The 43,888-nt window shown below is 62.2% G+C and carries 43 protein-coding genes, 1 tRNA gene and 1 pseudogene; 31 read left to right on the forward strand and 14 right to left on the reverse strand.

Annotated features, from left to right (window positions below; all coding sequences use genetic code 11):
- Positions 1-6: 6 nt before the first annotated feature.
- From fghA to rpoS, 7 genes are all read left to right on the forward strand, one after another.
- Entirely contained in the window at positions 7-849 is an 843-nt protein-coding gene (gene fghA / locus IFT98_RS19245; RefSeq protein ID WP_192051146.1) for an S-formylglutathione hydrolase, read from the forward strand.
- 121 nt (positions 850-970) lie between these two features.
- Positions 971-1,444 carry a 2-C-methyl-D-erythritol 2,4-cyclodiphosphate synthase gene (gene ispF, locus IFT98_RS19250; RefSeq protein WP_122795096.1) on the forward strand — a complete coding sequence of 158 codons (474 nt, stop codon included), beginning with the start codon at positions 971-973 and terminating at the stop codon, positions 1,442-1,444.
- On the forward strand, positions 1,441-2,499 hold the full coding sequence (gene truD, locus IFT98_RS19255; RefSeq protein WP_192051147.1) for a tRNA pseudouridine(13) synthase TruD: 1,059 nt from the start codon (positions 1,441-1,443) through the stop codon (positions 2,497-2,499). The genes ispF and truD overlap by 4 nt, the downstream gene beginning before the upstream one ends.
- A complete protein-coding gene (gene surE / locus IFT98_RS19260; RefSeq protein ID WP_122795094.1) occupies positions 2,487-3,236 on the forward strand; it encodes a 5'/3'-nucleotidase SurE in 750 nt (249 codons plus the stop codon). Before truD ends, surE begins: the two co-directional genes overlap by 13 nt.
- Before the next feature lie 35 nt (positions 3,237-3,271).
- The gene (locus IFT98_RS19265) at positions 3,272-3,907 is read left to right on the forward strand and encodes a protein-L-isoaspartate(D-aspartate) O-methyltransferase (protein ID WP_185794556.1); all 636 of its coding nucleotides are present in this window, start codon (positions 3,272-3,274) and stop codon (positions 3,905-3,907) included.
- A 150-nt stretch (positions 3,908-4,057) separates the two neighbouring features.
- Positions 4,058-4,912, forward strand: a complete 855-nt coding sequence (locus IFT98_RS19270) for a peptidoglycan DD-metalloendopeptidase family protein (protein ID WP_192051149.1) — start codon at positions 4,058-4,060, stop codon at positions 4,910-4,912.
- 107 nt (positions 4,913-5,019) lie between these two features.
- On the forward strand, positions 5,020-6,024 hold the full coding sequence (gene rpoS, locus IFT98_RS19275) for an RNA polymerase sigma factor RpoS (protein WP_192051151.1): 1,005 nt from the start codon (positions 5,020-5,022) through the stop codon (positions 6,022-6,024).
- Between the two features lie 504 nt (positions 6,025-6,528).
- Here rpoS and fdxA read toward each other — a convergent pair.
- Together fdxA and mutS are read right to left on the reverse strand one after the other, a co-directional pair.
- Complete coding sequence (gene fdxA / locus IFT98_RS19280) at positions 6,529-6,852, reverse strand: ferredoxin FdxA (protein ID WP_192051152.1); 324 nt, start codon at positions 6,850-6,852, stop codon at positions 6,529-6,531.
- A 138-nt stretch (positions 6,853-6,990) separates the two neighbouring features.
- On the reverse strand, positions 6,991-9,558 hold the full coding sequence (gene mutS, locus IFT98_RS19285; protein WP_192051154.1) for a DNA mismatch repair protein MutS: 2,568 nt from the start codon (positions 9,556-9,558) through the stop codon (positions 6,991-6,993).
- Positions 9,559-9,763: 205 nt separating this feature from the next.
- On the opposite strand from mutS, the gene IFT98_RS19290 reads away from it, so the two are divergent.
- From IFT98_RS19290 to recX, 3 genes are all read left to right on the forward strand, one after another.
- Positions 9,764-10,264: a CinA family protein gene (locus IFT98_RS19290; protein ID WP_192051156.1), complete on the forward strand. Its 501-nt coding sequence runs from the start codon at positions 9,764-9,766 to the stop codon at positions 10,262-10,264.
- An 85-nt stretch (positions 10,265-10,349) separates the two neighbouring features.
- Positions 10,350-11,420: a recombinase RecA gene (recA, locus tag IFT98_RS19295; protein WP_122714016.1), complete on the forward strand. Its 1,071-nt coding sequence runs from the start codon at positions 10,350-10,352 to the stop codon at positions 11,418-11,420.
- Positions 11,421-11,427: 7 nt separating this feature from the next.
- Positions 11,428-11,895, forward strand: coding sequence for a recombination regulator RecX (recX, locus tag IFT98_RS19300; protein WP_192051157.1), 468 nt, complete (start codon positions 11,428-11,430; stop codon positions 11,893-11,895).
- Positions 11,896-11,955: 60 nt separating this feature from the next.
- On the opposite strand, the gene IFT98_RS19305 is transcribed toward recX, so the two are convergent.
- Complete coding sequence (locus IFT98_RS19305; protein ID WP_122714014.1) at positions 11,956-12,360, reverse strand: PA3611 family quorum-sensing-regulated virulence factor; 405 nt, start codon at positions 12,358-12,360, stop codon at positions 11,956-11,958.
- A 182-nt stretch (positions 12,361-12,542) separates the two neighbouring features.
- Here IFT98_RS19305 and IFT98_RS19310 point away from each other — a divergent pair, with 182 nt between their 5' ends.
- The 3 genes from IFT98_RS19310 to IFT98_RS19320 all read left to right on the forward strand — a co-directional run bounded on the left by IFT98_RS19310 (position 12,543) and on the right by IFT98_RS19320 (position 14,462).
- Positions 12,543-13,253, forward strand: coding sequence for a tRNA-uridine aminocarboxypropyltransferase (locus IFT98_RS19310; RefSeq protein ID WP_192051159.1), 711 nt, complete (start codon positions 12,543-12,545; stop codon positions 13,251-13,253).
- 124 nt (positions 13,254-13,377) lie between these two features.
- Positions 13,378-14,028 carry a response regulator transcription factor ErdR gene (erdR, locus tag IFT98_RS19315; protein WP_192051161.1) on the forward strand — a complete coding sequence of 217 codons (651 nt, stop codon included), beginning with the start codon at positions 13,378-13,380 and terminating at the stop codon, positions 14,026-14,028.
- Between the two features lie 71 nt (positions 14,029-14,099).
- The gene (locus tag IFT98_RS19320) at positions 14,100-14,462 is read left to right on the forward strand and encodes a diacylglycerol kinase (RefSeq protein WP_122476519.1); all 363 of its coding nucleotides are present in this window, start codon (positions 14,100-14,102) and stop codon (positions 14,460-14,462) included.
- Positions 14,463-14,474: 12 nt separating this feature from the next.
- Here IFT98_RS19320 and IFT98_RS19325 read toward each other — a convergent pair whose 3' ends face one another.
- Positions 14,475-15,401 carry a LysR family transcriptional regulator gene (locus IFT98_RS19325; protein ID WP_122476517.1) on the reverse strand — a complete coding sequence of 309 codons (927 nt, stop codon included), beginning with the start codon at positions 15,399-15,401 and terminating at the stop codon, positions 14,475-14,477.
- A 118-nt stretch (positions 15,402-15,519) separates the two neighbouring features.
- On the opposite strand from IFT98_RS19325, the gene fpr reads away from it, so the two are divergent.
- The gene (gene fpr, locus IFT98_RS19330; protein WP_122476516.1) at positions 15,520-16,299 is read left to right on the forward strand and encodes a ferredoxin-NADP reductase; all 780 of its coding nucleotides are present in this window, start codon (positions 15,520-15,522) and stop codon (positions 16,297-16,299) included.
- A 64-nt stretch (positions 16,300-16,363) separates the two neighbouring features.
- Here the strand turns inward: fpr and tsaA are convergent, their stop codons facing one another.
- The 4 genes from tsaA to rimO form a co-directional block, all read right to left on the reverse strand.
- On the reverse strand, positions 16,364-17,056 hold the full coding sequence (tsaA, locus tag IFT98_RS19335) for a tRNA (N6-threonylcarbamoyladenosine(37)-N6)-methyltransferase TrmO (protein ID WP_192051162.1): 693 nt from the start codon (positions 17,054-17,056) through the stop codon (positions 16,364-16,366).
- 5 nt (positions 17,057-17,061) lie between these two features.
- Positions 17,062-17,523 carry a DUF1456 family protein gene (locus IFT98_RS19340; RefSeq protein ID WP_192051164.1) on the reverse strand — a complete coding sequence of 154 codons (462 nt, stop codon included), beginning with the start codon at positions 17,521-17,523 and terminating at the stop codon, positions 17,062-17,064.
- 55 nt (positions 17,524-17,578) lie between these two features.
- Positions 17,579-18,289, reverse strand: coding sequence for an rRNA pseudouridine synthase (locus tag IFT98_RS19345; RefSeq protein ID WP_192051166.1), 711 nt, complete (start codon positions 18,287-18,289; stop codon positions 17,579-17,581).
- 152 nt (positions 18,290-18,441) lie between these two features.
- Positions 18,442-19,779, reverse strand: coding sequence for a 30S ribosomal protein S12 methylthiotransferase RimO (gene rimO / locus IFT98_RS19350; RefSeq protein ID WP_192051168.1), 1,338 nt, complete (start codon positions 19,777-19,779; stop codon positions 18,442-18,444).
- Positions 19,780-19,975: 196 nt separating this feature from the next.
- Here rimO and IFT98_RS19355 point away from each other — a divergent pair, with 196 nt between their 5' ends.
- Positions 19,976-21,874 (forward strand): potassium transporter Kup, encoded by a 1,899-nt coding sequence (locus tag IFT98_RS19355; protein WP_192051170.1) that lies wholly within the window; start codon positions 19,976-19,978, stop codon positions 21,872-21,874.
- Positions 21,875-21,943: 69 nt separating this feature from the next.
- On the opposite strand, the gene IFT98_RS19360 is transcribed toward IFT98_RS19355, so the two are convergent.
- The 4 genes from IFT98_RS19360 to rne all read right to left on the reverse strand — a co-directional run bounded on the left by IFT98_RS19360 (position 21,944) and on the right by rne (position 29,734).
- Complete coding sequence (locus IFT98_RS19360; RefSeq protein WP_192051171.1) at positions 21,944-23,224, reverse strand: virulence factor family protein; 1,281 nt, start codon at positions 23,222-23,224, stop codon at positions 21,944-21,946.
- Complete coding sequence (gene mprF, locus IFT98_RS19365; protein ID WP_192051173.1) at positions 23,224-25,881, reverse strand: bifunctional lysylphosphatidylglycerol flippase/synthetase MprF; 2,658 nt, start codon at positions 25,879-25,881, stop codon at positions 23,224-23,226. The genes IFT98_RS19360 and mprF overlap by 1 nt, the downstream gene beginning before the upstream one ends.
- Positions 25,882-26,115: 234 nt before the next feature.
- Positions 26,116-26,192 (reverse strand) — tRNA-Met (locus tag IFT98_RS19370).
- A gap of 143 nt (positions 26,193-26,335) precedes the next feature.
- Complete coding sequence (gene rne, locus IFT98_RS19375; RefSeq protein WP_446730848.1) at positions 26,336-29,734, reverse strand: ribonuclease E; 3,399 nt, start codon at positions 29,732-29,734, stop codon at positions 26,336-26,338.
- A gap of 734 nt (positions 29,735-30,468) precedes the next feature.
- On the opposite strand from rne, the gene rluC reads away from it, so the two are divergent.
- From rluC to IFT98_RS19390, 3 genes are read left to right on the forward strand one after another with little or no spacing between them, the layout of a single operon-like run.
- Positions 30,469-31,425 (forward strand): 23S rRNA pseudouridine(955/2504/2580) synthase RluC, encoded by a 957-nt coding sequence (gene rluC, locus IFT98_RS19380; protein ID WP_122476782.1) that lies wholly within the window; start codon positions 30,469-30,471, stop codon positions 31,423-31,425.
- Complete coding sequence (locus IFT98_RS19385; protein WP_192051176.1) at positions 31,415-32,083, forward strand: HAD-IA family hydrolase; 669 nt, start codon at positions 31,415-31,417, stop codon at positions 32,081-32,083. Before rluC ends, IFT98_RS19385 begins: the two co-directional genes overlap by 11 nt.
- Before the next feature lie 14 nt (positions 32,084-32,097).
- Positions 32,098-33,096, forward strand: coding sequence for a S49 family peptidase (locus IFT98_RS19390; RefSeq protein ID WP_192051178.1), 999 nt, complete (start codon positions 32,098-32,100; stop codon positions 33,094-33,096).
- Positions 33,097-33,215: 119 nt separating this feature from the next.
- Here IFT98_RS19390 and IFT98_RS19395 read toward each other — a convergent pair whose 3' ends face one another.
- Complete coding sequence (locus IFT98_RS19395) at positions 33,216-33,794, reverse strand: Maf family protein (RefSeq protein ID WP_192051180.1); 579 nt, start codon at positions 33,792-33,794, stop codon at positions 33,216-33,218.
- 94 nt (positions 33,795-33,888) lie between these two features.
- Between IFT98_RS19395 and IFT98_RS19400 the strand changes: the two genes are divergently transcribed.
- From IFT98_RS19400 to tmk, 10 genes and pseudogenes are all read left to right on the forward strand, one after another.
- On the forward strand, positions 33,889-34,416 hold the full coding sequence (locus tag IFT98_RS19400) for a YceD family protein (protein ID WP_122714000.1): 528 nt from the start codon (positions 33,889-33,891) through the stop codon (positions 34,414-34,416).
- A gap of 13 nt (positions 34,417-34,429) precedes the next feature.
- The gene (rpmF, locus tag IFT98_RS19405) at positions 34,430-34,612 is read left to right on the forward strand and encodes a 50S ribosomal protein L32 (protein ID WP_003179396.1); all 183 of its coding nucleotides are present in this window, start codon (positions 34,430-34,432) and stop codon (positions 34,610-34,612) included.
- Positions 34,613-34,615: 3 nt separating this feature from the next.
- A complete protein-coding gene (gene plsX / locus IFT98_RS19410; protein WP_192051181.1) occupies positions 34,616-35,626 on the forward strand; it encodes a phosphate acyltransferase PlsX in 1,011 nt (336 codons plus the stop codon).
- Positions 35,627-35,755: 129 nt separating this feature from the next.
- Positions 35,756-36,694, forward strand: a complete 939-nt coding sequence (gene fabD, locus IFT98_RS19415) for an ACP S-malonyltransferase (protein WP_192051183.1) — start codon at positions 35,756-35,758, stop codon at positions 36,692-36,694.
- A 15-nt stretch (positions 36,695-36,709) separates the two neighbouring features.
- Positions 36,710-37,450: a 3-oxoacyl-ACP reductase FabG gene (fabG, locus tag IFT98_RS19420; protein ID WP_122476491.1), complete on the forward strand. Its 741-nt coding sequence runs from the start codon at positions 36,710-36,712 to the stop codon at positions 37,448-37,450.
- A 197-nt stretch (positions 37,451-37,647) separates the two neighbouring features.
- On the forward strand, positions 37,648-37,884 hold the full coding sequence (acpP, locus tag IFT98_RS19425) for an acyl carrier protein (RefSeq protein ID WP_043185221.1): 237 nt from the start codon (positions 37,648-37,650) through the stop codon (positions 37,882-37,884).
- A gap of 109 nt (positions 37,885-37,993) precedes the next feature.
- Complete coding sequence (fabF, locus tag IFT98_RS19430; RefSeq protein ID WP_192051185.1) at positions 37,994-39,238, forward strand: beta-ketoacyl-ACP synthase II; 1,245 nt, start codon at positions 37,994-37,996, stop codon at positions 39,236-39,238.
- Positions 39,238-40,053, forward strand: coding sequence for an aminodeoxychorismate lyase (gene pabC / locus IFT98_RS19435; protein ID WP_192051186.1), 816 nt, complete (start codon positions 39,238-39,240; stop codon positions 40,051-40,053). Before fabF ends, pabC begins: the two co-directional genes overlap by 1 nt.
- Before the next feature lie 3 nt (positions 40,054-40,056).
- Complete coding sequence (mltG, locus tag IFT98_RS19440) at positions 40,057-41,163, forward strand: endolytic transglycosylase MltG (protein WP_192051188.1); 1,107 nt, start codon at positions 40,057-40,059, stop codon at positions 41,161-41,163.
- A 17-nt stretch (positions 41,164-41,180) separates the two neighbouring features.
- Positions 41,181-41,477 (forward strand): annotated as a pseudogene (tmk, locus tag IFT98_RS19445) (dTMP kinase); the annotation flags it as partial.
- Positions 41,478-41,801: 324 nt separating this feature from the next.
- On the opposite strand, the gene IFT98_RS19450 reads toward tmk, so the two are convergent.
- Entirely contained in the window at positions 41,802-42,266 is a 465-nt protein-coding gene (locus IFT98_RS19450) for a helix-turn-helix domain-containing protein (RefSeq protein WP_192051191.1), read from the reverse strand.
- A 101-nt stretch (positions 42,267-42,367) separates the two neighbouring features.
- Between IFT98_RS19450 and IFT98_RS19455 the strand changes: the two genes are divergently transcribed.
- The 3 genes from IFT98_RS19455 to IFT98_RS19465 all read left to right on the forward strand — a co-directional run bounded on the left by IFT98_RS19455 (position 42,368) and on the right by IFT98_RS19465 (position 43,880).
- Positions 42,368-42,790: a DUF6957 family protein gene (locus IFT98_RS19455; protein WP_342214190.1), complete on the forward strand. Its 423-nt coding sequence runs from the start codon at positions 42,368-42,370 to the stop codon at positions 42,788-42,790.
- A 59-nt stretch (positions 42,791-42,849) separates the two neighbouring features.
- Positions 42,850-43,296: a hypothetical protein gene (locus IFT98_RS19460; RefSeq protein ID WP_192051193.1), complete on the forward strand. Its 447-nt coding sequence runs from the start codon at positions 42,850-42,852 to the stop codon at positions 43,294-43,296.
- An 86-nt stretch (positions 43,297-43,382) separates the two neighbouring features.
- On the forward strand, positions 43,383-43,880 hold the full coding sequence (locus IFT98_RS19465; RefSeq protein ID WP_192051195.1) for a hypothetical protein: 498 nt from the start codon (positions 43,383-43,385) through the stop codon (positions 43,878-43,880).
- Positions 43,881-43,888: the final 8 nt, after the last annotated feature.

Consider the following 43,888-nt stretch of genomic DNA (forward strand, 5'->3'; position numbering starts at 1 on the left):
TCTGCCATGAGCCTGGAAAACCTGTCCTGCCAGAAGAGCTTCGGTGGCTGGCACAAACGCTACAAGCACCGCTCCAAGGAGCTGGGTTGCGACATGACCTTCGCCGTGTACCTGCCGCCGCAAGCGGAGCAGGGCGGCAAGTTGCCGGTGCTGTACTGGCTGTCGGGGCTGACCTGTACCGACGAGAATTTCATGCAGAAGGCCGGCGGCCTGGAGCTGGCCGCCGAACTGGGCTTGATCATCGTCGCGCCCGACACCAGCCCACGCGGGGCGGGAGTGCCGGATGATCCAGACCAGGCATGGGATTTCGGTCTGGGTGCCGGTTTCTATCTGAATGCTACCGAGCAGCCGTGGGCGCAGCATTACCGCATGCATGACTATGTGGTGCATGAGTTGCCCGCCCTCGTGGAAGCGCATTTTCCTGCCTCGGACAAGCGCTCCATCAGTGGCCATTCCATGGGTGGCCACGGGGCGTTGGTCTGCGCGCTGCGCAATCCGGGGCGGTATCGGTCGATCTCGGCGTTCTCGCCCATCAGCAATCCGATGGATTGCCCCTGGGGCCAGAAAGCGTTTTCCCATTACCTGGGCGAGGAGCGCTCGCGTTGGCGCGAATGGGATGCCAGCGTGCTGATCGCCGATGCGGCGGAACATCTGCCGCTGCTGGTGGATCAAGGCGATCGCGACGACTTCCTGGAGAGCCAGCTCAAGCCCCAGGCTCTGACCCAGGCAGCCAAGTCGGCCGGCTATGCACTGACGCTGCGCATGCAGCCGGGCTATGACCACAGCTACTACTTCATCGCCAGCTTCATCGATGACCATTTGCGTCATCATGCAAAGGCCTTGAAGTGACTGCGCTGGCGCCCTCTGCCCGCGAAGGCGCCAGCACAGTCAACTGCAGATGTTTTGATCCGCCCAACCTGCGCCAAAGCAGGTAGAATCACGCCCTGACTCAATCGGGGCGTTTTTTTCTATGCGTATTGGCCACGGCTACGACGTGCACCGTTTTGCCGAGGGTGACTTCATTACCCTGGGCGGCGTGCGAATCCCACACAAGTTCGGCCTGCTGGCCCATTCCGACGGCGATGTCGTACTGCATGCCTTGAGCGATGCCTTGCTCGGTGCGGCTGCCTTGGGCGACATCGGCAAGCATTTTCCCGACACCGATCCGCAGTTCAAGGGCGCGGACAGCCGCGTACTGTTGCGTCACGTGCTCGCGGTAGTGGCAGGCAAAGGCTGGAAAGTCGGCAATGTCGACGCCACCATCGTCGCCCAGGCGCCGAAAATGGCGCCCCACATTGAAACCATGCGGGAACGGATCGCCGCCGATCTGGGCGTGGAACTCGATCAGGTCAACGTCAAGGCCACTACCACCGAAAAGCTCGGGTTCGCCGGGCGCGAGGAAGGTATCGCCGTGCATGCGGTCGCCTTGTTGCTGCGCGCATGACCGAATTCGAATTGCTGGGTCCGCGGGCCACGGGCGACAGCCTGGGCAGCGCCGTACTCAAAGCCAGCGCCGAAGACTTTCAGGTCGACGAAGTGCTGGACATCCCCTTGGCCGGCCAGGGCGAACACCTCTGGCTCTGGGTCGAGAAACGCAACCTCAATACCGAAGAAGCTGCCCGACGCCTGGCCAAGGCCGCTGGCGTGCCGCTGCGCACGGTCAGCTACGCGGGCCTCAAGGACCGTCAGGCGCTTACCCGGCAGTGGTTCAGTCTGCATCTGCCAGGCAAGGCTGACCCGGACCTGAGCGCAGCGCAAAGCGACACCCTGGCCATCCTCAAACAGGCTCGGCACTCGCGAAAACTGCAACGCGGTGCGCACTCGGCCAACGGCTTTACCGTGCGTTTGACCGCGCTCAAGGCCGATCGGGCCGCGCTCGATGCGCGCCTTGAAGCAATCAAGCAGACCGGCGTACCGAATTATTTCGGTACCCAGCGCTTCGGTTTCCAGGGCGGCAATGTGTTCGACGCCCAGCAGTATGCGGACCGCCAGGCGCTGCCCGAGCAGCGCAACGTGCGTTCGCGACTGCTCTCCACAGCGCGCAGTTTCCTGTTCAACCAGATACTCGCCGCGCGCGTCGCCGACGGTACCTGGAATCGCGCGCAGGTCGGTGATCTGCTGGCGTTCACCGATAGCCGCAGTTTCTTTCCGGCCGGTGAAGCCGAATGCAGCGACCCGCGACTGGACATCCTCGATCTGCATTCCACCGGTGCGCTGTGGGGTGAAGGCGCTTCGGCAGCCGGCGGCCACTGTGCCGAGCTGGAAAACACCATCGCCGGCCAGCACCCGGCGCTGTGTGCCTGGCTCGCCAGAGCGGGTCTGGTGCAGGAGCGGCGCATTCTGCGGCTGCCCATCGGCGAGCTGACGTGGCATTATCCCGAGCCTGACATCCTGCAGTTGCACTTCGTCCTGCCGGCCGGTTGCTTCGCCACTGTCGTGGTGCGCGAACTCGTCGATCTGGTGCCGACAGGGCAGACGGAAAGTCCATGCGTATTCTGATTTCGAACGATGATGGGGTCACGGCCCCCGGCCTGGCCGCGCTTTACGACGTGTTGCATGACTATGCCCAGTGCACGGTGATTGCGCCCGACCAGGACCGTAGCGGCGCCAGCAGTTCGCTCACGCTGGACCGGCCACTGCATCCGCAGACCTTGCCCAATGGCTTCATCAGCGTCAACGGCACACCCACCGACTGCGTGCACCTGGGCCTGAACGGACTGCTGCCCTTCGAGCCCGACCTGGTGGTTTCGGGTATCAACCTGGGGGCCAACCTGGGCGATGACGTGCTGTATTCGGGCACGGTGGCCGCTGCCCTCGAAGGGCGTTTTCTGGGGCATACCTCGTTCGCTTTCTCGTTGCTGTCCCGTCAGCCCGAACACCTGCCGACGGCGGCGTACTACGCACGCAAGCTGATCGAGGCCCGTGACCAGTTGAACCTGCCGCCTCGCACCGTGCTCAACGTGAACATTCCCAACCTGCCGATCGAGCGGATCCGCGGCATGGTCCTGACCCGCCTGGGCCATCGGGCCAGGGCCGCGGCGCCGATCCGCATGGTCGACCCACGGGGCAAGCCGGGCTACTGGATTGCGGTGGCCGGTGACGCCGAGGATGGCGGCCCGGGCACCGATTTCCACGCGGTCATGCAGGGCTACGTGTCGGTGACGCCCCTGCAACTGGATCGCACCTTCAACGAGGCCTTCGGCCACGTTCAAGGCTGGCTGGAGGGGCTCGGCTGATGCGCCACAGAGACAATCAGCACCACGGCATCGGCATGACTTCGCAGCGCACGCGTGAACGCCTGATTCAGCGCCTGTGCGACGAAGGCCTGGCCAACACCCAGGTGCTCGAGGTACTGCGTCGCACGCCACGCCACCTGTTCGTTGACGAAGCCCTGGCCCACCGCGCCTACGAAGACACCGCACTGCCCATCGGCCACAACCAGACCATTTCCCAACCCTACATGGTTGCACGCATGAGCGAGCTGTTGCTGGCGGCGGGCCCATTGGACAAGGTCATGGAGATCGGCACCGGCTCGGGCTACCAGACCGCCGTGCTGTCGCAACTGGTCGAGCGGGTGTTCTCGGTCGAACGGATCAAGGTACTGCAGGATCGCGCGAAGGAGCGCCTGCAGACGCTCGAGCGACGCAACGTGGTCTTCCGCTGGGGCGATGGCTGGGAAGGCTGGCCGGCCCTGGCACCGTACAACGGCATCATCGTTACCGCAGTGGCGACCGATGTGCCCCAGGCCCTGCTCGATCAGCTCGCGCCCGGTGGCCGACTGGTGATCCCGGTGGGCTCCGGCGACGTTCAGCAACTGATGTTGATCGTACGCGAAGAACACGGGTTCTCCCGGCATGTTCTGGAGGCCGTGCGGTTCGTGCCGTTGCTCAATGGTCCGCTGGCGTGACCGGCACGGCCTCCTGCAGTGAATTCTGCGCGGCGCCGTCTGTCTGACAGCGGGTCATGGCGCAGGTATGGCCACAGCTTGCACCCATGCGCCTTGTAGTCGAGTAGCGAAGTTGGATATTTTCTTGTCACCACAACAAAGGAGCGGCGGGTGAGCCTCACAATCATTGGGCAGCGTGCAGGTAGTTCGAGCGTCAAGCTCCTGATGCTCGGGGTTGCGGTCGCAGCCTTTCTGTCCGGCTGTTCCAGCACCTCCAGCCAGGTCAGCGTGGTCGATCGCAACAACGCGGCCAAAGCGGCGCAGCGACAGCCCGTGACCACAGGCCAATACGCAGTCAGGCGAGGCGACACGCTGTTTTCCATCGCCTTTCGCTACGGCTGGGACTACAAGGCCCTGGCTGCGCGCAACAACATTCCCGTGCCCTATACCATCCGCCCAGGCCAGGTGATTCGCTTCGACGGCAACTCGGGCGCGCCAGCCACCACCGTGGTGACCACCCAGAGCGGCGCTTCGGCGTCTTCCTCGAGCCGCACCACCGTCACCCGCCGTCCGCTCACGCCGACCCCGGCTGCCACCAGCAGCGTTGCCATTCCCGTGCCTTCGCCCACTCCGGTACCTGCCGGCGAGCGCACCCAGGGCGGCTGGGCGTGGCCGGCAAACGGTGTTTTGATCGGAAAATTCGCTTCAAACGGCAGTTTGAATAAAGGAATTGATATCGCCGGTGATTTGGGACAGCCTGTTTTTGCTGCGTCTGATGGTGCGGTGGTCTACGCCGGGAGTGGTTTGAGGGGCTACGGCGAATTGGTCATCATCAAACACAGCGATACCTACGTCAGTGCCTACGGTCATAACCGCAGGTTGTTGGTTCGGGAGGGTCAGCAGGTCAAGGTCGGTCAGACAATTGCCGAAATGGGTTCAACGGGGACGGACCGGGTGAAGCTGCATTTTGAAATTCGCCGTCAAGGCAAGCCCGTAGATCCGCTGCAATTCCTGCCACGTCGTTGATTTGCACTACCAGCCTGTTCCTCCACGTAGTGGGGACGGGCTCACGCGCTGCCATGGAGATTGGCGCCGCTGGAGCTTGAGGTCGAACTCAGCAAAGGACTATAACAATGGCTCTCAGCAAAGAAGCGCCGGAGTTTGACATCGACGATGAGGTGCTCCTTATGGAACCCCACGTCGTATTGGATGTGATGTCGAACGAAGAACCTGCTGCACCTGCGGTTCGCACCAAGGCACGCAATTCCACATCGCTCAAACAGCATAAATACATCGACTACACCCGGGCGCTCGATGCGACCCAGCTGTATTTGAATGAAATCGGTTTTTCACCTCTGCTTTCTCCCGAAGAAGAGGTGCATTTCGCACGACTTTCCCAGAGCGGCTGCCCGGCCGGTCGCAAACGCATGATCGAAAGCAACCTGCGCCTGGTGGTCAAGATCGCCCGCCGGTATGTCAATCGTGGCCTGTCATTGCTCGATCTCATCGAGGAGGGCAACCTCGGGCTGATTCGCGCGGTCGAAAAATTCGACCCCGAGCGCGGTTTCCGATTCTCGACCTATGCCACCTGGTGGATCCGGCAGACCATCGAGCGGGCGATCATGAATCAGACCCGGACCATCCGCCTGCCGATTCACGTGGTCAAGGAGCTCAACGTCTACCTTCGTGCCGCGCGCGAACTGACCCAGAAACTCGATCACGAACCGTCCCCGGAAGAAATCGCCAACCTGCTCGAGAAGCCCGTGGGCGAGGTCAAGCGCATGCTTGGGCTCAACGAGCGGGTATCCTCGGTGGACGTGTCGCTCGGGCCTGATTCGGACAAGACCTTGCTCGACACCCTGACCGATGACCGGCCCACCGACCCCTTGCAGCTGCTGCAGGACGACGACCTTTCGCAGAGCATCGACCAGTGGCTGTCCGAGCTGACCGACAAGCAACGTGAGGTGGTAGTCCGCCGCTTCGGCCTGCGTGGCCACGAAAGCAGCACCCTGGAAGATGTCGGTCTGGAAATAGGCCTGACCCGCGAGCGTGTGCGACAGATCCAGGTGGAAGGCCTCAAGCGGCTTCGCGAAATACTTGAGAAGAATGGGCTGTCCAGCGAGTCGTTGTTTCAATAGACGCCGTCACCGCATGACTTCAACGCCCCTTTTTCAAGGGGCGTTTTTATTGTTGGCTACGTTGCAGTTCGGTGTTGTCAGTGTTCACTGTGACCTTGTGTAAGCCTTTGGCTATTTATCCAGTCAAAGTTTTGTAAGTTGGAACTCTTGTCTATCTAACTGTACGTTCTTGAACACATTATTCAATAAGCTGACACCGAAGTCAGATTATGATGGGAATTATTCGCGGTTGCCCTGCGCACAGGATCCGTTAGTATCGAGTTGTGTTCAGGGACGACACAGGTGCTCAGGATCGAGCGCCCAAAAGGGATATCGCAGTGACGCGATTCATCAGGACGATGACAGGGATAAAAGGGACAGGGAAAGGTGGGCGGCTCATTACCGCCCCTTTTTTTTGACTTTTTTTTGAGGGGCAGAGCAAGCGACCAGCCCTTCGAGCGGACGTCACCTCAGTGGCAGACGTCGCGAGCGAACAGGGTTGTCTCGGGGCAGGTCAGGTGCGGCTCAGCGCTCCAGATCCTTGATCTTGCCTTTGACCCCGTCGAATGCTTCAGCTTCAGGCAGCGCATCCTTCTTCTCGGTAATGTTCGGCCAGACTTCGGCCAACTCCACGTTCAGCTGGATGAATTCCTGCATGTCCTCGGGCACTTCATCTTCGGAGAAAATGGCTTGGGCCGGGCATTCAGGCTCGCACAGTGCGCAGTCGATGCACTCATCCGGGTGAATCACCAGGAAGTTCGGGCCTTCGTAGAAGCAGTCCACCGGACAGACTTCCACGCAGTCGGTGTATTTGCACTTGATGCAGTTGTCGGTGACGACGAAGGTCATTTCTATTTCTCTCCTCAGGCGGCGGCAGCGAAGCCCTTCACAGGGCCGCTTGGTTTGGGCGGGTCAGCCGCAGACCAGGCTAGGAGCCTTTGGCATTCCCAAACCGCGCGGGATTCTATCAGCTTGTAGGAATAAGCGTTAGACCCGGTTCTTCAGTGCATAGAGCAATTCGATCGCTTGCCGCGGGGTCAGTCCATCGATGTCGGTCTTGGCAATCTGTTCCAGCACCGGGTGCGGCAGGCTGGCAAACAGGTCAGCCTGATGGGGCTTCGCTGTCTTGCCGGGCATGGGCGTGGAGGTCTCGTGGGGCAGGCTGGTGGTTTCCAGGCGGCTGAGGTGTTCCTTGGCTCGCAGAATGACCGCAGCCGGTACCCCGGCCAATTGCGCCACCGCCAATCCGTAGCTCTGGCTGGCAGGGCCGGCCAGCACATGGTGCAGGAAAACGATGCGCTCGTTGTGCTCGGTGGCGCTCAGGTGCACGTTGGCCACCAGGGGCTGGCTCTCCGGCAGCACGGTCAGCTCGAAGTAGTGGGTGGCGAACAGCGTATAGGCGCGCAGTCCGGCCAGGCATTCGGCGGCAGCCCAGGCCAGCGACAGGCCGTCGAACGTGCTGGTGCCGCGGCCCACTTCATCCATCAGCACCAGGCTGCGCTCGGTGGCATTGTGCAGGATGTTCGCGGTTTCGCTCATCTCCACCATGAACGTCGACCGGCCCCCAGCCAGGTCGTCACTGGAGCCGATTCGGGTGAAAATACGGTCTACCAGCGACAACTCGCAACTGGCCGCTGGCACGAAACTGCCTATATGCGCCAGCAATACGATCAGCGCAGTCTGGCGCATGTAAGTGGATTTACCGCCCATGTTCGGACCGGTGATCACCAGCATGCGGGTGCTGTCGTCCAGGCTCAGGTCGTTGGCCACAAAGGGTGTGGTGAGCACTTGTTCCACGACCGGGTGGCGACCCTGGTTGATACGCAGGCACGGCTCGTCGACGAAGCGCGGGCAATTGAGGTCCAGGTTCAGCGCTCGTTCGGCGAGGTTGCTCAGCACGTCCAGTTCGGCCAGCGCTGCGGCGGTGTCCTGCAGGGGCGGCAGATGGCCGATGAGGTTTTCCAGCAACGCTTCGTACAGCGATTTCTCACGGGCCAGGGCACGGCTCTTGGCCGACAGCGCCTTGTCTTCGAAAGCCTTGAGTTCAGGAGTGATGAAGCGCTCGGCGCCTTTGAGCGTTTGCCGGCGGATGTAATCTGCGGGGGCTTGCTCGGCCTGTTTGCTGGGCAGTTCGATGAAGTAGCCGTGGACGCGGTTGTAACCCACTTTCAGGTGGGACAGACCGGTACGGGCTTTTTCCCGGGCTTCCAGGTCGATCAGGAACTGGCCGGCGTTCTCGCTCAGCGACAGCAGTTCGTCCAGCTCGCTGTCGTAGCCGGTTTTCAATACGCCGCCGTCGCGGATGACCGCGGGCGGATTGTCAACGATGGCCTTGGCCAGCAGGTCGGCCAGTTCCGGGTAGGTCCCGGCAATGGCCGCCAGTTGCGCCAGGTGCGGCGCTTCGAGTTCGGCCATCGCCACCTGCAGTTCGGGCAGGGCGGCCAGCGCATCACGCAGGCGCGCCAGGTCCCGCGGTCGGGCGTTGCGCAGGCCGATTCGCGCGAGAATCCGCTCGATGTCGCCGATTTCCTTGAGCTGCGGTTGCAGGCTTTCGAAGCGGTAGCCCTCGAGCAGGCAGCCGATCGAGCCCTGACGCGCCTGCAACACTTTGAGGTCACGCAGTGGTCGATTGAGCCAGCGGGTCAGCAGGCGGCTGCCCATGGCGGTCTGGCAGCGGTCGATGACCGATTGCAGGGTGTTGTCGCGTCCGCCGGCAAGGTTGGTGTCCAGCTCCAGGTTGCGGCGACTGGCGCCGTCCAGCACCACCGTGTCGTCCAGGCGTTCGTGACGCAGGCTGCGCAGGTGGGGCAGGGCGGTGCGCTGGGTTTCCTTGGCGTAGCCGAGCAGGCAGCCGGCGGCGCCGATGGCCAGGGTCAGCTTCTCGCAGCCGAAACCCTTGAGGTCCTGGGTTGCGAACTGCTGGCACAGGCTCTTGTGCGCAGTGTCCCGCTCGAAGTCCCAAGGCGCACGGCGGCGCGAGCCCTTGCGCTTTTCCGCCGGCAACCCCTGCGGCCAGTCATCGGGGATCAGCAGTTCAACCGGGTTGATCCGCTCGAGCTCTGCCAGCAGATTTTCCCATCCCGCCAGCTCCATGACCATGAAGCTGCCGCTGGTGATGTCCAGCACCGCCAGGCCGAACAGGCGCTCGTCGCCCAGCACCGCCGCGATCAGGTTGTCGCGGCGCTCGTCGAGCAGCGCTTCATCGCTGACCGTGCCGGGTGTGATGATCCGTACCACCTGCCGATCGACCGGCCCCTTGCTGGTGGCCGGGTCGCCGATCTGCTCGCAGATCACCACCGACTCGCCCAGCTTGACCAGCTTGGCCAGGTAGCCCTCGGCGGCATGGTAGGGAATACCGCACATGGGGATTGATTGCCCCGCCGACTGTCCACGGGCGGTCAGGGTGATGTCGAGCAATTTGGCGGCCTTCTTCGCATCCTCGTAGAAGATTTCGTAGAAGTCGCCCATGCGGTAGAACATCAACTGGTCGGGATGCTGATTCTTCAGCTTCCAGTACTGCTGCATCATCGGGGTGTGGTTAGAAAAATCGGACATTCAAGGACTTAGCTCGCGGGTGTCTTGGGGACGTAAGGCAGGCGCCAATAGTACAGGGATTTTTTTCACGATGTAGGACGTTGGCACCGGTCACGCAGTCGCACGATTGCCCTTCGGGCCGGTCATACGCAGGCACGCCATGGCGACTTTTGACCTGCATGGCAGGAGGGCGTAGCCTCATCGGCCGCCTGATCAAGGAGCTGTTATGGACGCCTCGACCTCACTCTCTGCCGACCTTGGCGAGCGCCTGCTCGCCCTGGGCGCCCAAGTCGCCACGGCGGAGTCCTGCACGGGAGGCGGTATCGCCGAAGCCATCACTCGCATCGCCGGCAGTTCGGCCTGGTTCGAGGCCGGCTACGTCACTTATTCCAATGCGCAGAAAACCGCTCAGTTGCAAGTTCCGGCCGGGCTGTTCGAACAGGTCGGTGCGGTCAGCCGCGAGGTAGTCGAAGCCATGGTGCAAGGGGCCCAGCGCCACAGCAAAGCTCGCTTTGCTGTGGCGGTCAGCGGCGTTGCCGGTCCCGGCGGCGGCTCGGCTGAAAAGCCGGTCGGCACGGTATGGTTGGCCTGGGCCGACGGTGCACAGACGTTTTGTCGGCGCGAGCAGTTTGCCGGCGACCGCGAAGCCGTGCGCCGGCAAACCGTCGTGGCTGCCCTGCAGGGTTTGTTACACCTTGCCACTGGAGAAAAACCATTTCAGGGGTAGGCGAGGGGCAAGGTGTGTGGAATAATACTGGCTACTTATACAGGTGTTATGGCCGTCAGGCCTTATTGATTACGTGAGGACTTCAATGGACGACAACAAGAAGCGTGCCTTGGCTGCGGCCCTGGGTCAGATCGAACGTCAATTCGGTAAAGGCGCTGTCATGCGCATGGGTGACCACGAGCGCCAAGCGATCCCGGCCATCTCTACCGGTTCGCTCGGCCTGGATATCGCGCTGGGTATCGGTGGTCTGCCAAAAGGCCGGATCGTCGAGATCTACGGCCCGGAATCATCGGGTAAAACCACGTTGACGCTGTCTGTCATCGCCCAGGCTCAGAAGGCCGGTGCAACCTGCGCCTTCGTCGACGCCGAGCACGCGCTGGATCCTGAGTACGCCGGCAAGCTGGGTGTCAACGTCGATGACCTGCTGGTATCGCAGCCGGACACCGGTGAGCAGGCGCTGGAAATTACCGATATGCTGGTGCGCTCCAATGCGGTTGACGTCATCATCGTCGACTCCGTCGCTGCACTGGTACCCAAGGCCGAGATCGAAGGCGAGATGGGCGACATGCACGTGGGTCTGCAGGCGCGCCTGATGTCGCAGGCATTGCGCAAGATCACCGGTAACATCAAGAACGCCAACTGCCTGGTCATCTTCATCAACCAGATCCGCATGAAGATCGGCGTGATGTTCGGCAGCCCGGAAACCACCACTGGTGGTAACGCGCTGAAGTTCTACGCCTCGGTTCGCCTGGACATCCGCCGCACTGGCGCAGTCAAGGAAGGCGACGAAGTAGTGGGCAGCGAAACTCGCGTCAAGGTCGTCAAGAACAAGGTGGCACCGCCATTCCGTCAGGCTGAATTCCAGATCCTGTACGGCAAGGGCATTTACCTCAACGGCGAAATCGTCGACCTGGGTGTGGCCAACGGCCTGTTGGAGAAGTCGGGTGCTTGGTACAGCTACCAAGGCAGCAAGATCGGTCAGGGCAAGGCCAACTCGGCCAAGTTCCTGCAAGACAACCCGGAAATCAAGGCCACTCTCGAGAAGCAGATCCGCGACAAACTGCTGACCGGTGGTACCGACAAGGCGGCAGCAGACAAGGCATCGGCAGCGACTGCACCCGCTGCCGACACGGCTGAAGCAGAAGCTGACTTCTGATTAGCCCATGCCACCTGTCGTATTGGATACAGCCGTCGCCGTGCGACGGTCTGCCATGGACCTGCTCGCACGTCGCGAGCATGGTCGAGTCGAGCTGACGCGCAAATTGCGTCAGCGCGGCGCCTCTCCCGAAATGATCGATACCGAGCTTGATCGTTTGACCGACGAAGGCTTGTTGTCGGAAGCGCGCTACCTGGAAAGCTTCATTCGCTATCGAGCCAACTCCGGCTACGGGCCTGCGCGAATACGCGAAGACCTGACTCAGCGCGGTTTGCAGCGCGCCGATGTCGAGCAGGCACTTCGTCAAAGCGGATTCGACTGGGGGGTGCAGCTACGCGAGCTCTGGGAGCGCAAGTTCGCTGCCAGGCTTCCCGTGGAGCTCAAGGAGCGCGCCCAGCAGACGCGCTTTCTGGCCTATCGGGGCTACCCGATGGAGCTGATTTCTCGTCTTCTCAACGGCAAGGATCTGGACTGATCCCTTCGGTCGGCGAGGCAGCGGTGTTCGTCGAGTGACACCGCTACGTTTCCTTGAGTATTACTTGCCGCAATCCTTGGCGGTGTAGGACTGACTGCCAATGGCGCGATTGGTCTTGTATTCGGTGAAGTCATAGCGCATCACGGCGCCCTGTGCCATCAGATTACGAAAACCCTTGTTGCGACACACGCTTGCGCCCAGTTGCATGTACACGGTTTTGGGATCGCGGCGCATTTCTTCGGCTTGGCTTTCGCGAACGCTCAAGTGGTTGACCAATTGGTTGCCTTCGACGGTGAAACCCTGATCGAGGATGTCTTCGTTGATTGCACGCGGTGTACCGACGCTGCTTTGCTGAGCCACTTTCTGCAGGTTTTTCGACAGCTCCATTTCCTTCAGCGATGCAGCGTGAGCGACCAGCGGCAAGGCAAGCAGCAAGGCGAGGGACGGGGCGATAAAGCGCAGCATGAAACACTCCTGGGCAAAAAGCCTGGCAAGACAAGTGGGCGTATGACCCGCCGATGGCGCAGGCGTTCACCCACCTCTGAGGGTAGCCGATTATACGGCTCGGCACGTCGGCTCACCATCGACATCGCTGTCATGGCCAGCTCTGGTAGAATCCGCGCCCCCAGACCCTACCGTGATCCGCAATGAGCCATGCCGTCTCCCTTCTGCGCACCGAGCGCCTGGCGCGCAGTACCCAGCCATTTACCGCACGGGGTTCACGCGCGCCTCGATGCCCGCGTTGCCGAGTCATTCCGCAATACTGCCTGTGTGCGTGGCGTCCCAATGTCGACGCACGGTCAGCCATGTGCCTGCTGATGCATGATGTGGAACCCATGAAGCCGAGCAACACCGGCTGGCTGATTGCCGACGTGATCGCCGACACCCACGCCTTCATGTGGTCGCGGGTAGCCGTGGACCCGCGGTTGCTGGCACTCTTGGCGGATCCGCAGTGGCAGCCCTACCTGGTCTTTCCCGGAGAGTTCGTCGAGCCGCAGCGGGTGACCAGCAGCGTCGCGCCGCAGCCCGGTCGACGTCCCTTGTTCATACTGCTGGACGCCACCTGGACCGAAGCGCGAAAGATGTTCCGCAAGAGCCCGTACCTGGCCTCGCTGCCGGTGTTGAGCCTGGCCCCCGAACAACTGTCGCGCTATACCTTGCGCCGCTCCAAGCGCGACGATCACTTCTGCACCGCCGAGGTGGCGGCGCTGTGTCTGGAGCTGGCCGGTGACGAGCAGGCAGCGCACGTACTGGACGCCTACCTCGATGTGTTCAGTGCGCATTACCTGGCAGCGAAATTCCAGGAGCCAGTGGACGAGACCGATGCGGCGCATCGGTTTCTGGCCGACTATCTATAATCCGGGCGGCGACGCGGGCTCTGGCCATGGAGTCGCTTGACCACCATGGCCAGGGTCGGCATTCTTGGCGCCGAATCGGGCGGGTACTGTCCGAACGGCTTCATTTCCTGGAATCCTGTGATCGATGGCCACTTACGAAATCCTGATCGCCGATGACCATCCGCTGTTTCGCAGCGCGCTGCGTCAAGCCTTGACCGTGGGCCTGGGCACAGAAGTGCGTCTGGTCGAGGTGGCGAGCATTGCCGAACTCGAAGTGCACCTCGATGAAAAGGGCGACTGGGACCTGGTGCTGCTGGACCTGAATATGCCCGGCGCCTACGGATTTTCAGGATTGGTATTGCTGCGCGGCCAGTATCCCCAGATACCCGTGGTGATGGTCTCGGCGCAGGAAGACGCCTGGGTCATGGTGCGCTCGCGTGAATTCGGCGCCAGTGGCTTCATTCCCAAGTCCAGTTCGCTGGAGACCATTCAGGCGGCCGTACGCGATGTGCTGGATGGAGAAGTCTGGTGGCCACCGCAGGCATTCGAGGCGGTCAGCGTTTCGGCGGAAGCCAAGGCCGCCAGCGAGGGGCTGGCCAGCCTGACGCCCCAACAGTTCAGGGTACTGACCATGGTGTGCGAGGGTTTGTTGAACAAGCAGATCGCCTACGAGCTGAGCGTGTCGGAAGCCACCATCAAGGCCCATGTAACAGCGATCTTTCGCAAGCTCGGCGTGCGGACCCGCACCCAGGCTGCCCTGCTGTTGCAACAACTGGAGTCGACCTCCGCCAACTGAGCATCACCGTCACGCCTTTTTCACGCCGAACGTTTCATCGTCGGCCGTCTTCCTTTCCTGGATCGTCGCGCATGTCACCTTTCAAGGGCCAGACCGGCCTCAAACGTATTCTCAATGCTACGGGTTACTCCTTCGATGGGCTGCGTGCAGCCTTCACTGGCGAAGCGGCGTTTCGCCAGTTGGTGCTGCTCAACGTCGTGCTGGTGCCGCTGAGCTTTCTGTTGCAGGTCAGCCGCGTGGAGCGCGCGGTGCTCATCGCGGTGTGCCTGCTGGCGTTGATCGTTGAATTGCTCAACTCGGCGATCGAGGCGGCCATCGATCGCATCTCGCTGGAGCGTCACCCATTGTCGAAGAATGCCAAGGACATGGGCAGCGCGGCTCAGTTCGTTGCCTTGAGCATGATCGTGCTGGTGTGGGCGGTGATTCTGCTTTGACCGATGCCTGGCTCAGGCGATGTCGGGCAGGACGATCTCGTCACTGCGCTGCGCGCCGGCGGTGAAGGCGCGGCACAGGTCGAGAAACTCGCGCATGGCCGAGGTCTGGTACTTGCGTTTGTGCCAAATGAAATAGAACTGCCGCGCCAGATCCAGCTCGGGCGTGTGCACCGGCACCAGGCTGCCGCGCCGAAAGGCATCGCGCAGTGCCAGCCGGGAAATGCACCCAATGCCCAGCCCGGATTCCACGGCGCGCTTGATCGCTTCGGTGTGTTCCAGTTCAAGGCGGATATTGAGTGCCAGACGATGGTGACGCATGGCCTGGTCGAATGTCAGGCGCGTGCCCGAGCCCTGTTCGCGCAGAATCCATGCCTCCTGGGTCAGCAACGCCAGGCTGGCACTGGGCACCGAAGCCAGTGGATGCCGTGGCGCACAGAACACCACCAGTTCGTCTTCGACCCAGGGTTGCACCTCGATGTCTGGATGACTGCAGTCGCCCTCGATCAGCCCCAGGTCGATTTCATAGTGCGCCACCTGCTGGACGATGTTCGCGGTGTTCTGGACATGCAGCTTGACCTGGCTTTCGGGGTGAACCTGCATGAAACGGCCGATCAGCAAGGTGGCCAGATAGTTGCCGATGGTCAATGTCGCGCCCACGGCGAGTGAACCGAATCCGGACTTGCCGTTGAGCAGGTCTTCGATTTCCTTGGCCTGATCGAGCAGGGCCACGGCCTGGGGCAGCAGCTGATGACCCAAGGCGTTGAGGCTCAGGCGCTTGCCGGCACGATCGAACAACTGACAGCTCGATTGCCGCTCAAGCTCGGTAATGGAGGTACTGGTCGCCGACTGCGACAGCGACAGCAGGTTGGCGGCGCGTGACACGCTTTCCTGCTGGGCCACGGCGACGAAGACTTGCAATTGGCGCAGTGTGAATCGCATATCTATATAACCGATTACCCATATCTTAATAATCCATTTAACAGATATTGTTGAGCCCCGTAAACTATTGCGCAATCGCGCCCCTGTCAGGCGTACGCTTTTTCTAGGAGCCCCGTACATGAGCAACATGAACCACGAACGTGTACTCAGTGTTCATCACTGGAACGACACCCTGTTCAGCTTCAAGTGCACCCGCGATCCGGGCCTGCGCTTCGAGAACGGGCAGTTCGTGATGATCGGCCTGCAACAGCCCACTGGCCGCCCGCTTATGCGCGCCTATTCGATCGCCAGCCCGAACTGGGAAGAGCATCTGGAGTTCTTCAGCATCAAGGTGCCTGATGGTCCGCTGACCTCGCAGCTGCAGCACCTCAAGGAAGGCGACGAGATCATCATCAGCAAGAAGCCCACCGGCACGCTGGTTCTCGATGACCTCAAGCCAGGCAAGCACCTGTACCTGCTGAGCACCGGCACCGGCCTGGCGCCGTTCATGAGCGTTATCCAGGACCCGGAAACCTACGAGCGTTTCGAAAAGGTCATTCTTTGCCATGGCGTGCGTTACGTGAACGAGGTCGCCTACCGCGAGTTCATCACCGAGCACCTGCCGCAGAACGAGTTCTTCGGCGAGGCCCTGCGCGACAAGCTGATCTACTACCCCACCGTGACTCGCGAGCCGTTCGAGAACGAAGGTCGCCTGACTGATCTGATGCGCAGCGGCAAGCTGTTCAGCGATATCGGTCTGCCGCCGATCAACCCGCAGGACGACCGTGCCATGCTGTGCGGCAGCCCGAGCATGCTCGACGAAACCAGCGAAGTGCTCAACAGCTTCGGCCTGACCGTATCGCCGCGCATGCGCGAGCCGGGTGACTACCTGATCGAGCGCGCCTTCGTCGAGAAGTGAGCGGCTGGCCGGCACCCTGAAAAAAACCGCCCTTCGGCGGTTTTTTTGTGGGCGACGCGCAGGCTCAGGAAGGCACCACTTCCAGCACGCAAATGCGGTCGGGGCTCGGGTAATGCCAGCGCACGTCCACATCCCAGAACCGGGCGCCGTATTCGCGCTCGGGTGCTGGCTTCTGATAGGCCGGACGCGGGTCCTGGGCCAGGCATTGCTCGATCAACTCCACCAAGGGCTCGCCCAGGCGCATGGCGTGCGTCCTGGCTTGCGCCAGCCCCGCGTCCAGCCACTGCACGGCAATGGGCTCGGGCGCAGCGCTGGCGATCGCGTTGACGGCAGCAGGGACGTTGTCCGCATAGGGCACGTAGGGTTTGATGTCCAGTACTGGCGTGCCGTCGAGCAAATCGATGCCGGACAGATGCAGGCGCGCGCCCTCGACCTTGTCCAGGCGGACCACCGATTGACCGATGCCATTGGGCCGATGGGTGGCCCGCGTGGCGAAAACGCCGATCGACTTGTTGCCACCCAGGCGCGGCGGGCGGACCCTCAGGCGAGGCGTGTCTTCCAGGGCCTCATGGAACAGGAACAGCAACCACACATGACTGACCTGTTCCAGGCCCTGCACGGCCTCACCCTGATCGAACGGTGGCAGCAGCTCCAAGACGCCGCGCGCGGCCGGCGCCAGTTGGGGCTGGCGCGGGATGGCGAACTTTTCCTTGAAGCAGGAGCGGACAAAACCGATGGGTTCGACGCTGTAGGCCATGGGGCTCAGCCGCGGACTCGCACGGTCAGGCCCTTGAGGAAGTTGCGCAGCAATTGGTCGCCACACGGACGGTAGTTGTTGTGGCCGAACTTGCGGAACAAGGCGCTCAGCTCGGGCTTGGAGACCGGAAAGTCGACCGACTTGAGCACCGCGTGCATATCGTCTTCCTTGAGTTCGAAGGCCACGCGCAGTTTTTTCAAGACGATGTTGTTGGTGATCGGCAGCTCGACCGCCTGGGCGGGACGGCTTTCGTCGCGACCGCGGCGATAGATCACCAGGCCATCGAGAAAATGCGCCAGGACGGCGTCCGGACAATGCACGAAGCCTTCTTCTTCGTCCTTCTTGGTGTAGCTGATGACGTCGGCCTTGCTGATTTCCAGCCCGCCCAAGGCAGTGATGTCGGCAACCTTGCCGTCACTGATGTCGAGCATGTAGCGCACGCTGCGCAGTACATCGTTGTGAATCATGGTGTGAGTCCTGGTTGAACGACACTGCCCAGGCAGCGCCGGAAAAAGAGAGGGTTCAGAATTTTTCCTTGGTCGTCAGGTAGCGCCACTGGCCCAGCGGCAGCTTGCCCATCGACACGCCACCCACGCGAATGCGGCGGATCGAGACGATCGTCAGGCCGACACTGGCGCACAGTTGCTGCAGCACACCGGGTGCCGGGTTCTTCATGGCGAAGCGCAGGCGTGTCTCGTTCTGCCAGCTGGCTTTCACCGCCGGCAGTGCCTTGCCCTTGTACATCGCGCCATGATTGAGGCGGTTGAGGCCGTGGGGGCTCATCTCACCGGTGATCTCCACCACGTATTCCTGTTCGATCTTGGCCGCATCGGCGGTCAGCTTGCGCAGGGTCTTCCAGTCCTGGGTGAAGATCTGCAGGCCGCTGGCATTGGCAGGCAGCTCGGCCGCGCAGCTCAGGCGCAGGAAATGGCCCTTGAGCGGGCGCTTGCCGAAGCCGTGCTCGCTGGACAAGGTCTGGGCGTTGAGCGTAGCCAGCGCGTCTTCGGCGCTCTGTCCCGGTGCCTGGTGCAGCAACAGGGTCACCGGCTCCGGTGCTTCGGCCTTGGCCTGGGAATCGAGCTCGACTTTCTGTGCGTCCACCTTGAACTGCGGTTCGTCGACCACCACGCCGTCAACGGACACCCAGCCGCCTTCGATGAAGAGTTCGGCCTCGCGGCGGGAGCACCCGACCAGTTCGATGAGGCGTTTGGAAAGACGAGTGGGTTCAGACATGACTGCGGCCGTGGCAAGGAAAGGGCGCTAGTGTAACTGCCTGGAGGCGGTTAAGCCCGCGCAGATTGCCCGGCGTCTGGCGCGGGTGGCAGGTGTGGCGGCGAACCGGGCCGGTCGCCGCCGTCATGCATGTCGAGCCAGGGCAGCTCGAATCAGGCCAGTTCGGCCCACAGATCGTATTCGTCGGCATCGACGATGGTGCACCAGACCTTGTCGCCCGGCTTGAGGTGGGTGGCATCGTCGATGAACACGTTGCCGTCGATTTCCGGGGCATCGAAGAAGCAACGGCCCACCGCACCCTGTTCCTCGACCTCGTCGATCAGCACTTCCACGCGCTTGCCGATGCGCATCTGCAGGCGCGCGGCACTGATGGCCTGCTGGTGCGCCATGAAGCGATCCCAACGATCCTGCTTCACGTCGTCGGGGACGATGGCAGCGTCCAGCAGGTTGGCAGGCGCGCCCTCGACCGGCGAATACTGGAAGCAGCCAACGCGATCCAGTTGCGCCTCGCTCAGCCAGTCCAGCAAGTACTGGAAGTCCTCTTCGGTCTCGCCGGGGAAGCCGACGATGAAGGTCGAACGGATGATCAGGTCCGGGCACTGCTCGCGCCATTTCTTGATGCGCGCCAGGGTCTTGTCTTCGAAGCCCGGGCGTTTCATGGCCTTGAGTACTTTCGGGCTGGCGTGCTGGAAGGGGATGTCCAGGTACGGCAGGATCTTGCCGGCCGCCATCAGCGGGATGATGTCATCGACGTTGGGGTAGGGGTACACATAGTGCAGGCGGACCCAGACGCCCAGGGTGCTCAGGGCTTCGCACAGTTCGAGCATGCGCGTCTTGACCGGGCGACCGTTCCAGAAGTCGGTCTTGTACTTGACGTCCACCCCGTAGGCACTGGTGTCCTGGGAGATGACCAGCACTTCCTTGACCCCGGCCTTGACCAGGCGCTCGGCCTCGCTCAGCACATCGCCCACCGGACGGCTGACCAGCTTGCCGCGCATCGAGGGGATGATGCAGAAGCTGCAGCTGTGGTTGCAGCCTTCGGAAATCTTCAGGTAGGCGTAGTGACGCGGTGTCAGCTTGATGCCTTGGGGCGGCACCAGGTCGATCAGCGGGTTGTGATCGTGCCGAGGCGGCACCACCTGATGCACCGCGTTGACCACCTGCTCGTACTGCTGCGGGCCGGTGACCGACAGCACGCTGGGGTGCACCTTGCGAATGGCATTCTCTTCCACGCCCATGCAGCCGGTAACGATGACCTTGCCGTTCTCCTTGAGCGCTTCGCCGATCACTTCCAGGGACTCGGCCTTGGCGGTGTCGATGAAACCACAGGTGTTGACCACCACCACGTCGGCGTCTTCGTAGGTGGACACCACCTGGTAACCTTCCATGCGCAACTGAGTCAGGATTCGCTCGGAATCGACCAGGGCCTTGGGGCAACCCAGCGAGACGAAGCCGACCTTTGGAGCGGCCGACGAAGGAGTGGTGGACATGGCTAACCTCGGTATCGATAGGGCCTCGTGGGCCACTTGGCTGGGCGCTGGGCACGCCTCTGATCAAAAAGTGCGCAATTCTAGCGATGGCGGGGTCGCTTGACCAGCATTATGCGAGGAATTGCGACGAGTGCTGCGCTATGCTTCGCCGCATCTCGCCACATGGCGTTACAAATCACGGGTGCGGGAGTGGTCGATGGTTCAGGCAAGCAGTAACGGCAATGGCGGACATTCGGCGGCCCGGCCGATCGGCATGCTGGTGGCAGCGGTCGGTGTCGTTTATGGCGACATCGGCACCAGCCCGTTGTACACGCTCAAGGAAGTCTTTTCCGGGGGCTATGGCGTGCCCATTTCCCACGACGGGGTGCTGGGCATCCTGTCCTTGATCTTCTGGTCGCTGATCTGGGTCGTCTCGATCAAGTACATGCTGTTCGTGCTGCGCGCCGACAACCAGGGCGAGGGCGGCATCATGGCCCTGACGGCGTTGGCGACCCGTGCCACCGCTTCGCTGCCCAGGCTGCGTGCCTTGATGGTGGTGTGCGGGCTGGCCGGTGCCGCGCTGTTCTACGGCGACAGCATGATCACACCGGCGGTGTCGGTGCTTTCGGCCATCGAGGGCATGGAATTGGCGTTCGATGGCCTGGAGCGCTGGGTAGTGCCGATGGCGCTGGTGGTACTGGTGGCGCTGTTCCTGATCCAGAAGCATGGCACGCAGCGCATCGGCAAGCTGTTCGGGCCGGTGATGGTGGTGTGGTTTCTGGTGCTGGGGCTGCTGGGTGCCTACGGGGTGTACCAGCATCCCGAGGTGCTCAAGGCGTTCAACCCGGTATGGGCGGTGCGCTTCTTTATCGTTCACCCCAGCATGGGCGTGGCGATCCTCGGTGCCGTGGTGCTGGCGTTGACCGGCGCCGAGGCGCTGTATGCCGACATGGGGCATTTTGGCCGCAAGCCGATTGCCCGCGCCTGGTTCATCCTGGTACTGCCGGCCCTGGTACTCAACTACTTCGGGCAGGGCGGCCTGTTGCTGGAAAATCCCGAGGCGGCGCGCAATCCGTTCTTCCTGCTGGCGCCAGGCTGGGCCCTGGTGCCGCTGGTGGCATTGTCCACCCTGGCCACCGTGATCGCTTCGCAGGCGGTGATTTCCGGCGCCTTTTCCCTGACCCAGCAGGCCATCCAGCTGGGCTACATTCCGCGCATGCATATCCAGCACACCTCGAGCAGCGAGCAGGGGCAGATCTATATCGGTGCGGTGAACTGGGCATTGATGGTTGGCGTGGTGCTGCTGGTGATCGGTTTCGAATCCTCCGGTGCGCTGGCGTCGGCCTATGGTGTGGCGGTCACCGGAACCATGTTGATGACCACCATCCTGGTGTCGGCCGTAATGCTGCTGCTGTGGAAATGGCCGCCGGTGCTGGCCGTGCCGGTCCTGCTGGGTTGCCTTCTGGTCGATGGCCTGTTCTTCGCGGCCAACGTGCCGAAGATCATTCAGGGCGGTGCGTTCCCGGTGCTGGCGGGGACCGTGTTATTCATCCTCATGACTACGTGGAAGCGCGGCAAGCAACTGCTGGTCGAACGGATCGACGAGGGCGGGTTGCCGCTGCCGATCTTCATCGGCAGCATCAGCGTACAGCCGCCGCATCGGGTTCAGGGTACGGCAGTGTTTCTGACCGCACGTTCCGACGCCGTGCCCCACGCGTTGTTGCACAACCTGCTGCATAACCAGGTGTTGCACGAGCAAGTGGTGCTGTTGACGGTAGTCAACGAAGACACGCCGAGGGTGCCCCTGGCACGGCGATTCGAGGTGCAGAGCTATGGCGAAGGGTTCTTCCGGGTCATTCTGCATTACGGCTTCATGGACGAACCGGACGTGCCCGGCGCCCTGGCCGTGTGCGATTTGCCGGAGCTGGACTTCAGCCCGATGCGCACCACCTATTTCCTCAGCCGCGAGACGGTGATCGCCTCCAAGTTGGCCGGCATGGCGCGTTGGCGGGAGCAGTTGTTCGCCTTCATGCTGAAGAATGCCAATGGCAACCTGCGCTTCTTCAAGCTACCGGTAAACCGGGTGATCGAGCTGGGTACGCAGGTTGAGATGTAGGTTCGGTGCAGGCATTACAAAAAAGCCCCGGTACCTGCGCAGGTCCGGGGCTTTGCTTTTACCGTGGGGTCAGTTCGAGCGGGTACGCTTGTCGATCTGCAGCACCAGGCGCTTGGCCAGCGCCGGGTAATTCTCGTCGAAATGATGGCCGCCCGGCAGCTTGAGCTTCTCGCCCACTGCAGTAGCCTCGGTGCAGCCGCTTTCGTCGGCCTCTTCCTCGCCATACACGCACACCACCTTGGCGGCCGGCAGCTTGGCCATTTCCGGTCCGGTGGGGGCCTCCTTGCCAGCGTTGCCGAGCCATCCCTCCACCTCGATTTCGAAGCTGCCACTGCGGGCGAAGGCCAGCAAAATGATAGCGCTGACGCTGTCCTGTGCCTCGGCGGGCAGGCGGTTATAGATCGCCGGAAGCACGTCGGCACCGAACGAGTATCCGGTCAGCACGAAGCGTTTCGCACCCCATTTCTGCCGGTAGAAGTGCATCAGCTCGACCAGGTCGTCGGCGCTCTGCTCGGGCGTCTTGTGCTCCCAGTAGTAGCGCAGGGTGTCGATACCCACGGTCGGGTAGCCCATCGTCGCCATGTCGCCGGCGACTGCCTTGTCGAGGTCGCGCCAGCCGCCGTCGCCCGACAAGAACAGGCTGACGGTCTCGTTGCTCTGCGCGGCGGGCACCTCGACCACAGGGATGGCCAGGTGGGTGCCTTCAGTGCCGACCAGGATCGCGGTGATCTGGTTCTTCAGCACCTGCGGCAGCTTCACGTCGTAGTCGCTGATGACCGTCTGCGCATTGGGCTGGTCACGCACGAACGCCGCACTGGCATCGTCGGGGTTGTCGTTCCAGGCGACCATCCATTGGCCATGCTCGGCCTTCTTCGGCAGTTCCGGCAGACAGCCGTCCGGTTTCTCCACGCTCAGGTCAACCGACACTGCCTGAGCCTTGTCATTGTCCTGGGTGGCCAGCCAGCGCCAGGCCAGTGACGCACCCGGACCTATGCCAGCCACCAGGTCCGGCGCGCCGTCGAGGCGCTTGATGGCGGCGTTCAAGGCAGCTTGCTGCAAGCCGCAGTCGGTTTCCGGCAGGATCACCTGGACGATGTGCGCCGAGGCATCCCGGCTCAGGTCCAGCAACTGCTTGTCGGTCAAGGCTTCGGCGGCAGGCAGGGCAATCGCCACCCGCGACTTGGTCCGGGTGCCGGGGACCGCTTCGCGGGCCTCGCTGCCGTTGCTCAGGCGCTGGGCGCTGAGCTGCGCCGCAGGGACGGGGCGCGTGGCCCACCAGTAATAACCCGCAATCGCCAGCAGCAGTACCACGATCAAGGCGAACAACTTGCGCCAGTTACGTCGAATCATCAGCGTTTCACCAATCCTGTCAGGCCACCTGCAATGAGGGCGGCGGTATCAGCCAGTGCCACCAGCGGGTCGAGGCCCGCCGGCACGGCCATGTAACGAGGCTCCCAGGTCGGCTGGAACTTGTCCTTGAAGCGACGCAAGCCCTGGAAGTTGTACAGCTGCTCGCCACGGTTGAAGACCATCGAGCCCAGCCGCTGGGTCAGGGGTGCGCCGCGCCGCGGCTGCAGGCCCGACAGCGGCACCATGCCCAGGCTGAAGCGAGCGTAGCCGTGCTTCTTGTAGTGCTGGATCAAGCCTACCATCATGAATTCCATGGTCAATTTGGGCGCCTGGGGATGCGCACGCATCAGGTCCAGGCTGGCCAGCTCTCTGCTGTCGGTTTCCAGCAGGTTGGCGAACGCCACCGGCTTGCCCTCGAAATGGACGATAGCGATACGGAAATGGTTCAGGTATTCCGGGCTGAAACGGCCCAGCGAAAAACCCTTCTCGCGTACGTTCTTGCCACTGAGCCAGGCGTCGGAAATCACCTTGAGCTCATCCAGCGGCGCCTGGCCGGGCTCGTAGATCTCCAGGGACAGGCCGTCGCGGCCGCCGCGGTTCCAGGTGTAGCGCAGGTCCTTCATCTCCTTGCCCTTGGCTTCCAGATCGAAAGCGTGCAAATCGACCCGAGCCTCTTCGCCGAGCTTGATCGCGGTCAGGCCGATGTCCATGTAGAACGGCAGGTTCTCCGCCCTGACCTGATAGAACACCGGGCGGGCGTGGTGAAAGTCGCACAGGTCGCGAAACTGCCAGATCATTTCGGCACGCGGCTGGGTCGGGCCGATAGGGTCGTACAACGCGACCAGGCTGCGCCCGCGGCGGGCATACATCAGAAATGCTTCGTCCTTGGGGTGAAACAGCAGCGCCTTGTCGCCGGTCAGGGCCAGGCCACCATCGGGCTGGTGCGACGCCTTGAGGATGGTCGCGGCGCGCTGAAGTTCCTCGGGTGTGGGCAGGTGAATCACCGGGCGTGCGGTGCGCAGCAGCCAGGTCAGCGCGACCACGATCAACAGCACCGCGCTGCCCAGGGCCGAGCGAAGGCCGCGGGGAGCATCGGCATCCAGTGCAAACTGCCACCACAACTTGGTGCTGTAGGGCACATCCTGGTAGGCAAAGAACAGCAACCAGATCGACGCGCCCACCACGCACACGCTGGCGATCAGGTACAGCGGTGAAAACGGCAGCTCCAGCAGGCGACTGGGGCGGTAGAACGAGCGCTTGAACACGGCGAGCAGCAGTGCGGTCATGCACAGCAACGACGCTTCCTCCCAGTCGAAGCCCTTGAGCAGCGACAGCACGGCGCCCGCCAGCAACAGCACCATGGTCAATACCCAGGCAGCCGACAGGCGGCGGCGCAAACCTTGCGCCAGCAGCAGGCAGAGTACGCCCACCAGGCTGGCGCCCAGGTGCGAGGCATCGATGAGGCGATGGGGAATGAGGAAGCCAAGGTCCTGCAGGCGGGTGTCGATCTCAGGCGTGGCACCGGAAAACAGCAGCACCACGCCGGACAGGAACACCAGCACCGCCAATATCGGCGCAGCCAGCCCTGAAGCCACGCGGATCGCCTGCTGGGCGAAAAACAGGCGGCGCGCTTCGTTGGCCAGCAGCACGACGCACGCCACCAGCATCGGCAACACCACATAGATCAGGCGATACAGCAGCAGGGCAGCGGCCAGCGGCGCAGCGCCCAGGGTATCGGCGAACGCCGCCAGCAGGATCGCTTCGAACACGCCGACCCCACCGGGCACGTGGCTGAGTACGCCTGCGGCGAGCGCCAGCAGGTAGATCAGCACGAAAGCGCCGAACGGCGGTGCTTCGGGCAGCAACAGATACAGCACGGTGGCTGCGGCCACTACGTCCAGCGCGGTGATGACCAGTTGCAGCATTGTCAGGCGTGCGCTGGGCAGTCGCAGCGTGCGGCGTCCGGCCCGCACCAACAGATTGTCAGGCAGCGGCTGCTCGGCCAGGCGACGTCGATAGACGCCCAGTACCAGCAACGCGGTCAGTACCAGCACGACTGCGGCAATCATCCCCAGCAGCCCTTGCGACAGCCCGAGGGCCGTCGACGCGGCCGGCAGGCTGCTGAGCGTGGCCACCGCAGCGAGCGGCGGCAGGGCGCAACCCAGCGAAAGGCTGGCGAACAGGGTCATGCGCGCGACTTCGCCTGCGCCTACGCCCAGTCGTGAGTACAGCCGATAACGCACCGAACCGCCGGACAGCATCGACAGGCCGATTGCATTGCCGATGGCGAACGAAGTAAACCCCCCCAGGGCCAGGGTGCGTGCGGGGAGGGTGACGTTGGCATAGCGGCTGGCCGACCATTCGTAGCCCAGCAGGATGATGAACCCGCAGACCATGGCCAGCAGCGCCCCGCCCAAAGCGGCAGGCGGGGTGGCCAGAACCGAGTCGTGCAAGGCGTAGATGTCCAGCTCGCTGAGCAGATGCCGACAGGCCAATAGCGCGATGGCGAACAGCAACAGGGTGACGGCCAGCCCTACCGGTTGCCGATAACGGCTCAGCAGATCGAGCCAGCGTGCACGCGCAGGCTTGATCGGACCGGAAGCGGCAGCGGCGGGGGGGAGTTCCACAGCGGTTGAATCGGGCAAGTCAGAGCGCATCAATCACCTCTTGGATTGTGCGCAACAGGATGCCGGGATCCCGTCAAAGTACCAATCCCTGTGGAAAAAATAATTCGCGCCATTCTAGCGCCTGCGCACGACCGGTGACCGACGCGTGGCGAACTGTAAAGCAACTTTCACATTGCAGGTGTGCAGGGCGTGTGCCGTGGCAAAGGGCTTTTTCGTGCGCATACGAAAAAGGCCACCCGTTTATAGAGTGGCCCTTCCGATGTTTGGTTGCGGGAGCCGGATTTGAACCGACGACCTTCGGGTTATGAGCCCGACGAGCTACCAGACTGCTCCATCCCGCGTCTGTGGAGGCGCATTCTACAGATAGTTGAAAGGCTGTCAACGCTTAAAATGCATTAAGGTTCGAATCAGGCCGAATACCTGCACCAACGGCAAGAAAAAGCCCCCGGCGCTTGCGCGGCGGGGGCTGATTCACACGGGTTGATTACACCAGTGGCTTGGGCTCGTCCTGGGTATCTTGCGCAACAGCGGCGCTGGATACCTCAGTGTCCGGCTTCGAGGCAGCGACTTTCGCCGCTTCCTCGGCTTCGCGCTTGCGACGACGCACCTCACGTGGGTCGTTGGGTGCACGACCGTTGCTTGGCAGTGCCGGCGCCGATTCGGCTTCCGGAGCGGGCTCTGGCTCGACGACCGCTGCGGGCTCGCTTGCCTGCTCGGGCTCGGCGACCGGCAGGAAAGCAGTCGGTTCGACTACCACAGGCTCGGTTGCCACGGGTTCTGCGCCAGCCGGTTCGCTGATGTGGTGCAAGGCAGGCTCGGCAGGCAACCACGGAGCGTCTGCGGCAGGCTCGGCAGCGCGAGGCTGATGCGTCGGCTCGCTGACCTGTGCAGGATCGACCACCACCGGCGCGTCCACTTCGACGTCGGCGCCAGGTTGGCTGACCGGCGCTGGCGTGGTGTCGAAAGGCGGCGTCAATTCCACCGGCTCGGCGACGTGCTCTTGCACAGGTTCGGCGGTCTCGACAGGCTTGGCTGCTTCGATAGCGGGCTGTTGCTCGACCACCGGTGCGGCGCTTTCGTTGGCAGGCGCAGCCCAGGTGTCGGGCGCCGAAACCGTGACGGGACGTTCGACTTCAGGCTCGCTGTGAGTCTGGGCAGGAGCAATTGCAGCGGTATCTACCGGCACTTCAACGGCCGCTTCGGCGGTCGGCGCGGTGGCAACGATCTCCGGCGCAGCCAGGCTTTCGCTTTCGGCGGCAGCGGTGTCTTCGACGCTGGCAGGCTGCACGCTGCGATTGGCCTGTTCGGCCTGCTCATGGGCCTGGGCTTCGGCGGAGGCACTGATGGCGCCTTCCGCAACCGCTGCGGTGACAGCAACGCCGGCAGCCAGGGCTGCACCGTTCGACTCGCCTTCGACGGCCGACTCGTTAGACTCTTCCGAGCCCTCGATCACGTCGCCGTTGGCATCGCGCTGACGTTCGCGACGGTTGCTGCGACGACGCTGACCACGGGACCGGCGACGCGGACGATCGCCGTCGTTGCTGTCCTGGTTGTCGTCCTGCAGCAGTTCCTCGTTGGTCAGTGCCTCATCGGCATTGTCGACTTCGGTCTCGGCCGGGTTTTCCGGATGTTCGGCACGTTCCTCGCGCGCAGCACGGGGCTGACGCTCTTCACGGACCGGACGCTCTTCGCGCGGTGCACGTTCTTCGCGAGCGGGGCGCTCTTCACGAGGAGCGCGTTCTTCACGAGGAGCACGCTCTTCGCGAACGACGCGTTCTTCGCGTGGGGCGCGCTCTTCGCGGGCCGGGCGCTCTTCGCGTGCGCTTGGAGCGTCCAGCGGTTCACGCAGCTCACGTACCCGTGGAGCGTCATCGCCACCATTGCGTGGACGACGGTCTTCGCGTGGTGCGCGCGGCTGGCGCTCCTCACGCGGTGCGCGGGCAGGGCGTTCTTCACGGGCGGCAGGTGCGTCTTCGCGGGCAGCACGCTCTTCACGCGGTGCGCGATCCTCGCGTGGCTTGCGTTCTTCGTCACGGCGACCGCTGCTGCGGTTGCGGCTCTGCTGGCGACCGTTGCGACGCTCTTCGCGCGCCGGGCGCTCGGTGGCAGTGGCAGCGGGTTTCTCGACGACCACAGGTGCGGCAGGCGCTTCCTTGGTGGCGAAGAGGCTTACCAGAGACTTGACCAGACCCTTGAACAAGCTGGGTTCGGCGATCTGCGGAGCAGGGGTGGGGGCAGGCGCTGCCGCTGCCACAGGGGCAGGTTCTTCGGCCACGACCGGCGCGGCGGCACGGGTCGGCGCGGTTTTCACTGCGGCTTCCTGGCGAACCAGGGTGCGCGTGGCGGCAACCGGCAGCACTTCTTCCACTTCGGCAGCGGCGATTTCGTAGCTGGACTGGCTGTTCTGCGCTTCCGGGCTGTCGTCACGCAGGCGCTGCACTTCGAAATGCGGCGTTTCCAGGTGATCGTTCGGCAGGATCACGATGCGGGCACGAGTGCGCAGTTCGATCTTGGTGATGGAGTTGCGTTTTTCGTTGAGCAGGAACGCTGCGACCGGAATCGGCACCTGGGCGCGGACCTCGGCGGTGCGGTCCTTCAGGGCTTCTTCTTCGATCAGGCGCAGGATGGCCAGCGACAGCGATTCGACGTCGCGAATGATGCCGGTGCCGCTGCAGCGCGGGCAGACGATGCCGCTGCTTTCGCCCAGCGAGGGGCGCAGGCGCTGGCGGGACATTTCCAGCAGGCCGAAACGGGAGATGCGGCCCACTTGTACGCGAGCGCGGTCGGCTTCCAGCGACTCACGGACCTTGTCTTCCACGGCGCGCTGGTTCTTGGCCGGCGTCATGTCGATGAAGTCGATGACGATCAGGCCGCCGATGTCGCGCAGACGCAGCTGGCGCGCGATCTCTTCAGCGGCCTCGAGGTTGGTCTGCAGGGCGGTTTCTTCGATGTCGCTGCCTTTGGTGGCGCGCGCCGAGTTGATGTCGATGGACACCAGTGCCTCGGTCGGATCGATGACGATCGAACCGCCGGAAGGCAACTCCACCACGCGCTGGAAAGCGGTTTCGATCTGGCTTTCGATCTGGAAGCGGTTGAACAATGGCACGCTGTCTTCGTACAGCTTGATCTTGCTGGCGTACTGCGGCATCACCTGGCGGATGAAGGTCAGGGCTTCGTCCTGGGCTTCGACGCTGTCGATCAGCACTTCGCCGATGTCCTGGCGCAGGTAGTCGCGGATCGCGCGGATGATGACGTTGCTTTCCTGGTAGATAAGGAAAGGTGCGGAGCGGTCCAGCGAGGCTTCCTTGATCGCGGTCCACAGTTGCAGCAGGTAGTCCAGGTCCCACTGCATCTCTTCGCTGCTGCGGCCAAGGCCGGCGGTGCGAACGATCAGGCCCATGTCGGCAGGAGCGACCAGGCCGTTGAGTGCTTCGCGCAGTTCGTTGCGCTCTTCACCCTCGATGCGACGGGAAATGCCGCCAGCACGCGGATTGTTCGGCATCAGTACCAGATAGCGACCGGCAAGGCTGATGAACGTGGTCAGGGCAGCGCCCTTGTTGCCGCGCTCTTCCTTCTCGACCTGGACGATGACTTCCTGGCCTTCGCTCAGGACTTCCTTGATGTTGACGCGGCCTTCGGGGTTTTTCTTGAAGTACTCGCGGGAGATTTCCTTGAGGGGCAGGAAGCCGTGGCGTTCCGAGCCGAAGTCGACGAAGGCGGCTTCAAGGCTGGGTTCGATGCGAGTGATGCGGCCTTTATAGATGTTGGCCTTCTTCTGCTCGCGGGCACCCGACTCGATGTCCAGGTCGTAGAGGCGCTGGCCGTCTACAAGGGCAACACGCAACTCTTCGGGTTGAGTCGCGTTGATCAGCATTCTTTTCATGTAGTACCGTCGGTTTCCGGGCTGCCGGAAACGGCGTTCGGCACACACGACTTCTCACGGTCGGTGTCAGGTGCGTCAACAGGGCCTAGGCCACTGCAGTGTCCAGCGATTTCTGCCCAACAGGGGCGGAACCGCGACGACGCGTCCTGCTTGCTGTGGTGTCAAAAGCACTCAGTCAGGAGGAGGAATCAATCGTCTGGCGTGGACGCCCTTGAGCGTCTTGTTCAAGACCGGCATGGCAGAAGTGCCTGAGGCTGCTTCCTGCCGTGACGCGGTACTACACGGTCCGACGGTTGTGCATCTCCACCCTACACGTATCCCTGATAATTCGGGTGCTGCCGCGCGCTGAATCCGCAACGGGTTGGCAATATCGCGAACTTCAATTCGTAAAGTTCGCCCTGTATGACTAAGGCATTGGGTTTCCGAAGCTTGTACCTGAACTGGGTAAGGACGACTGCAAAGCGCAAGTGGCGTCGAACGAAAGGCAGGAAGGTGTCCGGTATGCCGGGGTTCCTGGGCTTTCATCGGTTTTCTCGCACCTGCGCGGCGTTGCCCTCAAACACTCCGTAACTGGCAAAAGCCCCGTAGGACGGCCTCGCGTCCTCGAGAATTGCGTTGGTCAGGGCCGGTTCATAACCGCTTGTCCGCTGCCCAGCCGCTTATGGCGGCGTTCGCGACTATAGCAGCAATCATTAAGTGCTTCAAATCCATAAAAAATTGTTATGATCGCGGCCATGACGACTACTACTCCCCCAACCTCCGGCGTTCAGCTGATCGAGGTTGCGCCGGAACTTGCCGGCCAACGCATAGACAACTTTCTCATCACGGCGCTCAAGGGCGTGCCGAAAACCTTGATCTATCGCATCCTGCGCAAGGGCGAAGTGCGGGTGAACAAGGGGCGCATCAAGCCGGAATACAAGCTGCAGGCCGGCGACATCGTGCGCGTGCCGCCGGTGCGCCTGCCCGAACGCGACGCGCCCGTGCCGGTTGCGCAAGGGTTGCTGCAGCGGCTCGAAGACGCCATCGTCTACGAGGACAAGGCCTTGATCGTGCTGAACAAGCCGGCGGGTATTGCCGTGCATGGCGGCAGCGGCCTGAGCTTCGGCGTGATCGAAGCCTTTCGCCAGTTGCGTCCCGACACCAAGGAGCTCGAGCTGGTGCATCGGCTGGATCGCGACACGTCCGGGCTGCTGATGATCGCCAAGAAACGCTCCATGCTGCGCCACCTGCACGCGGCGCTGCGTGGCGACGGTGTCGACAAGCGCTACATGGCGCTGGTGCGTGGGCATTGGGCGACCGCCAAGAAGCAGGTCAATGCGCCCCTGCTCAAGAGCAACCTGCGCTCGGGCGAGCGCATGGTCGAGATCAACGAAGAAGGCAAGGAAGCGCTGACCCTGTTCAAGGTGCTGCGCCGCTTCGGCGACTTCGCGACCATCGTCGAGGCGCGCCCGATCACCGGGCGCACCCATCAGATTCGCGTGCACGCCCTGCATGCCGGGCACGAGATTGCCGGCGACACCAAGTACGGTGACGAAAACTTCTCCAAAGAGATTCGCGAGCTCGGCGGCAAACGTCTGTTCCTGCACGCCTACGCGCTGACCGTGCCGCTGCCCGATGGCGGCGAGTTGAAGGTCGAGGCGCCGGTCGACGAAGTCTGGGCCCGGACCGTGGAGCGTCTGAGTGCAAGCTGACTACACGCTGTTGATCTTCGATTGGGACGGCACCCTGTGCGATTCCATTGGCCGGATCGTCGAGGCCATGCACGCCGCGGCGACACTGTCGGGTTATCCGCCGTGCAGTGACGAGGCGGTCAAGGGCATCATCGGTCTGGCCCTGTCCGAAGCCATCGGCGTGCTGTATCCCCAGCTTGACGAGGCCCAGGTGCTGACCATGCGCGCGCATTACGCCGATGCCTACATGGCCCTGGACGCTACGCCGTCTGCGCTGTTTCCCGGTGTGCGCGAAGCCTTGCTCGGGTTTCGCGAACAGGGCTATCGCCTTGCCGTGGCAACCGGCAAGGCCCGCCGTGGGCTGGATCGCGTGCTCAAGGCGCATGGCTGGGAAGACTTTTTCGACATCACCCGTGCTGCCGATGAAACCCGTGGCAAGCCCCATCCTCTGATGCTTGAGCAGATCATGAGCCATTGCGGGGCAGGGCCTGAGCGCTCGTTGATGGTCGGCGATGCCTCGTTCGATCTATTGATGGCGCGCAATGCCGGCATGCACAGCGTGGCCGTCGGTTACGGCGCCCTGCCGCTGCATGTGCTGCGGCAATACGAGCCGCAGGTGTGCATCGAATCGTTCGATCAATTGCCCGCGTGGCTCGACAGTCGTCGCGTATCAGCCTGACCAAGGGGTAGAGAATGTCCGATCAATGGAAAGCTCCACGCAGTGAAGATGACAACGCCCCAGTGGGCGACGAAAAAAGCTGGCGATTGCTCGAAAAAACCTTGCTGGCCAGTGTGCAGGAGCAGCGTCGCGCGCGCCGCTGGGGCATCTTCTTCAAGCTGCTGACCTTTATCTACCTGTTCGGCGCGATCTTCCTCTTCTCGCCGCTGCTGGACATGGAAAAGGCCACGAGCGGCAGTGCGTCCGGATACACCGCGGTGATCGACGTGCGCGGTGTGATTGCCGACAAGGAAGCCGCGAGCGCGGACAATATCGTCGGCAGCCTGCGCAGTGCATTCGAAGACACCAAGGTCAAGGGCGTGATCTTGCGCATCAACAGCCCTGGCGGCAGTCCGGTGCAGTCCGGCTACGTCTTCGACGAGATCCGTCGCTTGCGCGGCGAGCACCCGGACATCAAGGTCTACGCGGTCATCGCCGACCTGGGCGCGTCCGGCGCCTATTACATCGCCAGCGCCGCGGATCAGATCTACGCCGACAAATCCAGCCTGGTCGGTTCCATTGGCGTGACCGCGGCCGGCTACGGCTTCGTCGGTACCATGGAAAAGCTGGGTGTCGAGCGCCGTGCCTACACCTCGGGCGAGCACAAGGCATTCCTGGATCCGTTCCAGCCGCAGCGTGCCGATGAAACCGAGTTCTGGAAAGGCGTGCTGGCGACCACCCACCGGCAGTTTATCGACAGCGTAAAGGCCGGGCGTGGCGACCGACTCAAAGACAAAGAACACCCCGAATTGTTTTCCGGGCTGATCTGGTCGGGCGAGCAGGCACTGCAACTGGGTCTGGTCGACGCGCTGGGCAGCAGCAGTATGGTGGCCCGTGACGTGATCGGCGCCAAGGACATGGTCGACTTCACCGTGAAGGAATCGCCGCTCGACCGCTTCTCGAAGAAGTTCGGTGCCAGCGTTGCCGATCAGATCGCGATGTGGATGGGATTCCAGGGGCCGAGCCTGCGCTGAATGGTTGCAGCGCTGTCGATGGCCTCTTCGCGGGCAGAGCCCGCTCCCACAGAAGGCCGCTCCTGCGCTTGTGGGAGCGGGCTCTGCCCGCGAAAGCGGCAGCAATCACCCCGCAAGGCTCAAGGCAATTGCACACCCTCCTTGAGCAGCATGTCCACCAGGCGAATCAGCGGCAGGCCCACCAGGCTGGTGGCGTCCGCGCCTTCGGTGCTTTGGAACAAGGTCACACCCAGCCCTTCGGCCTTGAAGCTGCCGGCGCAGTCATAAGGCTGCTCCGCCAGCAGGTAGCGTTCGATGGCAGCGGCCGATAGCGGGCGCATGTGCACCGTGAACGGCACCACATCGACCTGGCACTCGCCGCTGGCGACGTTCAATAGCGCCAGTCCGGTCAGGAATGTGACGGATCGGCCGCTGGCAGCCAGCAATTGCTCGCGCGCCTGGGCGAAGTCGCCAGGCTTGCCCAGAACCCTGTCTCCGAGCACCGCAACCTGGTCCGAACCAATGATCAAATGCCCGGGATGCAGCGCGGCCAGCGCCCGGGCTTTCTGTTCGGCGAGGCGTTTGACCAGGGCGCACGCCGGCTCTTCCGGCAGGTGACTTTCGTCGATGTCGGGCGATGCGCAGGTGAACGGCAGGCGCAGCCGCGCCAGCAGTTCACGGCGGTAGGGGGAGCTGGAAGCGAGTAGCAGGGCAGGCATGGCAGGCTCCTGTGGATGAACGGCCACTCTATCATGCACTTGGGCCTGAATTTCCTTTGACAGGTGAGGGGGTCGTCCCTAGAATGCTGCGCCTATGTTGAATGACCCGATTCCACCTCACGTTGACCCGCGCAAATTGGCAGATCGTGGCGTAACCCTAGAAGGTTCGCTGCTCTTGGCCGATTTGGAGAGACTCTGCGACCCGCTTTCCGACAACGTCGGTACGGTGCAGGCCAAATTCATTTTCGAGCGAGACGAACGCAAGGCCGTGGTCATCCACAGCTGCCTGGACGTCGAGGTCAAGATGGTTTGCCAGCGTTGTCTTGAGCTGGTAACCCTGCCGATCCACAGCGAATGCAGTTATGCCGTGGTGAAGGAGGGTGCGAACACCCAGTCGTTACCGAAAGGTTATGACGTGCTGGAACTGGGCGAAGATCCATTGGATCTGCAGGCGCTGGTCGAGGAGGAGCTGTTGCTCGCCTTGCCTATCGTGCCTGCTCATCATCCGGAAGAATGCCAGCAGCCGGCGGGAGCAGATGATCCCGATCCGAGCGAGGACGAGGTAACGCGGTCCAACCCGTTCAGTGTATTGGCGCAGTTAAAGCGTGACCCAAACGTTTAGGAGTTAATCAATTATGGCTGTTCAGCAGAACAAAAAATCCCGCTCTGCCCGTGACATGCGCCGTTCGCACGACGCACTCGAGGCAAGCACCCTGTCGGTCGAAAAGACCACCGGTGAAGTGCACCTGCGTCACCACGTATCGCCAGAAGGCGTATACCGTGGCCGTAAAGTGATCGACAAGGGCGCTGACGAGTAAATCTTGTCCGCTCAGTCCATCGCGATTGATGCAATGGGCGGGGACTTCGGTCCCCGCAGCATTGTTCAGGCCAGCCTTGCCTGCCTGTCTGCTACGCCCTCGCTGCACCTGACCCTCGTCGGTCACCCTCAACTTCTCGAAGAACTGATTGCCAGCCAGCCGGCAATGGATCGCTCACGCCTGCACATCGCTGCCGCCGGTGAAGTGGTCGGCATGGACGAGCGGCCGTCCCAGGCGCTGCGCGGCAAGCCCGACTCTTCGATGCGCGTGGCGCTCCAGCTGCTGCGCGACGAACAGGTCCAGGCGGTGGTCAGCGCAGGCAACACCGGGGCCCTGATGGCGTTGTCCAGGCACCTGCTCAAGACCCTGCCGGGCATCGACCGCCCAGCCATGATGGCCGCCATCCCGACACGGGGAGGCTATTGCCAGCTGCTGGATCTGGGCGCCAATGTCGACTGCAGTGCCGAGCACTTGTATCAGTTCGCCGTGATGGGCTCGGTCGCGGCGCGCGCGCTGGGTGTCGAGCAGCCGCGGGTAGCGTTGCTCAATGTGGGCACCGAGGACATCAAGGGCAATCAGCAGGTCAAGCTGGCAGCCAGCCTGTTGCGCAAGGCGCAGGGCCTGAACTACACCGGCTACATCGAAGGCGACGGCGTGTTTCGAGGCGAGGCCGACGTGGTGGTGTGCGACGGCTTCGTCGGCAATATCCTGCTCAAATCCAACGAAGGCCTGGCCGGCATGTTTGCTGAGCGCGTGCAGGCGTTGTTTCGCAGCAGCCTGATGGCGCGCGCCGCGGGCGTGCTGGCCCTGCCATTGCTCAAGCGTCTGCAGGCTGACCTGACGCCTGCGCGCTACAACGGCGCGAGTCTGCTCGGCCTGCAGGGCATCGTGGTCAAGAGCCATGGCGCTGCGGGTGTAGAAGGGCTGCAGTGTGCGATAGACCGGGCGCGGGACGAGATTCGCGAAAACCTGCCGCAGCGCCTGCACGGGCAGCTGGCGCAGATGCTGCTTTAGGCGTGCGCAGCCAGAGGTGCTTAAATGTGACCACTGGCAGGTGTACGTTATCCAACTGTCAGTTCAGTGCGCCGGACACGCTTCCGGCGTCGAATTTTCCGGCAACAAGATCATACAAGGGCTTGTTCAATGTCTGCATCCCTCGCATTCGTTTTCCCGGGGCAAGGCTCCCAGTCGCTCGGCATGCTGGCCGAACTGGGTGCGCAGTACCCTCTGGTCATGGACACCTTCAAGGAGGCGTCCGACGCCTTGGGCTATGACCTCTGGGCGCTGGTTCAGCAGGGCCCGGTCGAAAGCCTCAATCAGACCGACAAGACGCAACCCGCCATTCTCGCCGCTTCCATCGCGCTGTGGCGCCTGTGGTTGGCCGAGGGCGGCGAGCATCCGGCCTATGTCGCCGGCCATAGCCTGGGCGAATACAGTGCGCTGGTAGCCGCCGGCTGCCTGTCCCTGGCCGATGCGGTGAAACTGGTGGAGCGTCGCGGCCAATTGATGCAGGAAGCCGTGCCCGCCGGGCAGGGTGCCATGGCGGCGATTCTTGGCCTGGAAGACGCCGATGTGCTGGCAGCCTGCGCCGATGCGGCTCAGGGCGATGTGGTCAGCGCGGTCAATTTCAACTCGCCGGGCCAGGTGGTGATCGCCGGCACAACGCAAGCCGTCGCGCGTGCCATCGAACTGTGCAAGGACAAGGGCGCCAAGCGCGCCCTGCCGTTGCCGGTCAGCGTGCCGTCGCACTGTGCCTTGATGACATCGGCTGCCGAGCGTTTCGCCGAGTCGGTCAATGCCATCGACTGGCAGGCGCCGCAAATCCCGGTCGTGCAGAATGTCAGCGCCGCTGTGCCGGCCGATCTCGAAACCCTCAAGCGCGACCTGCTCGAACAGTTGTACAAGCCGGTGCGCTGGGTTGAAACCGTGCAGTACCTGGCCGCCCAGGGTGCACCGCGTCTCGTGGAATGCGGACCGGGCAAGGTCCTCGCCGGCCTCAACAAGCGCTGCGCCGATGGCGTGAGCACCGACAACCTGAACACCCCCGAAGCCTTCGCCGCCGCCCGCGCGGCGCAAGCCTGATCAAGGAGAACTTGCATGAGCCTGCAAGGTAAAGTTGCACTGGTCACTGGCGCAAGCCGTGGCATTGGCCAGGCGATCGCCCTGGAACTGGGGCGCATGGGCGCCACCGTCATCGGTACCGCCACCTCCGAAAGCGGTGCCGCGCGCATTGCCGCCACGCTCAAGGAGCACGGCATCGAAGGCACCGGCCTGGAACTCAACGTGTGCAGCGACGAGTCGGTGGCTGCCACCCTGGCCAAGATCCAGGAGCAGTTCGGCGCTCCGGCGATCCTGGTCAACAACGCCGGTATCACCCGCGACAACCTGATGCTGCGCATGAAAGACGACGAATGGCACGATGTCGTCGATACCAATCTCAACAGCCTGTTCCGCCTGTCCAAGGCCGTGTTGCGCGGCATGACCAAGGCGCGTTGGGGCCGGATCATCAGCATCGGTTCGGTTGTAGGTGCAATGGGCAACGTCGGCCAAGTAAACTACGCCGCGGCCAAGGCCGGTCTGGAAGGTTTCAGTCGTGCCCTGGCTCGTGAAGTCGGCTCGCGCGCAATCACCGTGAACTCGGTGGCGCCCGGTTTCATCGACACCGACATGACCCGCGAATTGCCCGAAGCACAGCGCGAAGCGCTGCAGGGCCAGATTCCACTGGGCCGTCTGGGTCAGGCCGACGAAATCGCCAAAGTGGTCGGTTTTCTGGCCTCCGACGGTGCAGCCTACGTCACAGGGGCTACAATTCCGGTGAACGGCGGCATGTACATGTAAATGAAAATGTGACGGATTGCTTGAAAAAAATGTCTTACCCGGCATCCAAAATCCGTTATAAAGCTGCATCCGAATTCTAGGTGGCGGGCTTACGTGGGGTCGCAGTGACGCTTTCAGTTTGAAAAGCCGAGCTTCTTCTATAAACTTACGTACCGGCCAGCCGCCTGACATATGTCCATTAGGAGTGAAAACAAGGTATGAGCACCATCGAAGAACGCGTCAAGAAGATCGTCGCCGAGCAACTGGGCGTCAAAGCGGAGGAGGTCAACAACACTTCTTCCTTCGTTGAAGATCTGGGTGCCGATTCCCTGGACACCGTTGAGCTGGTGATGGCTCTGGAAGAGGAATTCGAAACCGAGATTCCTGACGAAGAAGCCGAGAAAATCACCACTGTTCAAGCTGCCATCGATTACGTCACCGCCCACCAGGCGTAACGTTTTGTAATCGCCGTTGCTTGTCATGGAAAACCGCACTGCCTTCGTTGGCGTGCGGTTTTTTCTTTAGACGGCCGCGCGGTGATGTTTCCAGAATAAGGAGAGTGCTGTGTCGCGTAGACGCGTCGTGGTCACAGGTATGGGCATGCTGTCACCGCTGGGCACCGACGTGCCGAGCAGCTGGCAGGGCATCCTGGCCGGCCGCAGTGGCATAGGTCCCATCGAGCATACGGATCTGTCGGCCTATTCGACCCGTTTCGGCGGCTCGGTGAAGGGGTTCGATGTCGAGCAATACCTCTCGGTCAAGGAGGCACGCAAGCTCGACTTGTTCATTCAGTACGGCCTGGCTGCTGGCTTCCAGGCAGTACGCAACGCGGGCCTCGAAGTCACCGACGCCAATCGCGAGCGTATCGGCGTGGCCATGGGCTCGGGCATCGGTGGCCTGACCAATATCGAAGAAACCTGCCGCATCCTGCACGACAGCGGGCCACGGCGGATATCGCCGTTCTTCGTGCCTGGCTCCATCATCAACATGATTTCCGGTTTCCTGTCGATTCACCTCGGCGCGCAGGGGCCCAACTACGCGATCGCCACCGCGTGCACCACCGGCACCCATTGCATTGGCATGGCCGCGCGCAACATCGTCTATGGCGAAGCTGACGTGATGATCGCCGGCGGTGCGGAAATGGCCGCCTGCGGGCTGGGCATGGGCGGCTTCGGCGCGGCGCGTGCCTTGTCCACGCGCAACGACGAGCCGACCCGTGCCAGCCGCCCGTGGGACAAAGGCCGTGACGGTTTCGTGTTGTCCGACGGTGCGGGTGCGCTGGTGCTCGAAGAGCTCGAGCACGCCCAGGCGCGTGGTGCGACCATCTATGCCGAACTGATCGGTTTCGGCACCAGCGGCGATGCGTTCCACATGACGTCGCCGCCCGAAGACGGCGCCGGCGCCGCGCGTTGCATGACCAACGCCTTGCGCGATGCCGGCATCACGCCTGACCAGGTGCAGTACATCAATGCCCATGGCACCTCGACCTCGGCCGGCGATCTGGCCGAAGTCAGCGCCATCAAGAGCGTATTCGGCGATCATGCCTACAAGCTGGCGGTGAGCTCCACCAAGTCGATGACCGGGCACCTGCTGGGGGCTGCGGGTGCCGTCGAAGCCATCTTCAGTGTGCTGGCCATCAACAGCCAGATGGCGCCGCCGACCATCAACCTGGACGAGCCGGACGAAGGCTGCGATCTGGACTTCGTGCCGCACACCGCGCGCAGCATGCCGATCGACGTGGTGTTGAGCAACTCGTTCGGTTTCGGCGGAACCAACGGTTCCCTGGTGTTCCGGCGCTTTCCCGCTTGATGCAAGCCTGGCTCGACGGGCAGCCAGGCGATGCGCTGGGCCTGAAGAGTCGGGGCCTGGCCTACGGTGACGGGGTGTTCGAAACCTTTGCGGTACGCGATGGCCAGGCGGCGCTGCTGGACCGTCACCTGACGCGTCTTGCGCTGGGCTGCCAGCGTCTGGCGATCATCGCCGACCTGGCGGTGGTGCGCGACGAGGTCGTGCGCTATGCGGCGGCACTGGGGCAGGGCGTGCTCAAGTTGATCGTCACGCGCGGTGACAGTGCGCGCGGTTATGCCGCTGATCCGCAGGCTGGCGCGCGGCGCATCCTGCAAGGTGCTCCAAGCCCGGTCTATCCTCATGCACACCGCGCGCAGGGGGTGGAACTCTTCCCCTGCAGCACGAGGCTGGCCGAGCAACCCTTGCTGGCCGGACTCAAGCACCTCAACCGCCTGGAGCAGGTACTGGCCCGCGCCGAATGGAGCGATCCGGCTTTTGCCGAGGGTTTGATGCTGGACATGTCCGGCCGCCTCGTCGAAGGCGTCTACAGCAATCTGTTCCTGGTGATCGACGGGGTGTTGCACACGCCCGCGCTGCAACGCTGCGGCGTGGCCGGCGTGATGCGCGCCGAACTGCTGGAGCAAGCTGCGACGCTGGGGCTGCAGGTGGCCGTGGGTGACCTGTGGCCTGCGGACCTGGCACGGGCCGACGAAGTATTCGTCTGCAACAGTGTCTACGGCGTGTGGCCGGTGCGCGCTTTCACGTCACTGAGGTGGTCGGCAGGACCGCTCACCCGTAAACTGCAAGGCATTGCCCACGCGCTATTGGATGCCTGATTTGTGAAGCGTAAATTTCTGCTGTTGCTGGAAACGCTCATCGTTGTTGCCGCACTGGCGACGGGCGTGGTGGCCTGGAAAGTCGACAGTGCCTTGAACCAGCCCCTGGCCGTGGCTCAAGAACAGCTGCTCGACGTGCCCAACCGCGCAACCCCCGGCGGCACGATCCTGCGCATGCAGGCAGCGGGTACCTTGCGCGATGCATTCTGGTTGCGCCTGTACTGGCGCTTCAACCGTGCCGGACAGCCCCTGCACACCGGCGAATACCGCATGACGCCCGGCATGACCGTCAACGACCTGTTCAACGTCTGGCAGCGCGGCGAGGTGGTGCAGTACAGCCTGACCCTGGTCGAAGGCTGGAATTTCCGCCAGGTACGCGCCGCGCTGGCGCGTCAGGAAAAGCTCGAGCAGACCCTGGGCGGGCTGAGCGACAGTGACGTGATGGCGCGCATCGGCCACCCCAAGGCGTTCCCCGAAGGCCGGTTTTTCCCTGACACCTACAAGTATGTGCGTGGCATGAGCGATGTCGAGCTGCTGCAGCAGGCCTACACACGGCTGGAAGAGGTGCTGGCCAGTGAATGGACCGAGCGCGCGGCCAGCGCTCCCTACAGTGAGCCTTATCAAGCGCTGATCATGGCCTCGCTGGTGGAAAAGGAAACCGGCGTGCCCCAGGAGCGCGGCGAGATCGCCGGGGTCTTCGTGCGTCGTCTCAAGGCGGGCATGTTGTTGCAGACCGACCCGACCGTGATCTACGGCATGGGCGAACGCTACAACGGCAAGCTGACCCGCGCCGACCTGCGCGAGCCGACGGCCTACAACACCTACGTGATTGCCGGAATGCCGCCCACGCCCATTGCCATGGTGGGCCGCGAGGCGATTCATGCAGCACTCAACCCGGTCCCCGGCAGCAGCCTGTATTTTGTCGCGCGCGGCGACGGTAGCCATGTCTTTTCCGACGATCTGGATGCCCACAACAATGCCGTGCGCGAGTATCAACTCAAACGCCGTGCCGATTATCGCTCGAGCCCCGCGCCTGCCACGGCGCCGATAGAGACCGGCACGCGCGAGCCACAAGAGAAGCCGGACGCTGTCGAGGCGCCTGCTCCATGACTTTGCAAGGACACCCTGTGACCGGTTTATTCATCACTCTGGAAGGGCCGGAAGGCGCGGGCAAGAGCACCAATCGCGAATACCTGGCCGAGCGTCTGCGCGCCAGCGGACTGGACGTGGTGCTGACTCGCGAGCCGGGCGGCACGCCCCTGGCCGAACGTATCCGCGAACTGCTGCTGGCGCCCAGCGATGAAACCATGTGCGGGGATACCGAACTGCTGCTGATGTTCGCCGCGCGGGCACAACACCTGGCCCAGGTGATTCGCCCGGCGCTGGCGCGTGGCGCGGTGGTGTTGTGCGATCGATTCACCAATAATTTGTTTTGGAAGGGGGAAGAACGTAAACCGACGGGACATTGCGCTTAGCTCGCCCCGTGTTCGCTAAACCCTAGGAAAAACAGGGCTTGTAGAGTGGGGCGAGTCGCTAGTGATTTTATCTTAGCACCAAAACGCTGCTTTACGTAAACCACCGCTCGTCAGCAAAAAATTTGGTGCGAATGTAAACACGTTTTCGCACACTACAGAGATTTGTGCTCCACTTGTGCTCTTTCACCCAATCCGTAAATCCAAAAATCCAATAAACTCGGGCACTTAGCGGTTTACATTCCTATCTTAAGCCGTCTCGTCGTATCACCAAGCCTAGCTTTCTCGGTGCCATAGTCGGCGAAGCGTGCTCTCCGGTATCCCCAGCTCCTTCGCTGCCTGAGCCTGGGTAAATCCTCTCTTCTTCAAATCATGAACCGCTTCCAACTTCTTTCTGGCGCTATCCGTCCCATGGCGTGGCAATGCCTCTGGCTTCGTTGGCAGGCTCGCGTCAGCCAGTTCCAGGGCATCTAGCTCCGCAAGCGCAGCCAGCAGCATCTCCCGAGCTGTTACGTGTTTGTGGGAGGCAACGGTTAGCGCGAGGAGGGTGATCGGCTCCACATTTAGTGCGGCTGCTAGCTGATAGCTCGAGTCGAGGGTCACCGCACTTTTTCCGAGCTCTAGGTTGCTTACATGAGGTTGGGACACCGAACCGCCTACATTGGCGATGTCCTCTTGGAACAGCCCTTTACGAGTGCGTAGCAACTGAAGGGATGCTGCAAAGGAATAACGCAGCGACATCGCAAATTCCCCAAAAACGAGTGGTATGCCGCGTTTGCCTGCCGCCAAGCAAATAGATATAGTCATACGGATGGCGGTTTGGATCTGGATCGTCAATTTATGTGAAATTATTGGCGGGGACGCAGCAGATGGAAAGAGGGCTCGAAGATGGGCTGCTGGGCGAAAGTGGGGTTGCCTTGGTTGGCTCTGAACTGTCCCTTGAAGATGTGCTCCTCGCTGCTCGAGAACATTACAAACACCTGCCCCTATGCGCCGTTCAAGAATGGATCATTCTGGACGCCATCGTCACCGACGACGAGCGAGTCAACGTGATCGCTGCTGGTTGCCAACCCATGTTTCTGTTTGCCCACAAAGTCTTGCACGACGAGCAGAGAAGATTCGAGCCAGGTGATTGGGTGCGTTCAAGTATGGGCACCACGTTCAAAGAAGGCTTCATTTTCGCCACGCGGAACACGATTTACGTTTTGGTTGGGCCAGGTCAACGCAAACCTGCTTCTATCGAAGCGATATTTTCGATCTGCTAAGCATCACTCATTGGCTAAATGCTGGGCCAATTTATGGGCCTAGAGAATTGGGGCAACACATGTTCAGAACACAAGACGCTGACCTGATCGGGATACCCGGAATGTTCGGTGAAGGCGTTTCCCAATGGCACTCCGTGTCGCGACTGCTTAAAACGCACTGGTACCACCTCACCGTACGTGCCGTGGAAAATGGCCGTAGCACTGAGATCGCATTCATGGTCGAGGGGGAGCAAAAACTCCAGCGCATGCTGGTGGCCCAAGACGAGCAGGCCTTCATCACTGACATCCAGGTGGTTACGCCGTCACACATGAACGCCAAGGGTATTTGGAGCATGGAACCGCTGGCGAAGGTCACCGTTGGCATGGACAGTACCGGATGCGAAGCCTGCCTGCTCGAGGTCGAGAGTGGAACGGTTTATCACAACTCGCACAACCCAGATTTCCGGCCTGATTTGCTAACAAACCTTCGTCGCATTTTCCAATCGAGCATGATCAAAGCTGCCTAGGGAATACCAAAAAATGCGCATGAAATCAGCAGACATGGTTGCGTGGCAGATTCCTGGTAAAAGCCTTTACGACGGACGCAGAACCCATGAAGACTCAGACGAACAACAATATTGACCTCATGTTTTACAGTAAGCGCCACACCTGCTTCGACCTCAGACGCCTAGTCAAGGCGAAGGAACAGGCATTCTCTGCTCCCGTCACGGCCTACCTCTGCGGGGTGTTCATTACCTCGCGTACTGGCGTTGGCATTGTTTTCGATCACGTACGTCGAAAAGCGAACGGCTTATTCGAAGATGGCCACTTGATCCGGACATCCGACGTAGTGTCAGTGGAGAAAGAAGGGCGATTCTGGGTTATGACTACCGAGAACTCTCGCTATGTGATTGCTACATTTCAGCGCGAAAATGGCCTGTGCCAAGGACAGCGGGCTGGATACCAGTACGCCTATCGACAATACGGGCCACATAGAACGGGACACAGACAAACGCTTTGCAGAGCGCAAAGAAAATGGAGCAGGCATAGCACGCACTTCCTGATCATCAAGAAACTTCAAGGGCGTTCAGCAACCGTTGCAGATCGCTGAAAGAATTT

It is taken from the genome of Pseudomonas sp. CFBP 8770, assembly GCF_014841705.1.
GTDB lineage: Bacteria > Pseudomonadota > Gammaproteobacteria > Pseudomonadales > Pseudomonadaceae > Aquipseudomonas.

Coding starts and splice junctions, on each gene's coding strand:
- surE (WP_122795094.1), top strand. CDS start 2,487: ATGCGTATTCTGATTTCGAACGATGATGGGGTCACGGCCCCCGGCCTG.
- mutS (WP_192051154.1), bottom strand. CDS start 9,558: ATGTCCGATTTTTCTAACCACACCCCGATGATGCAGCAGTACTGGAAG.
- IFT98_RS19310 (WP_192051159.1), top strand. CDS start 12,543: ATGAGCCATGCCGTCTCCCTTCTGCGCACCGAGCGCCTGGCGCGCAGT.
- recA (WP_122714016.1), top strand. CDS start 10,350: ATGGACGACAACAAGAAGCGTGCCTTGGCTGCGGCCCTGGGTCAGATC.
- IFT98_RS19355 (WP_192051170.1), top strand. CDS start 19,976: ATGGTTCAGGCAAGCAGTAACGGCAATGGCGGACATTCGGCGGCCCGG.
- rpmF (WP_003179396.1), top strand. CDS start 34,430: ATGGCTGTTCAGCAGAACAAAAAATCCCGCTCTGCCCGTGACATGCGC.
- erdR (WP_192051161.1), top strand. CDS start 13,378: ATGGCCACTTACGAAATCCTGATCGCCGATGACCATCCGCTGTTTCGC.
- IFT98_RS19265 (WP_185794556.1), top strand. CDS start 3,272: ATGACTTCGCAGCGCACGCGTGAACGCCTGATTCAGCGCCTGTGCGAC.
- IFT98_RS19305 (WP_122714014.1), bottom strand. CDS start 12,360: ATGCTGCGCTTTATCGCCCCGTCCCTCGCCTTGCTGCTTGCCTTGCCG.
- IFT98_RS19360 (WP_192051171.1), bottom strand. CDS start 23,224: ATGATTCGACGTAACTGGCGCAAGTTGTTCGCCTTGATCGTGGTACTG.
- IFT98_RS19390 (WP_192051178.1), top strand. CDS start 32,098: ATGTCCGATCAATGGAAAGCTCCACGCAGTGAAGATGACAACGCCCCA.
- IFT98_RS19395 (WP_192051180.1), bottom strand. CDS start 33,794: ATGCCTGCCCTGCTACTCGCTTCCAGCTCCCCCTACCGCCGTGAACTG.
- fdxA (WP_192051152.1), bottom strand. CDS start 6,852: ATGACCTTCGTCGTCACCGACAACTGCATCAAGTGCAAATACACCGAC.
- fabG (WP_122476491.1), top strand. CDS start 36,710: ATGAGCCTGCAAGGTAAAGTTGCACTGGTCACTGGCGCAAGCCGTGGC.
- IFT98_RS19325 (WP_122476517.1), bottom strand. CDS start 15,401: ATGCGATTCACACTGCGCCAATTGCAAGTCTTCGTCGCCGTGGCCCAG.
- rne (WP_446730848.1), bottom strand. CDS start 29,734: ATGAAAAGAATGCTGATCAACGCGACTCAACCCGAAGAGTTGCGTGTT.
- acpP (WP_043185221.1), top strand. CDS start 37,648: ATGAGCACCATCGAAGAACGCGTCAAGAAGATCGTCGCCGAGCAACTG.
- ispF (WP_122795096.1), top strand. CDS start 971: ATGCGTATTGGCCACGGCTACGACGTGCACCGTTTTGCCGAGGGTGAC.
- IFT98_RS19345 (WP_192051166.1), bottom strand. CDS start 18,289: ATGTCTGAACCCACTCGTCTTTCCAAACGCCTCATCGAACTGGTCGGG.
- IFT98_RS19290 (WP_192051156.1), top strand. CDS start 9,764: ATGGACGCCTCGACCTCACTCTCTGCCGACCTTGGCGAGCGCCTGCTC.
- fabD (WP_192051183.1), top strand. CDS start 35,756: ATGTCTGCATCCCTCGCATTCGTTTTCCCGGGGCAAGGCTCCCAGTCG.
- recX (WP_192051157.1), top strand. CDS start 11,428: ATGCCACCTGTCGTATTGGATACAGCCGTCGCCGTGCGACGGTCTGCC.
- IFT98_RS19465 (WP_192051195.1), top strand. CDS start 43,383: ATGAAGACTCAGACGAACAACAATATTGACCTCATGTTTTACAGTAAG.
- mprF (WP_192051173.1), bottom strand. CDS start 25,881: ATGCGCTCTGACTTGCCCGATTCAACCGCTGTGGAACTCCCCCCCGCC.
- fghA (WP_192051146.1), top strand. CDS start 7: ATGAGCCTGGAAAACCTGTCCTGCCAGAAGAGCTTCGGTGGCTGGCAC.
- pabC (WP_192051186.1), top strand. CDS start 39,238: ATGCAAGCCTGGCTCGACGGGCAGCCAGGCGATGCGCTGGGCCTGAAG.
- truD (WP_192051147.1), top strand. CDS start 1,441: ATGACCGAATTCGAATTGCTGGGTCCGCGGGCCACGGGCGACAGCCTG.
- rluC (WP_122476782.1), top strand. CDS start 30,469: ATGACGACTACTACTCCCCCAACCTCCGGCGTTCAGCTGATCGAGGTT.
- IFT98_RS19450 (WP_192051191.1), bottom strand. CDS start 42,266: ATGTCGCTGCGTTATTCCTTTGCAGCATCCCTTCAGTTGCTACGCACT.
- rimO (WP_192051168.1), bottom strand. CDS start 19,779: ATGTCCACCACTCCTTCGTCGGCCGCTCCAAAGGTCGGCTTCGTCTCG.
- fpr (WP_122476516.1), top strand. CDS start 15,520: ATGAGCAACATGAACCACGAACGTGTACTCAGTGTTCATCACTGGAAC.
- IFT98_RS19320 (WP_122476519.1), top strand. CDS start 14,100: ATGTCACCTTTCAAGGGCCAGACCGGCCTCAAACGTATTCTCAATGCT.
- IFT98_RS19460 (WP_192051193.1), top strand. CDS start 42,850: ATGTTCAGAACACAAGACGCTGACCTGATCGGGATACCCGGAATGTTC.
- rpoS (WP_192051151.1), top strand. CDS start 5,020: ATGGCTCTCAGCAAAGAAGCGCCGGAGTTTGACATCGACGATGAGGTG.
- IFT98_RS19340 (WP_192051164.1), bottom strand. CDS start 17,523: ATGATTCACAACGATGTACTGCGCAGCGTGCGCTACATGCTCGACATC.
- IFT98_RS19400 (WP_122714000.1), top strand. CDS start 33,889: ATGTTGAATGACCCGATTCCACCTCACGTTGACCCGCGCAAATTGGCA.
- tsaA (WP_192051162.1), bottom strand. CDS start 17,056: ATGGCCTACAGCGTCGAACCCATCGGTTTTGTCCGCTCCTGCTTCAAG.